This is a genomic window from Streptomyces sp. NPDC025721 (genome assembly GCF_055558595.1).
In genome coordinates this window covers 115,343-172,893 of the sequence record NZ_JBVHMF010000014.1, presented here as the reverse complement: position 1 = coordinate 172,893, position 57,551 = coordinate 115,343, and the positions used below count along the sequence as shown (strand labels likewise).

General features: G+C 72.4%; 47 protein-coding genes and 3 pseudogenes (1 of these 50 cut by a window edge). 31 read left to right on the top strand and 19 right to left on the bottom strand.

Features of this window, described 5'->3' with window-relative positions; all coding sequences use genetic code 11:
- The 3 genes in view from ACZ4EF_RS21170 to ACZ4EF_RS21160 are tightly spaced (each overlapping or abutting the next) and all read right to left on the bottom strand, a layout consistent with a single transcriptional unit that may run on beyond the window.
- Positions 1-348, bottom strand: the 5' portion of a protein-coding gene (locus ACZ4EF_RS21170; RefSeq protein WP_467506037.1) for a VOC family protein. It extends 42 nt beyond the left edge of the window; only the first 348 of its 390 coding nucleotides appear in the window; the start codon lies at positions 346-348; its stop codon lies off the left edge, out of view.
- Entirely contained in the window at positions 321-503 is a 183-nt protein-coding gene (locus ACZ4EF_RS21165; protein WP_467506005.1) for a hypothetical protein, read from the bottom strand. Before ACZ4EF_RS21165 ends, ACZ4EF_RS21170 begins: the two co-directional genes overlap by 28 nt.
- Entirely contained in the window at positions 496-1,656 is a 1,161-nt protein-coding gene (locus tag ACZ4EF_RS21160) for an MBL fold metallo-hydrolase (protein WP_467506003.1), read from the bottom strand. Before ACZ4EF_RS21160 ends, ACZ4EF_RS21165 begins: the two co-directional genes overlap by 8 nt.
- A 192-nt stretch (positions 1,657-1,848) precedes the next feature.
- On the opposite strand from ACZ4EF_RS21160, the gene ACZ4EF_RS21155 reads away from it, so the two are divergent.
- From ACZ4EF_RS21155 to ACZ4EF_RS21070, 18 genes are all read left to right on the top strand, one after another.
- Complete coding sequence (locus ACZ4EF_RS21155; RefSeq protein ID WP_467506001.1) at positions 1,849-3,093, top strand: MFS transporter; 1,245 nt, start codon at positions 1,849-1,851, stop codon at positions 3,091-3,093.
- A 6-nt stretch (positions 3,094-3,099) separates the two neighbouring features.
- Positions 3,100-4,137, top strand: coding sequence for an LLM class F420-dependent oxidoreductase (locus ACZ4EF_RS21150; RefSeq protein ID WP_467350778.1), 1,038 nt, complete (start codon positions 3,100-3,102; stop codon positions 4,135-4,137).
- Positions 4,138-4,266: 129 nt separating this feature from the next.
- Positions 4,267-5,289, top strand: a complete 1,023-nt coding sequence (locus tag ACZ4EF_RS21145) for a DUF2889 domain-containing protein (RefSeq protein ID WP_467505999.1) — start codon at positions 4,267-4,269, stop codon at positions 5,287-5,289.
- Positions 5,289-6,410, top strand: coding sequence for an acyl-CoA dehydrogenase family protein (locus ACZ4EF_RS21140; protein ID WP_467505997.1), 1,122 nt, complete (start codon positions 5,289-5,291; stop codon positions 6,408-6,410). Before ACZ4EF_RS21145 ends, ACZ4EF_RS21140 begins: the two co-directional genes overlap by 1 nt.
- 114 nt (positions 6,411-6,524) lie before the next feature.
- Positions 6,525-7,667: an acyl-CoA dehydrogenase family protein gene (locus tag ACZ4EF_RS21135; protein ID WP_467505995.1), complete on the top strand. Its 1,143-nt coding sequence runs from the start codon at positions 6,525-6,527 to the stop codon at positions 7,665-7,667.
- Positions 7,664-8,857 (top strand): thiolase family protein, encoded by a 1,194-nt coding sequence (locus ACZ4EF_RS21130; protein ID WP_467505993.1) that lies wholly within the window; start codon positions 7,664-7,666, stop codon positions 8,855-8,857. Before ACZ4EF_RS21135 ends, ACZ4EF_RS21130 begins: the two co-directional genes overlap by 4 nt.
- Positions 8,858-8,998: 141 nt before the next feature.
- Complete coding sequence (locus tag ACZ4EF_RS21125; RefSeq protein ID WP_467505991.1) at positions 8,999-10,219, top strand: CaiB/BaiF CoA transferase family protein; 1,221 nt, start codon at positions 8,999-9,001, stop codon at positions 10,217-10,219.
- 65 nt (positions 10,220-10,284) lie between these two features.
- Complete coding sequence (locus tag ACZ4EF_RS21120) at positions 10,285-11,217, top strand: SDR family oxidoreductase (RefSeq protein ID WP_467350767.1); 933 nt, start codon at positions 10,285-10,287, stop codon at positions 11,215-11,217.
- Position 11,218: 1 nt separating this feature from the next.
- Positions 11,219-12,076, top strand: a complete 858-nt coding sequence (locus ACZ4EF_RS21115) for a MaoC family dehydratase (RefSeq protein ID WP_467350766.1) — start codon at positions 11,219-11,221, stop codon at positions 12,074-12,076.
- Entirely contained in the window at positions 12,073-12,495 is a 423-nt protein-coding gene (locus ACZ4EF_RS21110; protein WP_467350764.1) for a Zn-ribbon domain-containing OB-fold protein, read from the top strand. Before ACZ4EF_RS21115 ends, ACZ4EF_RS21110 begins: the two co-directional genes overlap by 4 nt.
- The gene (locus tag ACZ4EF_RS21105) at positions 12,492-13,628 is read left to right on the top strand and encodes a thiolase C-terminal domain-containing protein (protein ID WP_467505988.1); all 1,137 of its coding nucleotides are present in this window, start codon (positions 12,492-12,494) and stop codon (positions 13,626-13,628) included. Before ACZ4EF_RS21110 ends, ACZ4EF_RS21105 begins: the two co-directional genes overlap by 4 nt.
- A gap of 74 nt (positions 13,629-13,702) precedes the next feature.
- On the top strand, positions 13,703-14,527 hold the full coding sequence (locus tag ACZ4EF_RS21100; protein ID WP_467350762.1) for an enoyl-CoA hydratase/isomerase family protein: 825 nt from the start codon (positions 13,703-13,705) through the stop codon (positions 14,525-14,527).
- A gap of 109 nt (positions 14,528-14,636) precedes the next feature.
- Positions 14,637-14,948 carry a hypothetical protein gene (locus ACZ4EF_RS21095; protein WP_467350760.1) on the top strand — a complete coding sequence of 104 codons (312 nt, stop codon included), beginning with the start codon at positions 14,637-14,639 and terminating at the stop codon, positions 14,946-14,948.
- Positions 14,949-14,972: 24 nt separating this feature from the next.
- Positions 14,973-16,469, top strand: a complete 1,497-nt coding sequence (locus tag ACZ4EF_RS21090) for a class I adenylate-forming enzyme family protein (RefSeq protein ID WP_467505985.1) — start codon at positions 14,973-14,975, stop codon at positions 16,467-16,469.
- A gap of 67 nt (positions 16,470-16,536) precedes the next feature.
- Entirely contained in the window at positions 16,537-16,836 is a 300-nt protein-coding gene (locus tag ACZ4EF_RS21085) for a hypothetical protein (RefSeq protein WP_467505983.1), read from the top strand.
- Positions 16,837-17,294: 458 nt separating this feature from the next.
- Positions 17,295-18,299 (top strand): LacI family DNA-binding transcriptional regulator, encoded by a 1,005-nt coding sequence (locus ACZ4EF_RS21080; protein ID WP_467506035.1) that lies wholly within the window; start codon positions 17,295-17,297, stop codon positions 18,297-18,299.
- A 137-nt stretch (positions 18,300-18,436) separates the two neighbouring features.
- Entirely contained in the window at positions 18,437-21,544 is a 3,108-nt protein-coding gene (locus tag ACZ4EF_RS21075) for an alpha-mannosidase (RefSeq protein ID WP_467505981.1), read from the top strand.
- A gap of 108 nt (positions 21,545-21,652) precedes the next feature.
- Positions 21,653-22,414, top strand: a complete 762-nt coding sequence (locus tag ACZ4EF_RS21070) for a MerR family transcriptional regulator (protein ID WP_467505979.1) — start codon at positions 21,653-21,655, stop codon at positions 22,412-22,414.
- Positions 22,415-22,463: 49 nt separating this feature from the next.
- On the opposite strand, the gene ACZ4EF_RS21065 is transcribed toward ACZ4EF_RS21070, so the two are convergent.
- Both ACZ4EF_RS21065 and ACZ4EF_RS21060 read right to left on the bottom strand, forming a co-directional pair.
- A complete protein-coding gene (locus ACZ4EF_RS21065) occupies positions 22,464-23,720 on the bottom strand; it encodes an RNA polymerase sigma factor (protein WP_355343635.1) in 1,257 nt (418 codons plus the stop codon).
- A complete protein-coding gene (locus tag ACZ4EF_RS21060) occupies positions 23,717-24,088 on the bottom strand; it encodes a YciI family protein (protein WP_355343632.1) in 372 nt (123 codons plus the stop codon). Before ACZ4EF_RS21060 ends, ACZ4EF_RS21065 begins: the two co-directional genes overlap by 4 nt.
- A gap of 427 nt (positions 24,089-24,515) precedes the next feature.
- Between ACZ4EF_RS21060 and ACZ4EF_RS21055 the strand changes: the two genes are divergently transcribed.
- From ACZ4EF_RS21055 to ACZ4EF_RS21040, 4 genes are all read left to right on the top strand, one after another.
- On the top strand, positions 24,516-24,821 hold the full coding sequence (locus ACZ4EF_RS21055; RefSeq protein WP_467505977.1) for a hypothetical protein: 306 nt from the start codon (positions 24,516-24,518) through the stop codon (positions 24,819-24,821).
- Between the two features lie 136 nt (positions 24,822-24,957).
- Positions 24,958-26,121, top strand: a complete 1,164-nt coding sequence (locus ACZ4EF_RS21050) for a glycoside hydrolase family 88 protein (protein WP_467505975.1) — start codon at positions 24,958-24,960, stop codon at positions 26,119-26,121.
- A gap of 221 nt (positions 26,122-26,342) precedes the next feature.
- Entirely contained in the window at positions 26,343-27,581 is a 1,239-nt protein-coding gene (locus tag ACZ4EF_RS21045; protein ID WP_391051866.1) for an alginate lyase family protein, read from the top strand.
- Positions 27,582-27,789: 208 nt separating this feature from the next.
- Positions 27,790-28,569 carry an alpha/beta fold hydrolase gene (locus ACZ4EF_RS21040; RefSeq protein WP_467505972.1) on the top strand — a complete coding sequence of 260 codons (780 nt, stop codon included), beginning with the start codon at positions 27,790-27,792 and terminating at the stop codon, positions 28,567-28,569.
- Here the strand turns inward: ACZ4EF_RS21040 and ACZ4EF_RS21035 are convergent.
- Positions 28,562-29,185 (bottom strand): thaumatin family protein, encoded by a 624-nt coding sequence (locus ACZ4EF_RS21035; protein ID WP_355343620.1) that lies wholly within the window; start codon positions 29,183-29,185, stop codon positions 28,562-28,564. The two genes, ACZ4EF_RS21040 and ACZ4EF_RS21035, sit on opposite strands and share 8 nt — an antisense overlap.
- Between ACZ4EF_RS21035 and ACZ4EF_RS21030 the strand changes: the two genes are divergently transcribed.
- A complete protein-coding gene (locus ACZ4EF_RS21030; RefSeq protein WP_467505970.1) occupies positions 29,169-29,468 on the top strand; it encodes a hypothetical protein in 300 nt (99 codons plus the stop codon). The two genes, ACZ4EF_RS21035 and ACZ4EF_RS21030, sit on opposite strands and share 17 nt — an antisense overlap.
- A gap of 567 nt (positions 29,469-30,035) precedes the next feature.
- On the opposite strand, the gene ACZ4EF_RS21025 is transcribed toward ACZ4EF_RS21030, so the two are convergent.
- Both ACZ4EF_RS21025 and ACZ4EF_RS21020 read right to left on the bottom strand, forming a co-directional pair.
- On the bottom strand, positions 30,036-31,016 hold the full coding sequence (locus ACZ4EF_RS21025) for an AraC-like ligand-binding domain-containing protein (protein ID WP_391051911.1): 981 nt from the start codon (positions 31,014-31,016) through the stop codon (positions 30,036-30,038).
- Positions 31,017-31,188: 172 nt separating this feature from the next.
- Complete coding sequence (locus ACZ4EF_RS21020) at positions 31,189-31,785, bottom strand: HD domain-containing protein (RefSeq protein WP_401314105.1); 597 nt, start codon at positions 31,783-31,785, stop codon at positions 31,189-31,191.
- A gap of 125 nt (positions 31,786-31,910) precedes the next feature.
- Here ACZ4EF_RS21020 and ACZ4EF_RS21015 point away from each other — a divergent pair, with 125 nt between their 5' ends.
- The gene (locus ACZ4EF_RS21015; RefSeq protein WP_467505968.1) at positions 31,911-34,286 is read left to right on the top strand and encodes an FUSC family protein; all 2,376 of its coding nucleotides are present in this window, start codon (positions 31,911-31,913) and stop codon (positions 34,284-34,286) included.
- On the opposite strand, the gene ACZ4EF_RS21010 is transcribed toward ACZ4EF_RS21015, so the two are convergent.
- Positions 34,267-35,490, bottom strand: coding sequence for a cytochrome P450 (locus tag ACZ4EF_RS21010; protein ID WP_467505966.1), 1,224 nt, complete (start codon positions 35,488-35,490; stop codon positions 34,267-34,269). The genes ACZ4EF_RS21015 and ACZ4EF_RS21010 overlap by 20 nt on opposite strands.
- Positions 35,491-35,614: 124 nt before the next feature.
- On the opposite strand from ACZ4EF_RS21010, the gene ACZ4EF_RS21005 reads away from it, so the two are divergent.
- Positions 35,615-36,154 (top strand): hypothetical protein, encoded by a 540-nt coding sequence (locus tag ACZ4EF_RS21005; RefSeq protein ID WP_401720791.1) that lies wholly within the window; start codon positions 35,615-35,617, stop codon positions 36,152-36,154.
- Positions 36,155-36,185: 31 nt separating this feature from the next.
- Here ACZ4EF_RS21005 and ACZ4EF_RS21000 read toward each other — a convergent pair whose 3' ends face one another.
- The 3 genes and pseudogenes from ACZ4EF_RS21000 to ACZ4EF_RS20990 form a co-directional block, all read right to left on the bottom strand.
- Complete coding sequence (locus tag ACZ4EF_RS21000) at positions 36,186-36,488, bottom strand: DUF1330 domain-containing protein (RefSeq protein ID WP_391164326.1); 303 nt, start codon at positions 36,486-36,488, stop codon at positions 36,186-36,188.
- 171 nt (positions 36,489-36,659) lie between these two features.
- Positions 36,660-38,891: pseudogene (locus tag ACZ4EF_RS20995) on the bottom strand (family 78 glycoside hydrolase catalytic domain); the annotation flags it as partial.
- A gap of 579 nt (positions 38,892-39,470) precedes the next feature.
- Positions 39,471-39,920 (bottom strand): annotated as a pseudogene (locus tag ACZ4EF_RS20990) (glycoside hydrolase family 78 protein); the annotation flags it as partial.
- 450 nt (positions 39,921-40,370) lie between these two features.
- Between ACZ4EF_RS20990 and ACZ4EF_RS20985 the strand changes: the two are divergent.
- Together ACZ4EF_RS20985 and ACZ4EF_RS20980 are read left to right on the top strand one after the other, a co-directional pair.
- Positions 40,371-44,660 carry a glycoside hydrolase family 3 C-terminal domain-containing protein gene (locus ACZ4EF_RS20985; protein WP_467505963.1) on the top strand — a complete coding sequence of 1,430 codons (4,290 nt, stop codon included), beginning with the start codon at positions 40,371-40,373 and terminating at the stop codon, positions 44,658-44,660.
- A gap of 336 nt (positions 44,661-44,996) precedes the next feature.
- Positions 44,997-46,223, top strand: a complete 1,227-nt coding sequence (locus ACZ4EF_RS20980; protein ID WP_467505961.1) for an FG-GAP-like repeat-containing protein — start codon at positions 44,997-44,999, stop codon at positions 46,221-46,223.
- 123 nt (positions 46,224-46,346) lie between these two features.
- On the opposite strand, the gene ACZ4EF_RS20975 is transcribed toward ACZ4EF_RS20980, so the two are convergent.
- The 3 genes from ACZ4EF_RS20975 to ACZ4EF_RS20965 form a co-directional block, all read right to left on the bottom strand.
- A complete protein-coding gene (locus ACZ4EF_RS20975) occupies positions 46,347-47,300 on the bottom strand; it encodes a GNAT family N-acetyltransferase (protein WP_391164323.1) in 954 nt (317 codons plus the stop codon).
- 127 nt (positions 47,301-47,427) lie between these two features.
- Complete coding sequence (locus ACZ4EF_RS20970; protein WP_401720802.1) at positions 47,428-48,045, bottom strand: hypothetical protein; 618 nt, start codon at positions 48,043-48,045, stop codon at positions 47,428-47,430.
- 232 nt (positions 48,046-48,277) lie between these two features.
- Complete coding sequence (locus ACZ4EF_RS20965) at positions 48,278-48,718, bottom strand: protein-tyrosine phosphatase family protein (RefSeq protein WP_467505958.1); 441 nt, start codon at positions 48,716-48,718, stop codon at positions 48,278-48,280.
- A 190-nt stretch (positions 48,719-48,908) separates the two neighbouring features.
- On the opposite strand from ACZ4EF_RS20965, the gene ACZ4EF_RS20960 reads away from it, so the two are divergent.
- Complete coding sequence (locus tag ACZ4EF_RS20960) at positions 48,909-49,205, top strand: hypothetical protein (protein ID WP_467505956.1); 297 nt, start codon at positions 48,909-48,911, stop codon at positions 49,203-49,205.
- Here the strand turns inward: ACZ4EF_RS20960 and ACZ4EF_RS20955 are convergent.
- Positions 49,172-49,789, bottom strand: a complete 618-nt coding sequence (locus tag ACZ4EF_RS20955; protein ID WP_467505954.1) for a PepSY domain-containing protein — start codon at positions 49,787-49,789, stop codon at positions 49,172-49,174. The two genes, ACZ4EF_RS20960 and ACZ4EF_RS20955, sit on opposite strands and share 34 nt — an antisense overlap.
- Before the next feature lie 135 nt (positions 49,790-49,924).
- Here ACZ4EF_RS20955 and ACZ4EF_RS20950 point away from each other — a divergent pair, with 135 nt between their 5' ends.
- Together ACZ4EF_RS20950 and ACZ4EF_RS20945 are read left to right on the top strand one after the other, a co-directional pair.
- A complete protein-coding gene (locus ACZ4EF_RS20950) occupies positions 49,925-50,587 on the top strand; it encodes a response regulator transcription factor (protein ID WP_467505952.1) in 663 nt (220 codons plus the stop codon).
- A 263-nt stretch (positions 50,588-50,850) separates the two neighbouring features.
- A pseudogene (locus ACZ4EF_RS20945) lies at positions 50,851-52,188 on the top strand (sensor histidine kinase); the annotation flags it as partial.
- 16 nt (positions 52,189-52,204) lie between these two features.
- Here ACZ4EF_RS20945 and ACZ4EF_RS20940 read toward each other — a convergent pair.
- From ACZ4EF_RS20940 to ACZ4EF_RS20930, 3 genes are all read right to left on the bottom strand, one after another.
- Positions 52,205-53,182, bottom strand: a complete 978-nt coding sequence (locus ACZ4EF_RS20940; protein ID WP_467505950.1) for an aldo/keto reductase — start codon at positions 53,180-53,182, stop codon at positions 52,205-52,207.
- Between the two features lie 244 nt (positions 53,183-53,426).
- Positions 53,427-54,113, bottom strand: coding sequence for a response regulator (locus ACZ4EF_RS20935; protein ID WP_391051816.1), 687 nt, complete (start codon positions 54,111-54,113; stop codon positions 53,427-53,429).
- A complete protein-coding gene (locus tag ACZ4EF_RS20930; protein ID WP_467505947.1) occupies positions 54,110-55,825 on the bottom strand; it encodes a sensor histidine kinase in 1,716 nt (571 codons plus the stop codon). The genes ACZ4EF_RS20935 and ACZ4EF_RS20930 overlap by 4 nt, the downstream gene beginning before the upstream one ends.
- A 136-nt stretch (positions 55,826-55,961) precedes the next feature.
- Here ACZ4EF_RS20930 and ACZ4EF_RS20925 point away from each other — a divergent pair, with 136 nt between their 5' ends.
- On the top strand, positions 55,962-57,398 hold the full coding sequence (locus tag ACZ4EF_RS20925; RefSeq protein WP_467505946.1) for a cation:dicarboxylate symporter family transporter: 1,437 nt from the start codon (positions 55,962-55,964) through the stop codon (positions 57,396-57,398).
- The last annotated feature ends 153 nt before the right edge of the window (positions 57,399-57,551 follow it).

Sequence of the window (57,551 nt, the reverse complement as noted above, 5' to 3'; positions counted from 1 at the left end):
GCTCGCCGGATCGGTCCAGGCACGACCGCCCTCGCGGTCCAGGACCCCCAGATTCTCCCGCTCCAGCGTCCGCAGGGTGGCGTCGAGGTCGTCGACCGTCAGGCATATCGAGTGCAGCCGCTCGCCGTGGGCGTCGAGCGCGGCGGCGTAGCGGCTGCGCGGGTCCCGCGGTGCGACCAGGCGGATGACGACGTCGCCTATGCGCAGATCGACGGTGGTCTCCTGGTCCGGGTCGCCCGCGGGGCCGCCGTGGACGGGGACCGCCGCGATCAGGGACGCGAGGTGATCGGCGGCCTCGCGCGCGTCGCGTACCGTCACCGTCAGCCAGCCGACGGCGGCGACGTCCACCAACGGCCGCGGGATCCCGGGCAGGGCGCCGCCGTCGCGTGGGTCGTCGGGCGGGCGCCCAGGAGGTTCCCGAGCCAGCCGGCCAGGTGCGCGTCCGCGTCGCAGGCGATGGCGAGCCGGTGGAAGTAGCCCGGTGTGACGGCGAGTTCAGTCATCGGCGGCGCTCCCCGAGACGTCCCAGTCGTCTCCGCCGTCCTGGCTGTCTCCGCCGTCCCAGCCGTCTGCGCCGTCCTCGTCGCCGAGGGGCCGCAGCGCGTACCACGCGTCGACGTCCGCGCCCCGGTTGACGACCAGCCCCCGGTGCTGGAGATGGAGCAGATGGGCGTACGCCTCGCCGATCGCCGAGCGGCGGATGATGCCGAGCGTCTGCGACCACGGGCGGCTCCAGGTCAGCCGCCGCGCGACCGCGACCGTACTGGCCCCCGCCTCCACGTCGAGCGCGCGCAGCACCTCGCGCAGGCGTGCCTCGTGGTGGAGCCGGAGCTGTCGCACGCGTTCGTGGAGGCCGGCGAAGCGGTACTCGTGCGCCGGCAGCACCTCCTGGACGTCGAAAGCGGTGAGGAGTTCGAGCGAGTCCAGGTACTCGCCGAGCGTGTCGCTGTGCACCGAGGGCGACGGGCTGATGTTCGGCGTGATCCGCGGCAGTACGTGATCCCCCGTCAGCAGCAGGTCCCGGTCGCCGTCGTGGAAGCAGAGATGGCCGGGGGTGTGGCCGGGCGTCCACACCGCCGTCAGATCGAGACCGTCGATGGGGCGCGACCGGTCCTCGATCAGCACGTCGGGCGCGGGCAGCCGCTCCGGCAGCAGGTCGTCGCGCGGCGGCGGCCCGGTGAGGTGCGGCTCGTCGTCGGGCCCGCCGCCGCGGCGCAGCAGCCAGGCGGAGTTGGCCCTGCGATAGCTGCCCGGATCCGCGTACGTACCGGTCAACCGGGCGTCGGCCTCGTGCATGCCGATCCACGCGCCGGACGCCTCGCGGAGCCTGCGGGCCAGCCCGAAGTGGTCGGCGTGGCCATGGGTGATGAGGATCGCCCGCACGTCCTTCACGTCCCAGCCCGTCCGCCGGAGCCCGGACACCAGCCCGTCCCAGCCCAGTTCGGTCGGCCAGCCGGTGTCGACGACCGCCACGCCGCCGCGGATCTCGTAGACATAGGACAGGACATAGCGCAGCGGGTTGTCGGGGAACGGCGTGGGCACCGACCACAGACCGCGGCCGACCTGTTCGACCGGTGGCAGCACCCGGTCCTGCCACGCCTGATGCTGCAACTTCCCGGTGACGACGATCTCGGGCGGATCGGCGGACGGTGTCATACGCGGCTCCTCGCGGACGGCGGTGCGGGCGTGGCGGAACGCGGGGAAGGCCCCGAAGCGGGCATCCCGGCGGTCCGTTGACTTCGCTCCAGGTGGCTGTCACCATCTGGCGAGCATAATACCGTAATGCTTACGGTATGGCGCGCCGTTCGGTGGTGCGCCATGACCGCACCTGCGACCCGGGCGGGGGAGATGACCACGACGCGACAGGCACCGTCCGACCGCATGCTCACACCCGGCTTCGTGGGGCTGCTCGCGGCGGCCATGTGCTTCTTCTTCGCCTTCGGGATGACCATCCCGATTCTTCCCCTCTTCGTCCGGGACCGCCTGCACGGCTCGGACCTGGTCGTGGGCGTCGTGATCGGCATCGTCGCCCTGTCGTCCGTCCTCATCCGGCCCTGGGTGGCCTCGCGCACCGCCACGTGGGGCTCCCCGCGTCTGGTCCTGATCGCGGGACTGATCGGTGCCGCGGCCTTCGCCTGCTACGGCATCGCGGGCGACAACGCGCAACTGTGCGGTCTGCGCCTGGTGACCGGCGCCGCGCAGGCGACACTCCTCGTCTCCGCCATCACCAAGGTGACCGCCGAGGCGCCCCCCGAGCGCCGCGGCGAGGCCATCAGCTACTTCTCGGTGGCCCCCTACCTCGGCATCGGACTCGGCCCGGTGCTCGGCCAGCCGCTCCATGAACACCTGGGCTTCCGGGCGACGTTCGCCATCGCCGGGCTGGTCGCGCTGGCCGGGGCGGTCCCGATCCTGTTCGTCCCGAACACCCGCGTGCCGGGCCCGTCCGCCGTCACGCGCAGACGCCTCCTGCACAAGGCTGCTCTCTGGCCCGGCGCCGTCCTCTCGCTGGGGACGGTGGGTTCGGTCGCCATGAGTGCCTTCCTGCCGCTGTTCGTCGCCGACCTCGGAGCCGCGGGCAGCCAGTGGATCTTCCTGCTGTACGCGGCCGTCGTCCTGCTGGTGCGCGTCGTCGGCGGCCGGGTGCCCGACACCATGGGCCCGGCCAGGACCGGCTGGATCTCCACCGGGCTGATCACCCTGGGCATGGCCGGAATCGCCGCGACCCCCTCGGTCGTCGGGATCTATCTCAGCGTGATCCCGGTCGGCGTCGGCATCGCCCTCCAGTACCCGGGACTGCTCGCGCTGACCGTGAACCGTGTGCCGGAGGAGGAGCGGCCCAAGGCGGTTTCGACCTTCACGATGTTCTTCGACATCTCCACCGGACTCGGCGGTCTCCTCGTCGGCGGTGTCGTCGCCGTCGGCGGCAACCGCAGCGCCTTCGCGGCCTGCGCCGTCTGCTCGCTGCTCGCCCTGCTGTTCCTGCGCTTGTTCGTCCTGCCCCGGCCGGCCCACCGGGGGCGGCGCACGCCACCCCCGGGACCACCTCCCGGACCGGCGCGTGAGAGCGCCGGACACCCGGCGATCGAGGAGTGAGCACTCATGGACCTGTCCGTCACGCTCGACTACACCCAGGACGTCGTCGCCCGGCTCCCGGAGATCCGCGACCTGGAGGCCGCGGGCATCGACGCCCTGTGGGTGCAGGAGGGCTACAGCTTCGACGCGGTGTCGGCGATCGGATTCCTCGCCGCGCACACCACCCGGGTCAGGCTGGGAACCGCGATCCTCAACGTCTTCAGCCGCAGCCCCGCGCTGCTCGCGATGACCGCCGCGGGCTGCGACCACCTCAGCGGCGGCCGGTTCGCCCTCGGGCTCGGCGCCTCGGGACCGCAGGTGGTCGAGGGCTTCCACGGCGTCGAGTACCGCAAGCCGGTGGCCAGGATCCGCGAGACCATCGAGGTCTGCCGGACGGTGTGGCGACGCGAGCCGCTGACGTACCGGGGGAGCAGTGTGACGGTCCCGTTGCCTCCGGACCGGGGGACGGGACAGGGCAAGCCGCTCAAGCTCGTCAACCGCCCCGACCGGCCGGACATCCCGGTGTACTGGGCGGCCCTCGGTGATCGGTCGGTGGCGGGCGCGGCCGAGGCGGCCGATGGCTGGCTGCCGTTCTTCTTCGTACCGGAACGCGCCGACCGCGCGTTCGGCGAGGCGCTGCGCGCCGGCACACGGCGGCGCGCCGCGGGACTCGGACCGCTCGACGTGGTCGCCTCGGTGGACGTCGCGATCGGCGAGAAGCTGGACGCCGAGGAACTGCTCCGCCCGGCCCGCGCGCACATCGCGCTCTACGTCGGCGGCATGGGTTCAAGAACCTCGAACTTCTACAACACCCTGGCCCGCCGCATGGGTTGGGAACAGGAGGCGGAGCGCGTTCAGCGCTCCTTCCTGGCGGGCGAGCGCGCGCGGGCCGCCGCCGCGGTGCCGACCGAGTGGCTGACACTCGGCAACCTCGTCGGCCCGCGGGGGTGGGTCGCCGAGCGCCTCGCGGCCTTCGCCGAGGCCGGGGTGACGACGCTGGACGTCAACGTCGTGGGCGGCGCGGGGCCGGTGGAGACCGTCGAGATCCTGCGCCGGCTGATGTGAACGTCGGTCGACCGGCGGACCGTTGTCGACGTCAGGCTTCCCATGTAGCATACCGAAAGCAATTCGGTATCTCTGTCCATAAGGATCGAGAGGGCGCGCGGGACCGGCCCTGGACGGTGGTGGAACACGGTGGAACCGACCTCGAACGCCTCTCGGACGCCGACCGCGTCCACCGTCCGCGACGTGGCCGTACGGCTGCCGGCCCGCCGCCCCTCGTCGGTGCGGCGCACCACGGACCTGCGGATCGTGCCGCCGACCGGATGGGACGGCGACCTGGAGGTGACGGGCTCCGCGCGGGACGCCGCCGTCGACGCGGCGGGCGCCCTGACCGCCACCGCGACCGCCCGGGTACGCGCCGTCCTGGACACCTCCTCGGCCGTACGGAGCCTGACCGCCGATCTGCCACCGGCCGCCGTGCACGCTGTCGCCGACGCTCTCGTGGGTCACCGGGCCACGAGCGGATTCCGCGCCCGGCTCCGTGCCCTGGCCCCCGGCGACCTCGCCCCGGACTCCCTGCACGCTGCGCTGCTCGACGACCTGCCGACCGTCAGGCTGATCGCCGGGTACGGCCGCATGATCGAGACCGACCTCAGGCCGGGACCGCCGCCCGCCGGCACTCTGGACGTCTGCCGGGGATGGGCGTCCGGCGGGACCGCGGACCGTGTCGCCCGGTCCGGCGCGAAGCTGCTCGGCCCGGCCCCGGCGGCCCCCGGCCTGCGCTCACTGCTGGACGCCCCCGCCGACTTCCACCGGGAGACGGCGTCGCCGCCCAGCTCCCTGCGCAGGCGGCGCGTCCTGGAGGTCGCCCGACGCGGCCACCGCTACGACATCTACGCCTACTTCAGGGACAGCCACACGGACGCCGCGGGCCGCGAGGGATCGCTGCACGAGTACGAGGTACGCGCCGAAGCCACCGTCGGTGAGCTGACGCTGCGTTCGATCGACGTACGGCCGCGCGCCCTGCCCTTTCCCGAGTGTCCGCTGGCCGCGGCCAACGCGGGGGCGCTGCTGCACACATCCCTGCTCGACATCGACGCCTCGGTCAAGGACCGGCTCGCCGGTACCCGGGGCTGCACCCACCTGACCGACGTCCTGCGCTTCCTGCGATTCGTGAAGCCGCTCGCCGACCGCCTGCCACGAGGTGAGAACTGATGGAGCAACTGCTGCGAGAACTCGACTCCTTCCTGGAGGCCGAGGCGCCCCGATTCCGGGAGCGGTGGTCGGGCCGCACCGACACGTGGGAGGCCCGCTGCGACTGGCAGCGCACCATGGCCGCCGGTCGGTGGGCCGCGCCCGCCTGGAGTCAGGAGCACGGCGGCCGGGGCGCCGGGGTCGCGGAGGTGCTGGCCATCGAGGAGGCGACCGCGGAACGCGGCCTTCCCGTGCTCCCCGGGATGCTGGGCCTGAAGAACGTGGGACCCACCCTCGCGGTCTGGGGGACGGCGGAGCAGAAGAAGCACCTGCCGCGCATTCTGACCACGGACGACGTGTGGTGCCAGGGCTTCAGCGAGCCCGGCGCGGGCTCCGATCTGGCGGGACTGCGCACGCGCGCCGAGCGCGACGGGGACGACTTCGTCGTCAACGGGCAGAAGGTCTGGACGTCCAACGGCATGCACGCCACCCACATGGAACTGCTGGTCCGCACCGATCCGGCCGCGCCGAAGCACCAGGGCATCTCCGCGCTCCTGGTCGCCATGGACACCCCGGGGATCGAGGTACGGCCGATCCGGCAGATCAACGGGGAGGCCGAATTCGCCGAGGTCTTCTTCACCGACGTCCGCGTGCCCGTTACCGCCCTGCTCGGGCCGCTGGACGCCGGATGGCGGGTCACCAGGACGACCCTGGGCCACGAGCGGTCCGGTGTCGCCATCTTCACCGCCCGGTTCGAGCGGCAGGTGCGCGAGCTGATCGCCGAGACGGTGAAGGAGGGCAGGGCCGCGACCCTGCCGCCCGCACTGGTCGACCGCTTGGCCGGGCTCTACGCCGAGGCCCGCGTGCTGGCGATGCTCAGCCGCCAGATGATGTCCCGCCTGGAGGCCGGCCAGGACCCCGGCCCCGAACAGTCGGTCATCAAGCTGGCGTGGAGCGAGGCGCTCCAACGGCTGGCGGCCCTCCGGTTCGAGATCGGCGGTCCCGACAGCGCCGCCGCCGAGGACGGCGTCGACGCCGGGATCGAGTACCTCACGTCCCGGTCGGCGACCATCGCCGCCGGTACCTCGCAGATCGTCCGCAACATCCTGGCCGAACGCGTCCTCGGCCTGCCGCGTAACTGAGCGCGAGCCCGTGCCTGAGCCCGCACCCGAACCCGCACCCGAACCCGTGCCTGAGCCCGCACCCGAACCCGTGTCCGGAGCCGTGCCCGGTTTCCGTGCGTCGAGCCCCGGCGCGTGACCGAGTCCGAGCCGCCGACCGCCCCGGAGGAGCCCATGTCCACCACCACCCATGAAGAGCGCGAGGAGTTCCGCCGTGTGGTCCGCGGCTTCCTCGACCAGTGGTCGACCGAGGCAGACGTGCGGCGGCTGATGGCCGACACCGTCGGCCACGACCCCGCGATCTGGCAGCGCCTGACCGCGGAACTCGGCCTGCCCGCCGTGCTGATCCCGGACGCCGAGGGAGGCCAGGGGCTGGCCCCCGCGGAAATGGCCGTCGTGCTGGAGGAGTGCGGACGCTCGCTGCTGTGCGCACCCGTCCTCGGCAGCGCCGCCGTCGCCACCACGGCGCTGCTGCGCTGCACCGACCCCGCACCGACCGGGCCCCTGCTGGCCGCGCTCGCGGCGGGCGCGGTCGGCACGCTCGCCCATGAGGACGTCCCCGGCCACCCGGCGACCGGCTCGGAGTCCGCCGACGGCTGGCGGCTGAACGGCGCCAGGACCCGCGTACTGGACGCGCACATCGCCGACTGGCTGCTCGTCCCCGTGACGGCCGACGGCAGGGTCCGGCTCTTCGCCGTCGAGGCCGCGCGGACACCTGTCACGACCACGCCGCTGACCGTACTCGACCTGACGCGTCGGCAGTTCCGTGTCGACTTCGCCGACGCTCCCGCCCTGCTGCTCGACGACGACTTCGCGCATGGCCTGGCGGGCACCCTGGACGTCGCCGCGATCATGGCGTCGGCGGAACTCCTCGGAGCCGCGGGCCGATGCCTGGAGATCGGCGTCGCGTACGCCCTGGAGCGAGAGCAGTTCGGCAAGCCGATCGGCAGCTTCCAGGCGGTCAAGCACCTGCTGGCCGACTCACTCGCGGCCGTGGAGCAGATGCGGGCGGCGGTGAGCGCGGCGGCGCGGTGCGCGGCGCCCGACGGCGACCCGGCGGAACTGCGGGAGACCGCCTCGGTGGTCAAGAGCTACTGCTCGCAGGCGGCGCCCCGGATCGCCGAGACACTGGTGCAGGTGCTCGGTGGCATCGGCTTCACCTGGGAGCATCCGGCCCACCTCTATCTTCGGCGCGTCAAGAGCCTGGAAGTGATGTACGGCGGTGCGGGCGAGCATCGCGCCCGGCTGGCCCGCTGCCTGGACCTGGTGACGGCGTGACGGGACGCGAAGCGGTGATCGTGGGGGCGGTCCGCAGCCCCTTGGTGCGGGGCCGGGCCGACGGCGCCTTTTCCGCCCTCCACCCGGTCGAGTTGCTGGCCCAGGTGCTCCGCGGTCTGGTCGACCGGGCCGGCGTCGATCCCGCCGAGGTCGACGACGTGATCGGCGGGTGCGTGACCCAGATCGGCGAGCAGAGCACGAACATCACCCGCAGCGCCGTACTGGCCGCCGGTTTCCCCGAATCCGTCCCCGCCACGACGGTCGACCGGCAGTGCGGTTCGAGCCAGCAGGCCGTCGCCTTCGCCGCGCAGGGCATCGCCTCGGGCGCCTACGACCTGGCCATCGCCTGCGGGGTCGAGTCGATGAGCCGGGTGCCGATGACCAGCAACGCGGCAGGCGCGGACCCGTACGGGCCGACGGTCGCCGACCGGTACGGCGGCCTGGTGCCGCAGGGTGTCTCCGCGGAGCTGGTCGCCGCCGAGTGGGACCTCGGCCGGAGCGCTCTGGACGAATTCGCCGCCCGCTCGCACCGGTTGGCGGCCGAGGCGCGGGCGGCGGGCCACCTCGGGCGGAGCATCGTGCCGATCACCGTCGCGGACGGCGCGGAACCGGTCACCGCCGACAACGGCATCCGTACCGACACCGACCTGGACCGACTGGCCGCGCTGCGGCCCGCGTTCACCGACGACCGGTACGCCGTACGTTTTCCGCAGATCGACTGGCGTGTGACGGCGGGCAATTCGTCGCAGATCAGCGACGGCGCCGGGGCCGTGCTGCTGGCCGACCGGGAGACGGCGCGGCGGCTCGGCCTGCGCCCGCGGGCCCGCTTCCTGTCCTCGGCAGTCGTCGGCGACGACCCGGTCATGATGCTGACGGCCGTCGTCCCGGCCACCGCCAAGGCGCTGCGCGGCGCCGGTCTCGGCATCGGCGACATCGACGCCTTCGAGGTGAACGAAGCCTTCGCCAGCGTGCCGCTGGCCTGGCTCGCCGAGACCGGCGCCGACCCGCGCCGGGTCAATCCGCACGGCGGCGCCATCGCCCTCGGCCACCCGCTCGGCGCGTCGGGCGCCCGACTGCTCACCACACTGCTCGACGTGCTGGAGATCGGCGGCGGACGCTACGGCCTCCAGACCATGTGCGAGGCGGGCGGTCTGGCCAACGCCACGGTCGTGGAACGGCTGGACGTGTGATGTTCCCGCCTGACGCAAAGGCTTGCCGAGCCATATAGATATCTATACCGTAAGCATTACGGTGGGGTTGTTGAGCCATCCGACGTCCAGTCGTACGACGTTCAGCCGTACGACTCCGCCAGCGGCAGGGAGATGAGGGACATGGCAGGCGTTCTGCAAGGAGTCCGCGTCGTCGAGATCGCGTCGTGGACCTTCGTCCCGTCCACCGGCGCGGTACTCGCCGACTGGGGGGCCGACGTCATCAAGGTCGAGGACGTACGGGGCGGCGACCCCGGCCGGAGCCTGGTCATCTCCGGGCTCACACGGGACAACGCCAAGGCCGACCGCGACTTCATGATGGAGATCGGCAACCGCGGCAAGCGCAGCATCGGCATCGACCTGCGCACCGACAAGGGCCGCGAAATACTGGCCCGGCTGGTGGCGTCCGCCGACGTGTTCCTCACCAACTGGCTGCCCGACGCCCGCCGTCGGCTGAAGATCGACGTGGACGACATCCGCGCCGTCAACCCCGACGTCATCTACGCACGTGGCTCCGGCCACGGCCCGCGGGGCCCGCAGGCCCACCAGGGCGGATTCGACGCGGCCAGCTACATGGCCCGCGGCGGCGTCGCCTTCGCGCTGACACCCCCCGAGAACGACCGGCCGATCGCGCAGACCCCCGCCTTCGGCGACCTGCCCAGCGGCATGACCCTGGCGGGCGGCATCGCGGCGGCGCTCTACCGCAGGCTGGCCACCGGCGTCCCCAGCGTCGTCGACGTCTCGCTGCTCGCCCAGGCGGTGTGGACGATGAGCCCCGACATCATGGCCGCCGAGTTCTTCGGGGTCGAGCGCACCGCGATGACCGACTCCAGCAGGTCGCCCAACCCGGTGGTGCAGAAGTACCGCACCAGCGACGGGCGTTGGCTCCAGCTCGTCTTCCTCCAACCCGACCGCTACTGGGCGCCCTTCGTCCGCCGCGTCGGCCGCCCGGAGTTGGCGCAGGACGAGCGGTTCACCCCGGCGACCCGCCTCGTCGCCAACACCGACCAGGCGACCGCCGAACTGAACGCGCTCTTCGCGGAGCACGACCTCGAGCACTGGACGAAGGTGCTCGCCGACGAGGACGGCGTGTGGGCCGTCGTCGCGTCGCCGCGCGATGTGCTCAGCGACCCCCAGGCGGTGGCGAACCACTACTTCATCGACAACGTCGACGAGGCCGGCGTCGAGTACAAGATGGCCGGCAGCCCCGTCCAGTTCGACCAGGCGCCGCCCGCGCCCGCCCGCTCGCCCGAGTACGGCGAGCACACCGAGGAGATCCTGCTGGAGTTCGGCTACGGCTGGGCGGAGATCTCCGAGGCCAAGGACTCCGGAGTCGTGCTGTGAGCGACCGCGACGCCGCGGCTGCGCCCGCGCGGTCCGCCGGAGCAGCTACCGAAAGGAAACCAGGAATGGCACAGTCACACGGTCCGCTGACCGGCCGGGTGGTCGTCGTCACCGGCGGCGGCCGCGGCATCGGCCGCGAACACGCCCTGGCGTTCGCCCGCGCCGGAGCCAGCGTGGTCGTCAACGACCTCGGCGGCACTGGGGACGGCAACGGATCCTCGACGGGACCCGCGCAGGAGGTCGCCGACCTCATCCGCTCCGAGGGCGGCGCCGCCGTGGCCAACGGCGACGACGTCTCCGACGAGCAGGGCGCGGAACACATCGTCGCCCAGGCCGTCGAGGAGTTCGGCGCACTCCACGTCCTGGTGAACAACGCGGGCATCCTGCGTGACAAGACGCTGCTCAACATGAGTTTCGAGGACTGGGACAGCGTCGTCAAAGTCCACCTGCGCGGCACCTTCGCCATGACCCAGGCCGCGGGACGGCTCTGGCGCGACCAGTCCAAGGCGGGCGAGCAGGTCACCGCCCGCGTCATCAACACCTCGTCGGGCAGCGGTCTGTTCGGCAACTTCGGGCAGGCCAACTACGGCGCCGCGAAGGGCGGCATCGCCAGCCTCACCGTCATCGCGGCCATGGAACTGGCCCGCTACGGCGTGACGGTCAACGCCATCGCCCCGGTCGCCAAGACCCGGCTCACCGCCACCGCCGGTATGCCGCTCGACATCGACGAGGGCTTCGACCCGCTGGCACCGCAGCACATCTCCCCGTTCGTGGTGTGGCTCGGCAGCGAGCGGTCGTCCGCCGTGACCGGCCGGGTGTTCAGCGTGGTCGGCGGCTATGTCGGCGTCGCCGAGGGCTGGCGCATCGGCCCGTCCCTCCAGGTCGACGGACCCCTGACCTTCGACGCGATCGACGAGCGGTTCCCGGCCGTCTTCGGCAAGGCCGCGGGGAACTTCAGCGTCTTCGACTCCCATCCGTACGGTCCGAAGCGGAGCTGACATGGCGCTCGACCTCTCCATCCTCGGCAGTGCGACCGAGCCCCACCCGGTGCGGTGGACCTCGGCGCAGGCGCTGCTCTACGCCGTCGGAGTCGGCGCGGGCAGCGACGACCCGGCCGCCGAACTCGCCTTCACGACCGAGAACACCCAGGGCGTCCCGCAGGCAGTGCTGCCCACCTTCCCCGTCGTCCTCGGCCACGACGCGCCGCGACTGTCCTACGGCGACATCGACATGACCCGCCTGGTGCACGCCTTCCAGTCCGTCGAACTGACCGGCGCTCTGGCCCCCGAGGGCAGCGGCCTGTACTCCTCCACGGTGACCGGCGTCCACGACAAGGGCAGCGGCGCCCTGGTCACCACCGAGTCGTTGCTCACCGATCCCGACGGCAGGCCCCTGGCCCGGATGTCGACCGGCGCGTTCCTGCGCGGCGAGGGCGGGTTCGGCGGTGACCGGGGTCCGAGCACCCCCTGGGCGGCGCCGGACCGCGAACCCGACGCGGTGGTGGAGCAGCGCACGGCGCCCTGGCAGGCGCTGCTCTACCGGCTGTCGGGCGACCGCAATCCGCTGCACTCCGACCCGAAGTTCGCCGTCGCCGGCGGCTTTCCGCGGCCGATCCTGCACGGCCTGTGCACGTACGGCTTCGTCGGCCGCGCGATCCTGCGCACGGCCGCCGGATCGGACCCCGGCCGCTTCCGTTCCCTGCACGCCAGATTCAGCGCGCCGGTGATGCCGGGCGACACCCTCACCACCTCGCTGTGGATCGACCACGGCGAGGTCCTCTTCACCACCCGCACCCAGGACGGCACGCCCGTGCTCTCGCAGGGCCGCGCCGTGGTCGAGCCGGAGCGTGCCCGATGAGCGAACGATTCGTCCCCGTGCCGACACCGGAGACCAGCACCTACTGGGACAAGGCCGCCGAGGGCGAGCTGTGGCTGCCCGAGTGCGCGTCCTGCGGCGAGTTCTTCTTCTACCCGCGTGCCTTCTGCCCGCGCTGCGCCTCCGACGAGGTCGGGTGGACCAAGGCGTCGGGCCGGGGCGTCGTCGAATCCTTCGTCATCAACCACCGGCCCGCGCCCGGCTACGAGGACGAGGGGCCGTACGCCATCGCCTTCGTCAGGCTCGATGAGGGCCCCCGGCTGACGGCGAATCTCCTGGACATCCCGCAGACCCCGGAGCACATCCGCGTCGGTCTGCCGGTCGAGGTGGTCTTCGAAAAACGCGGGGACCTCGCCCTGCCGCAATTCCGGCCCAGCGCCGAGGAAGGGGCTCGCTCGTGACGAGCACGGTCGTCATCGCGGGGGCAGCCGAGTCGGACCGGATCGGCGTCGTACCCGACCAGTCCGCGATCAGCCTGGCCGCCGAGTCGGCACGCGGCGCACTCGCCCAGTGCGGGCTCACCCCCGCCGACGTCGACGGGGTGGCGACCACCCTGCCGCCGGTGGACTTCGCCCACTACCTGGGCGTCACGCCCGGCTGGCTGGACGGCACCATGGTGGGCGGCTGCTCCTACATGCTGCACGTACGGCACGCCGTGGCCGCCATCCGCTCCGGCGCCGCCTCGGTGGTCGTCGTCGCCCACGGCGAGTCCGGCAGGTCCCGGGTCGGCGCACCCGACTGGAGCCCCAACCCGTCCAGCGCGGTCGGCCAGTTCGAGCAGCCGTACGGGGTGTCCGGCACCTTCTCCTGGTTCACCCTCCCGGCCATGGCCTACCTGCACAAGTACGGGCTCGGCCACGAGGCGCTGGCGGCGGCGCCGGTGGCCCAGTCGGCCTGGGCCGTCCAGAATCCCCGCGCCCTGCGGAACAAGCCGCTGGACACCGACGCGGTGCTCGGCTCGCGGCTGATCGCGTGGCCGTTCCACGTACTGGAATGCTGCCCGCTCACCGACGGCGGCGGCTCGCTCGTGCTCATGTCCGCCGAGCGCGCCGCCGACCTCCCGACGCGGTACCGGCCGGTGACCGTCCTGGGCTCCGGCGAGTCGGGCGAGGGACCCGGGCCCTCCACCATGGAGGACCTCACCACCTTCGCCGGATTCCGCGAGTCATCGGCCGCGGCCCTGCGGGAAGCCGGGCTGACCACCGACGACATCGACCATCTGATGGTGTATGACGCCTACGCGCACGTTCCGCTCTACGGCCTGGAGGACCTGGGCTTCGTCGGCCGCGGCGAGGCCGTTCCCTTCCTGGAGAGCGGTGCCACCAGGCCCGGCGGCACCCTGCCGATGAACACCAACGGCGGCGGCCTGCTGTACACGCACACCGGCATGTACGGGATGTTCGCCATCCAGGAGGCCGTCCGCCAGCTCCGCGGCGACGCGGCCGCGCAGGTCGAAGGCGTCAGGACGTCGCTGGTGCAGGGCATCGGCGGCATGTTCAGCGCCGCGGGCGCCCTCGTACTGGGCAACTCCTGAGCCCGACGACCGCCCCCATCGTCATCCGACCCCGCCCTTCGCACACGGCGAGGGCCCACCGTTAGGCGGACACCATGCTCGACGACTTCGCCGAGGCCGGTCTGGACTTCACGGTCGCCGACGGCATCGCCTGGATCACCATGAACCGGCCGCACCTGCGCAACGCGGTGCACCATCCGCTGCGCGACGCCCTGATCGCCGCCATCGCCGAGGTCCGTGACGACCCGGAGATCCGCGCGGCCGTCATCACCGGGGCCGGCCGGGCCTTCTGTTCGGGAGCGGATCTCACGCAGCGGGAGCACATCGAGATCGCGCCCGATCGCCGCCGCGGATCGCAGGCCAACATCGCCCGCGAGGATGGCCTGCGCTATGGCTGGTGGCGGCTGATCCGCGACCTGCGGGAGAACGAGAAACCCTTCGTCGCCGCGGTGAACGGGGCCGCCTACGGCTTCGGCTGCAACTTCGCGCTGGCGTGCGACCTCGTGATCGCCGCCGAGTCGGCACGCTTCAGCGAAGTGTTCGTCAAGCGCGGATTGCCGGTCGAGGCCGCGGGCGCCTATCTGCTCGCCCGGTCGGTGAGCCCGGTACGCGCCAAGGAGATGGCCCTGCTCGGTGAGCCGGTCACCGGCAGCCAGGCCGAGCAGTGGGGCCTGGCCAACCGCTGTGTGCCCGACGAGGAACTGACCGCGGTCGCGGGGGACTTCGCACGCCGGCTGGCCGAGGGCCCGACGGTGGGCCTCGGCCACATCAAGGGCCAGCTCAACGACGCCTACGACGGCACCTTCGACCAGGCGTGGAAGAACGAGGTGACCTTCCTCGGACTGGGTATCGGAGACGACGGTCAGGAGGCCATGGCCTCGTTCCAGGAGCGCAGGGCGCCCCGGTTCAGGGGCCGTTGAGCAGGGGACTCCGCGTCGTCCGGAGATATGGACAAGCTTACGGTAGTTGATACTATAAGGATGGCGGCGGGTGCCGCCCCAGTCGCCCGCAGCACAGAAAGCAGTGACGATGGCAGATCTCGCAGTGGGAACACATCTGCACAGCGCCGTTGGCCCGGTCGAGGTCATCGTGGTGCGAGGACCGTCGAAGACCATCGACGTCCTGCACGCCGGAGCGCCGTTGCTCGGCCCCGACGAACCGGCGCCCGGGAACACCGCGGGCCATGAGGCGGCGGGCCCGGCCACGCTGCTCGGCAAGCGGTATGTGCACGAGGAGACGGGGCTCGAACTGCTCTGCGTGAAGCCGGGTCCCGGCGCGCTGTCGGTCGACGGCGAACCGCTCCCGGTCAAGGCCGCCAAGCAGCTTCCCGCCTCGGACTAGTCGGACTAGCGAAGGACGTCTGTTGTGAACCTCCTGACCCTGCTGGACATGGTCGCCGAGGGCCACGGCGACCGCCTGGCCCTCGGCACCCCGGGCGCCGGTCTGACCGGCGCCGCGCTGCGCGACCAGGCGTACACCGGCGCGGCCTTCGTGCGGTCCCACGAGGTCGACACCGTCGTCTTCATGGGCGAGAACGGCCCGGCCTTCCCGCTGGCCCTGTTCGCCGCCGCCGCGGCGGGTGTGCCGATGCTTCCGCTCAACTACCGCCTGGCGCCAGAGCAGTTGCACCACGCTGTGGCCCAACAGGGCCGCACCCTGCTGATCGCCGACGACACGGCACTGGCCCGGCCGGACAATGTCGTACGCTCCCTCGGCCTGCGCGAATGGCTCGCGGTGTGCGCCGCGACGCCCGCGGTGACCGAGGCCCCCGTCCAGCCCTCGGCGGACGACGTGGCCATCCTCCTGCTGACGAGCGGAACGACCGCCGCGGCCAAGAGCGCCGTGCTCCGGCACCGGAACCTCACCGCGTACGTGCTGGGCAGCGTCGAATTCGGCGGCAGCGGTGCGGACGAGGCCGTACTGGTCAGCGTGCCCCCCTACCACATCGCCGCGGTGGCCAACCTGCTGTCCAACCTCTACTCCGGGCGGCGTGTGGTCTACCTGGAGCACTTCGCCGCCGGGACCTGGCTGAAGACCGTCACCGCCGAGCGCGTCACACACGCCATGGTCGTGCCGACCATGCTGGCCCGCATCGTGGACGAGATGGAGCGCGGCGGCCCCGCACCCTCCACCCTGCGGTCACTGTCCTACGGCGGCGCCCGGCTGCCGCTGACCGTGCTGGAGCGGGCACTGTCGCTGCTGCCCGACACCGGATTCGTCAATGCCTACGGCCTGACCGAGACGTCGTCCTCGGTGGCCGTCCTCGGGCCCGAGGACCACCGGGCCGCCCTGACCAGCGACGACACCGAGGTCAGGGCGCGACTGGGCTCCGTCGGCCGCCCGCTGCCGTCGGTGACCATCCAGATCCGCGACGCCGAGGGACACCCCTGCCCGCCCGGCACCGTGGGCATGATCCACGTCAAGGGTGCCCAAGTGGCGGGGGAGTACCGGGAGACCGGCTCTCTCACCGACGGCGACGGCTGGTTCGCCACCCGCGACGAGGGCCATCTCGACACCGGCGGCTACCTGTTCGTCCGCGGCCGGGCCGACGACACCATCATCCGGGGCGGCGAGAACATCGCCCCCGCCGAGATCGAGGCCGTGCTCCAGCGCCACCCGGAGATCGCCGACGCCGCCGTGGTCGGCATCGCGGACGAGGAATGGGGCCACCGCATCGGCGCGTTCCTCGTCCTCACCGAAGGCGCGACGGTCACCGAGGACGAGATACGCGCCTTCGTCCGCCGCCGGTTGCGCTCGTCCAGGACACCCGACGAGGTCCACTTCCTCGACGAACTGCCGCACACACCGACCGGCAAGGTGCTGCGCCGCGAACTCCTCTCCCGCGTCACGCAGTCCGCCTAGCCGCCGGTCCGGCGCCCGGAGCCGGGACCTCAGGACCCGTCCGGTCCCGGGTGCGCGCGACGATCGGGTGACCACGAGCAGCGCCGCCGTGCCCCTGGCGGCGAGCCGTACGCGGAGCGTGCCGTCCGGGTCCGGGGTGACCGGTTCGCTGTTCTCGCCGAGGCAGGAGCAGCGCAGCGCGGTGGTGTACGGCGGTGTCAGGGAGACGGCGGCTGCCACCGGTTGGTCGGCGAAGGACCGGAGGCGGATCAGGAACGCGTCGGGCTGCTCGAAGGATTGCTGGCTGGGGAAGTTGGTGTCCCAGATGTTGTCGTGGACCCCGAAGTACAGCTTCCCCGGCTCCTGGCCGGGCACCGACGGCGGGTAGGGCACGTCCGGGACGGCGATGTTGCCGTGCTGGAGGAGCGGCGCGTCATGGCTGGCCCAGCCCACGGCGGTGTCGCCCCGCGCGAGCGTGACCCAGCGCCGGATCGCCCGCGTGCGCGGTCGGCTCGGCCTTCCTGCACGACGGCGCGGTCGTCAACGACGGCCCGACCGTACCGCCGGAAGGCCGCACCGACGTGCTGACCCACCACGGCGCCCGCTGGATGACCGGGTGTCCCGGCGGGCCCTGATCGCGGCCTACCTGCGGTCGGCGGGACGCGACCTGGACATACGGGATATCGCCGCCGCTGCCCGCGGCCCGGCCGGCCGGAGCCGGGCTGTTCGGCGCGGCGCGGTACGCGGCCGAGGTTCCGGAAGACAACGATGCCTCTATTCTCTAGTCAACGAGCCGAGAGGGAGACCACCGTGGCCGGCGCGCCGCTCACCACCGCACCACCGACCATGAAACAGGTCGCCACCCTCGCCGAGGCCAGCGCGATGACCGTGTCCCGCGTCCTGCGCGGCGACACCGGGGTGTCGGCGGACAGACGCGCACGCGTCGAGGCCGCGGTACGGCAACTCGGTCACCGGCCCAACGCTCTGGCCCGCAACTTCCGGCACGGACAGGGCACCGGCACCATCGGCCTGATCGTCACGTACCTCGCCAACCCCTTCTGCGCCCGGCTCGCGCTCGGCATCGAGGCCGCGGTCGCCGAGGAGGGACTGCGGGTGATGATCACCAACACGGCCGGTGACGCGGGCCGCGAGCGCGACGCCGTCCGGGACTTCTCCGCGCGCCGGGTCGACGGCGTGATCCTCGTCCCGGCGGGGGCCGACCAGGCGTATCTGGCCGAGGAGTTGCCCACCTCCCCGCCCGTGGTCACCGTCGCCCGGCCCCCGGCCGGATTCGAGGCGGACAGCGTCCTGGTCGACGACTTCGGCGGCGCGTACGCGGCGACCAGCCGACTGCTGGCGGCAGGACACCGCAGGATCGGCTTCCTCGGCAACCCGCCGTCGGTGTACACCGGTTCCGAGCGCTACCGCGGCTACAGCGCGGCCCTCCACAAGGCGGGCATCGACCCCGACGACGCCCTGGTCAAGCGCGGCCGGGAGGATCTCGCCTCCGCCGAGGCGGCTGCCGCCGAATTGCTCGCGCTGCCCGAGCCGCCCACCGCGCTGTTCTGCGCCAACAACCACAACACCCAGGGCGCCTACCGGGCGTTGCGGCACCACGGCGCCGGCGCGACGCTCGCGGGGTTCGACGGCTTCGACCTCGCCGACGTGCTCAGCGTGCCCGTGCTGGTGGTGGACCACGACCCCGACGAGATCGGGCGCCGCGCCGCCCAGTTGCTCGGCGAGCGCCTGGACCGCCAGGGCGCCGGAGCGCTGCCGCCGCGCCGGGTCGTGGTGCGCACCACGATCATCGCCCACGGGGAGGACCGCGGCCCGGACCGGGACGTGTCCTAGCCGCGCGCCGCGGACAACGCGCCCCGGAAGCAACCGCGTTGTCCGTCCGGAGCCTCGCGGTCCACGAGCCCCGCCTCCACCGCGCCACGCCTGTCAGCCATTCGACCCGGCCGCCCACCACACCCCGGAGCCCGTACATGCACGACGACCGCAGCCTCATCGAGTCCCGCCTGGAACGCGTCCTCAACGAGCGCGTCCGCCCCGCGGTGTACGGGGAGCGGGTGCCGCTGACCGTCGGCATCTGGGACGCGCCCGACGAGCCGGTCCCGGTGGCCGAAGGCATCGCCGCGGCCCGCAGGCCGATCGCGCCCGGCGAGCCGTGGGGTCCGCCGTGGGGAACGAGCTGGCTCACCGTCAGCGGTACCGTGCCCGAGGAGTGGGCGGGCCGCACCGTCGAGGCGCTGCTGGACCTCGGCTTCGAGCGGGACACCCCCGGCTTCCAGTGCGAGGGCCTCGTCTACCGGCCGGACGGCACCCCGGTGAAGGGCCTCAACCCGCGCAATCAGTGGGTGCGCGTCGGCGACCCCGTCACCGGCGGCGAGCGGATCCTGCTGCACGTCGAGGCCGCCTCCAACCCGATCGTGCTGGACAACCCGCCCTTCCGCCCGACCGCCTTGGGCGACAAGGCGACGGCGGGCCGCGCGCCGCAGTACGTCCTGGGCCCGATGGACCTGGCCGTGCTGGACCGCACGGTCTGGGAGCTCGTGCAGGACCTCGAAGTGCTGGGCGAGCTGATGCCGGAGCTGCCCGCCGGCTCGGCCCGCCGCTGGGACATCCTGCGCGCGGTGGAACGGGCGCTCGACGCGATCGACCTCCAGGACGTCGGCGGCACCGCCGACTCGGCCCGAGCCCTGCTGGCCGACGTGCTGGCCGCGCCCGCGCACGCCTCGGCCCACCGGATCAGCGCGGTGGGCCACGCGCACATCGACTCCGCGTGGCTGTGGCCGCTGCGCGAGACCGTCCGCAAGGTGGCCCGGACCACCGCGAACATGACGGCCCTGATCGAGGACGAGCCCGACTTCGTCTACACCATGTCCCAGGCGCAGCAGTACGCCTGGATCAAGGAGCACCGCCCCGAGGTCTACGCCCGGGTCCGACAGGCCGTCGCCGACGGGCGGTTCGTGCCCACCGGCGGAATGTGGGTCGAGTCGGACACGAACATGCCCGGCTCCGAGACGATGGCCCGTCAGTTCGTGCACGGCAAGAGGTTCTTCCTGGACGAGTTCGGCATCGAGAGCGACGAGGTGTGGCTGCCGGACACCTTCGGCTTCGCGGCCGGGCTGCCGCAGATCATCCGGGCGTCCGGGTCGAGTTCGCTGCTGACCCAGAAGATCTCCTGGAGCCGCACCAACTCCTTCCCGCACCACACCTTCGCCTGGGAGGGCATCGACGGCAGCCGGGTCTTCACGCACTTCCCGCCGATGGACACCTACAACGCGGGCCTGGAAGGCCGCGAAGTCGCTCATGCCGCACGCAACTTCAGGGAGAAGGGCATGGCCGGGCGGTCGCTGGCGCCGACCGGGCTGGGCGACGGCGGCGGTGGCACGACCCGCGAGATGATCGCCAAGGCCGCCCGGCTGCGCGACCTGGAGGGTTCGGCCCGGGTGGAGTGGGAGTCCCCGGCGGAGTTCTTCGCCAAGGCCCGCGCCGAGTACCCCGAACCGCCTGTCTGGGTCGGGGAGTTGTACCTCGAATTGCACCGCGGCACGTTGACCAGCCAGGCCGGCACCAAGCAGGGCAACCGCCGCAGCGAGCACCTGCTGCGCGAGGCGGAGCTGTGGTCCGCGACCGCCGCCGTACGGGCCGGACTGCCCTACCCGTACGAGGAGTTGGACCGGATCTGGAAGACGGTGCTGCTGCACCAGTTCCACGACATCCTGCCCGGCTCGTCCATCGCGTGGGTGCACCGCGAGGCCGAGGCGACGTACGCCGCCCTCGCGGTGGAGCTGCGGTCGATCATCGACGCCGCCCAACTCGCCCTGGCCGGTGGGCCGTCGCGGGAGGGGGGCGAGGAGGGGGAGGGGGACCAGGAGGGAGAGGGGGCCCTGGTCTTCAACGCGGCCCCGCACGCCCGCGGCGGTGTCCCGGCAGGGGGCGCCGCGCCCGTCGCCGACACCGGCGTCGACGGGACGGTCACTACTTCGGCCCGCCCCCGCGGCGGCCACGTACTGGACAACGGCCTGCTGCGGGTCGAGATCGACGACCGCGGCCTGGTGGTGTCGGTCCACGACCTCGCCGCGGACCGCGAGACCCTCGCCGAGGGACGCCCGGCCAACCTGCTCCAACTCCACCCCGATTTCCCCACCATGTGGGACGCCTGGGACGTGGACGCGTACTACCGCAACACCGTCACCGACCTGACCGCCGCCGACCGCGTCGAGGTGGCCGCCGCGACGGCCCACGCCGTCACCGTCCGGGTCGAGCGCTCGTTCGGCCACTCGCGCGCCGTGCAGGACCTCACCCTCACTGCCGGGCACAAGCGCCTGGACGTCTCCACCGAGGTCGACTGGCGCGAGACGGAGAAGTTCCTGAAGGTGGCCTTCCCGCTGGACGTCCACGCCGACCGCTACGCGGCCGAGACCCAGTTCGGCCACGTCTACCGGCCCACCCACACCAACACCAGTTGGGACGCCGCCCGTTTCGAGGCGTGCAACCACCGATTCCTGCACCTCGCGGAGCCCGGCTGGGGCGTGGCCCTGGTCACCGACTCCACCTACGGCCACGACGTCACCCGCTCCACAAGCGGCAGCGCCCCCGGCGCCGCCGTCACCGTGCGCCTGTCCCTGCTGCGCGCACCCCGTTTCCCCGACCCGCGGACGGACCAGGGCGTGCACCGCTTCCGCTACGCCCTGCTTCCCGGCGCGTCCATCGGCGACGCCGTCCGCGAGGGGTACGCCATCCACCTGCCCGAGCGCCGCGTGCCCGGCGCCGCCGCGGTCGAACCGCTGGCGACGGTCGGCCACGAGGGCGTCGTCGTCAGCGCCGTGAAGCTCGCCGACGACGCGAGCGGCGACATCGTCGTACGTCTCTACGAAGCCATCGGCGCCCGGACCCGCACCACCCTCACCCCCGGCTTCGCCCTCCACACCGCCACCCCCTGCGACTTGCTGGAACGCCCCCTGACCGACCAGCCGCCCGCCGAGATCCGCGACGGCGCCGTGGACCTGCGCCTGCGACCGTTCGAGATCGTCACGCTGCGCCTGACCCCCTCGACGGACACCGCGCCGCCCCTGGCCGAGCACTGACCCGCCCGTCGTCGGCACCGCCCGCTGTCGGCTTGCGCTTTACGCCGCGTCAACTTCTACGGTCGTCCATGTGGCCGGAACGACCGGCCGGCGAGGGGAGGCAGGGCGATGGCCTGGTCGATCGCGGACGTGGCCCGGCTGTCCGGAGTGACGTCCCGGACGCTGCGGTACTACGACGAGATCGGCCTGCTGCCCCCTGCGGGGACCGGCCGCAACGGGCACCGCTCCTACGAGCGGCGGGATCTGCTGCGGCTGCAACAGATCCTGCTGATGCGGGAGTTGGGCCTTGGCCTGCGGGACATCGCGGCCGTCCTCGACAGACAGGCGGACCGGGTGGCCGTGCTCCGGGAGCACCACCGGCGTCTGCTGGCGGAGCGGAACCGGCTCGACACCCTGGTCCGCACGGTCGGTCGCACCATCGCGGAGTTGGAGGAAGGAAAGGACGGGGACGACATGGCGGAGATCAACAGGCCGGAGAATCTTTTCGAGGGCTTCGACGCCTCGCGCTACGAGGACGAGGCGCGCGAGCGGTGGCCGCGCGAGTACGAGCGGTCCCGGCGGATCGCCGGCCCGCTCACGGCCGAGGACCAGGAGCGGACGCAGCGCGAGATCACGGCGCGGATGGTCCGCATGGCCGATTTCATGGCGGCCGGCACGCCAGTGGCCGACCCGGCGGTGCAGGCCGAGACGGATGCCCACTACCAATGGCTGTGCGGATTCTGGACCCCCAGCGCGACCGCGTACAAGGGACTGGGGCAGATGTTCACCGACGACCCGCGCTTCCGCTCGGCGTACGACAAGATCGCGGCCGGGCTGGCGGAGTACCAGCGCGACGCGATGGCGGTCTACGCCGACGCCCGGCTGAGCTGACCCACCGCTGACGCCCGTCGGGTGCGCGGTCGTCGCCGCTGTCACCCGCTCAGCGCGCGCCGGGCTTCAGACGGCTCGCGCGGGACTCCAGGAAGCGGCGCTCGGTGAGGCTGGCCGTGCCGCGCGCGGCCAGAAGATAGTGCTCGCGGGCGGCCGGGAGGTCGCCGGAGCGCTCCAGGAGATGGGCGCGGACGACGTGGAGCCGGTGGTGGCCCTCGACGCGGGCGTCGTCGTCCAAGGTGGCCAGCAGGTCGAGCCCGGCCCGCGGCCCCTGGATCTCGGCGAGGGCGACGGCGCGGTTGAGGGTGACCATCGGGTTGGGCGCGATCCGCTCCAGGATCTTGTACAGGGTGTGCACCTGGTGCCAGTCGGTGTCCTCGGTGCGCTCCGCGGCGGCGTGCGTCGCGGCGATGGCGGCCTGGAGCTGATACGGCCCGAGCGCCGAGCGGGCCATGGCCGTACTGATCAAAGCGGTGCCCTCGGCGATCAGGTCGGCGTCCCAGAGCGTACGGTCCTGCTCGTCCAGCGGGATCAGGTCGCCGCCGGGCCCGGTCCTGGCGGCGCGGCGCGCGTCGGTGAGGAGCATGAGGGCGAGCAGGCCGGCGACCTCGCCGTCGTCGGGCAGCAGCCGACCGACCACACGGGTCAGCCGGATCGCCTCGCGGGCGAGGTCGGCGCGGTGCAGCGCGGCCCCGGAAGTCGCGGTGTAGCCCTCGTTGAAGATCAGGTACAGCACGTGCAGGACGACCCGCAGCCGTTCCTCGCGCTCGCGTGCCTCGGGCAGGGTGAAGCGGCTGCCCGCCGCCTTGATCCGCTGCTTGGCCCGGCTGATCCGTACGGCCATGGTGGCCTCAGGCACCAGGAACGCGTGGGCGATCTCCGCCGTGGTCAGACCGCCGACCGCGCGCAGGGTCAGGGCGGTCTGCGAGCCGGGCGTCAGCGCCGGGTGGCAGCACAGGAACAGCAGTATCAGGGTGTCGTCACCCTCCGGCGCGCCGTCCTCGCCGGGACCCGGGCTGACGCCCGCCTCCCGCTCGGGGGACTGGGCCGCCGCGGCCGTCTCCCGCGCCTTGCGGGCGTGGTCGCTGCGGATCTGGTCGATCAGCCGACGGGAGGCAGCGGTGATCAGCCAGCCGCGCGGATGGTCCGGCACACCGTCGGCCGGCCACTTCACGGCCGCGGCGAGCACCGCCTCCTGCACGGCGTCCTCGCACTCCTCGAACTGGCCGTGCCTGCGGACCAGCACACCGAGGACCTGCGGCGTCAGCTCGCGCAGCAGGTCCTCGGTCACGGTGTCGGTGCTCACATCTCCAATTGTCCACCGGAGAACATCACCTGGCGCACCTCGATGCCCAGCCCCTCCACCTTCGCGTCGGGGATCATCGTGGCGAGCTCCAGAGCGCGCTCGCGGTTCTCGCAGTCGACCAGGTAGAAGCCGCCGAGGTATTCCTTGGTCTCCAGGTACGGCCCGTCGGTGACGACCCGCTGCCCGTCGCGGACCCGCACGACGGCGCTCTGCGAGATGTCGGCCAGGCCCTGGGTGAGGATCATCTCGCCCGACTCGGTGACCGTGTTGATAAAGGCGTCGTGGCCGCCCATGACCTCGTTGCGCTCCTCCTCGGTCAGCGCGTTCCACACCGCCGGGTTCATGTGCATGATCAGCAGAAACTTCATCGCTACTCCTCTGTCCCGCGTGGACGCCGTCCGCGGATGCCCTGCTCGGACGTCCCGCGCGTATGTCGTACGTGTGTGCCGTACGCCGAACCCCTTCCGGGTCCGTGCACCACACAGTCGGAGCCGCGGACGGCTTCTTGACATCGGCGGCGCATCGAATTCCGGCCCGTTTCGATCCGTGCCGATACGTTTCGATCCGTACCGATCCGCTCCAATACGGCCCGGTCCGGCTCGCTCCGAAAATTCTTCCAGCCGGACCTCAAGAAGCCCGTCGCCGCTCCGACCGGTGCGGGAAAGAGACCCGACACGGCGGAGGAGTGGACATGCCGGACAATGGGGATACGGGCGCGCCGGGCGGACCGGCGGGCGGCACGAGTGGCTGGGCCTGACCCTGCTCGCCCTGCCGACGCCACTGGTGGCGACGGACATGACCTCGCTGTTCCTCGCGCTGCCCCGAGTGACCGCCGACCTCGGCGCGAGCGGTGTTCAGCACCGGATGTCGGGCGCGCCGCCCGACGCGGTCCCCGCCGCCGGCCGTACGCTCGCCGGTGCCACCGCCGCCAGTGACCGGCTCCCGCCCGGTCCGGCCGCCGAGCTGGTGCGCACGGCCAGGTCGTCCTTCACCGCCGGGGTGAACCTCACCGGAGTCAGCGCGACCGGGGTTGACGTACGGCGGGCGCGGTCATCTAAGCTCCATCGAGTTCACAAGGACACTCATCGTTCATGTCCCTGAATTCGCCGGTGAGCGGGCGTCCCGTACGCGCCACCCGCGCGTCACCCGCATCGAGAGCCGAGAGCCGAGCCGTACCGACGCCACCGGCCGTCCATGCCCGCAGCGCACCTAGCACGCACGGCACTTGGAGACTCCGATGGACCGACGCCACTTCCTGATCGGCGGTGCGGCACTCGCCGCGACCGCCACCGCGACCGCGATCCCCGCCACCGCGCACGCCACCGCCCGCGCCGCGGCCTCTGCCGCCGCCCCGCCCTCCCCGGTGCTGCCCTCCAGGGCGGCCGTCGTCACCGCACTGCGCCGCGTCGCCGACCACTGGATCGGCGCCCACACCGACCCCGGCAACAACCAGTGGGCCAACGCCACCTTCTTCAGCGGCCTGACCGCCCTGTACCGGCTGACGTCCGACACCCGCTATCTGGCCTACGCGCGCTCCTGGGCCGAGCGGAACAACTACGGCCTCAACGGCGGCACGACCACCCGCAACGCGGACAACCAGTGCGCGGGCCAGGTGTATCTGGACCTGTACGAGATCGAACCCGACCCGGCGAAGCTGACCGCGATCGAGACCTGCCTGCACCGCATGGTCTACACCGACCCGGCCGGCAAGGACGACGACTGGTGGTGGGACGACGCGCTGCACATGACGATGTCGCCCTTCGCCCGCCTGGGCGTGCTGCGCGGTGACGCGAACTACCACCGCAAGCTGCACGACCTGTACCGGCACACCAAGTCGGCCGAGGGCGGCCCCGGTCTCCACGACCCGGCCACCGGGCTGTGGTACCGCGACAGGAACTTCCTGCCCGGCGGCATCCTCTCGCCCTCGGGCAAGCCCGTGCTGTGGTCGCGCGGCAACGGCTGGGTCGCCGCCGCGCACACCAAGACCCTCAAGGCGCTGCCCGCCGATCAGGCCGACACCGCCGAATACCGCGCCACGCTCAAGGAGTTGGTACGGGCGGTCGCCGCGGTGCAGCGCACCGCCGGCTTCTGGAACGTCAACCTCGCCGACCCCGCGCACTTCCCCGGCCCCGAAACGAGTGGAACCGTTTTCTTCGCCTACGGCACCGCGTACGCGGTACGCGCGGGACTCGTCGACCGGGCCACGTATCTGCCGGTCGCCGCGCGCGCCTGGAACGGCCTGCTGGCCACGGCGGTTCACCCCGACGGCACCCTCGGCTGGATCCAGAAGGTCGGCGACCGGCCGGACTCCAGCCAGCCCGTGACGTACGACAGCACGGCCGACTTCGGCGTCGGCGGATTCCTGCTCGCCGGGACCGAACTCGCGGCGCTCGCCACCTGATCGCGAGCCGGGTTCGGCCAACTCCCGCACCGCGCAGGGGCTTGACGGGGGCATTAGTCCGTACCTATGGTCTGCGGTCAGTCAAGTGTTCAGAAATGCAAGCTCGGTTCACACTCAGGAACGCCACGGTGCACACCGGGGAACACGCGCTCACCAAAGCGCTCACCCGGGAACGCGCCCGCTCACGAACAGCCCCCCACTCAAGATCGGATGGTCACCGCATGGCAGGCACCCCCACGCCCTCGCCCGCGCGCCACCGCCGCCGCGTACGGCGCCCCGTTCTGCTGGTCACCGCCGCCTGTGCGGCCGCGGCCCTTGTAACCGGTTTCTCCGCCTGGCCCGGAGGCGCCCAGCGCGCCAGCGCGGCACCGGCCGCCTTCGTCCACCCCGGAGTGACCGTCTCCGCCGCCCAACTCGACTTCGCCCGCGCCAAGGTGCAGGCCAACGCCGAGCCGTGGAAGAGCGCGTACAACCAGATGATGGCCAGCTCGTACGCCTCGCTGACCCGTACGCCCAAGCCGCGCGCGAACGTCGAGTGCGGCTCCTACTCCAACCCCAACAACGGCTGCACGGACGAGCGCGAGGACGCGATCGCGGCCTACACCGACGCCCTGGCCTGGTACTTCACCCGTGACGCGCGCTACGCGCAGGAGTCCATCAAGCTGATGGACGCGTGGTCGGCGACGATCACCCAGCACACCAACAGCAACGCCCCGTTGCAGACCGGCTGGGCGGGCTCGTCGTGGCCCAAGGCCGCCGACATCATCAAGTCGACCTACACCGGCGGCTGGCCGAACGCCGGGCGCTTCGGCACCATGCTCCGCAACGTCTACCTGCCCGAGATCATCAACGGCTCGAACAGCAACGGCAACTGGGAGCTGTCGATGATGGAGGCCGCCGTCGGCATCTCCGTCTTCCTCGACGACAAGACCGACTACGACAAGGCGATGGCCAAGTTCCGCACCCGCGCCGCGGCCTATGTCTACATCGCCGCGGACGGGGCGCTCCCCAAGACGGTGCCGAGCCAGAACCTCGACACCAAGGCCAAGATCGTCAGCTACTGGCAGGGGCAGTCCACCTTCGTCGACGGGCTGACCCAGGAGACCTGCCGCGACTTCACGCACACCGGCTACGGCATCTCCGCGATCTCGCACATCGCCGAGACCAGCCGCATCCAGGGCGACGACCTGTACGGCACGGACATCGGCGAGCGGCTGCGGCAGGCGCTCGGCTTCCAGTCCAAGTACGAACTGGGTACGGCGCCGCCGAGCTGGCTGTGCAACGGCAGTGTCAACCGCGGCCTCGGCCCGATCACCGAGACCGGCTACAACGCGCTGCACACCCGGCGCGGGGTCGCGATGACCAACACGCAGACCCTCACGCAGAACAACCGCCCCGCCGGTTCCAACAACCTCTTCGTGGCCTGGGAGACCCTTACGAACGCCGAGAACCCCAACTGACCCACGCGGACGGCGAATCACGCGAGGGCCGCGCACCCCACCGGGCTGCGCGGCCCTCGTCGCGCGCTCTGCGCGGAGCCCCGCGGCCACGGCGTCCGGCAAGCGCCTGACGGACACCGGATGTTCGGCCCCGGCAGCGGCGGCCGACAGTGTCGCCGAGAGCGAAAACCGGAGGGAATCACGCGGCGCGGTGCGTACCGTCTGCCGGATGACTCTCTCTTACGACACGGCGGGCGACGGCCCCGCACTGGTATTCCTGCACGCCGGGGTCTGCGACCGGCGGATGTGGGACCCGCAATGGCAGCCGCTGGCCGACGCCGGTTACCGCGTCATCCGCTGCGACCTGCGCGGCTTCGGCCGGACCCCCGCGCCGGACGCGCCGTACAACAACGCCGACGACGTGATCGGACTCCTCGACACGCTCGGCATCGGTCAGGCGGCGCTCGTCGGCGCCTCCTACGGCGGCAAGACCTCGCTGGAGATCGCCGCGCGCCACCCCGAGCGGGTCGGCGCGATGGTGCTGCTGTGCCCGGGATTGGCCGGGCACGAAGCCTCCGCCGAACTCGACGCGCTGGACGAACGCGAGGAGGCGCTGCTGGAGGCGGGCGACCTCGCGGGCGCCGTCGAGCTGATGGTCGAGACCTGGATCGGCCCCGAGGGCGACGAGGCCGCCCGGCGGGCCGTACGCGTCCAGCAGCGGAACGCCTACGAAGTACAGCTCGCCGCCGGGGAGTTCGACCAGCTCCGCCCGCCGTACGACCTCGCGGCGGTACGGGCGCCGTCCCTCGTCGTCTCCGGCGCCCACGACCTGGCGGACTTCCGGCAGATCGCCGCCCGGCTGCCCGGACTGCTCGCCGACGCCGGCCGCCTCGAACTGCCCTGGGCCGGACACCTGCCCAGCATGGAACGGCCCGCCGCCGTCACCCACCTGCTGAAGGACTTCCTGGGGGAGCGGTGGAGCGAGACCCCGCGCGCGCGGCTCAGGTGACGCCGAAGGTCACCCGGTAGTCGCACCGCCCCTTGCACGACATCGTCGCCGCGTCGTCGAAGGCGTACGAATAGGCGTACGGCGCGGCCTTCTTGAACACCTGCGTGTAGTCCACCGGCCACTTCGACGGCACGCAGTTCTCCCGCCCGGCCCACGCGCCTTGGCAGCAGTAGGTGTCCCCGCCGAAGGCCGCGCACGGCGGCTTGCAGCCGACGACCCGGCCGCCCGACATGGCCCGCATGGCGCTGGGGCAGTCCACCGGCTTGGTGCACGCGCCCTTGTAGCAGCCCGTCGCACTCACCGGATCGGCGGTCACGGTGTGCGAGATGTTGATGTACATCGGCAGATTCGCGCCGTCGACCATGCTCACGTCGTAGAAGTCGAGCCCGGCGTACGCGTCGAAGGTGAACTCACCCAGTGTGGTGGGCGGGTTGGCGCCCGAGCACTGCGACGTGCAGTCCCCGGTCAGGCACGCGCCCTGGCCGCCGGACGTGCAGCCGGTACGGCCCCAGATCCGGCCGCCCCATTTGTTGCCCACGGTGAGGGACGTGCTCTGCCCCGGCCGCAGCTCCCGGCCGTTCGGATACGCGGCGGTGCCGGTGACGATCGCCCACACCGTCTCCTGCGTGCGGTTGACGACGGTGATCGTCCGCCCGCCGCCCGAACCGGCCCCGGCCGCCGCTGACTTCGGCGCGGACGGCTTCGGCGGCGACGGCTTGGGACTCGGCCGCTGCGACGGGCGCGCGGTCGCCGACGGCGAGGCGGACGCGCGGGTCGCGGCCGCGGATGCCGTCGGCGACCCGGACACGGTCGGGGCCGCCGGAGCCGAAGCCGCGGCCTGGCGGGTCACCGCCTCCGTACTCGCGGACCCGTCACCGCCCGGCGAGGACGGCCAGTAGTAGACCACCCCGCTCGCGACCACGGCGGCCACGACCAGCCCCCACCAGCCCCGTACGGATCTCGTCCGCCGCCTGCGTCCCATCGTGCCGCCTCCAGCCGTGCCACGTGCATCGGTACACGTCGGAGACCCCGTGGGACGCGGCCGGATAACACAAACCGTCCGGCGACGGCATGGCGAAGGGCGGGAACACCCCCGTGGCTCCCGCCCCTGTCATTCGGACCGCAACCGCCGTCGCGCCCCGGCCGTCCGGCCGAGGCGCGGAGGAAGGGCCGGCGCCTGCCGTCCGGGATTCCGCTAGGTCTCGTCGTCGTGGAACGGGAGCCAGTTGGCGCGGCGGCGGGCCGCCTTCGGCGTGTCGATCTGCATGATCGGTTCCTGTCTGTCGGCGAACCGTCCGTGGACCGCCCTCATGGGCGACGGACGGGCCGCCCCGTGGCCGGGGTCCGCGGGTGGCGGGTCCGACCTGGGGCATGCACGTGCAAGCCTGCCGGTCACGGCGCCGGCCTGTCGTTAGCAGCCGGTCGCCTGACGACTTGGCAATGCGTCCACAACGGCCGGAGCCGCCCTAGGAACCCGCACCCGGACGTACGGACCGCTGGCGGTGGTCGGTGGGCGCCGCCCCGTGGACGGCGCGGTAGGCGCGGCTGAAGTCCGCCGCCCGCGGAAAGCCCCAGCGGGCCGCGATGAGATGGATCGGCGTCTCCAGCAGCGCCGGATCGGCCAGGTCGCGACGCGCGCCCTCCAGCCGCAGGCGGCGTATGTACGAGGCGACCGTCTCGTCCTCCGCCTGGAAGAGCCGGTGCAGGTAACTGCGCGAAATGTGGTGCACCGCGGCGATATGACGAGGCGTCAGCTCCGGGTCGTGCAGATTCTGCCGGATGAAGGACTTCACCCGCAAGGTGAGCGCCCGGGTCCGCGTCTCCGGTGTCAGCGCCGCCTCGGCGTCCAGGGCGTTCGCGAGGAGCGCCGCCACCAGGTCGACCAGCACGGCGCCCAGCCGAGGACCGTCGGAGGGCGCGTACGGCACGGTGTCCGCGGCGAGCTGGGTGAGGAACTGCGCGAGCAGCGCGCCCACGCCCTCGCGTCCGGTGATGTGCCGCCCGATCACCTTGTCCAGCCGGTGCTGCGGAAGCGGCAGCAGCACCTTGGGGATCTCGACGCCCACCGAGGAGATCGACCCGTGCCCCGTCCAGATCTCGTACGGCCGCGAGGAGTCGTTGGTGTGGATGTCGAACGCGCCGTAGGAGTTCTCCTCCCGGCCCCACGACACCCCGGCCTCACCGCTCAGCAGGAGCGAGAGGTGGTAGACCTCCGGGTCCGACTGCCGGATCAGCTTCGGCGTGCGCAGGAAGACCAGCTGCTCGAAGGTCGCGGGCCAGATCGACACCGCGCCCAGCCCGATCAGCCGCTGATGCGCCTTGAAGTCGGCCGCGCACTCGCTCTCCAGCCGCATCGGGGCGTGCGTACGGTTCATGCACTCGCGCCAGGCGTCGAATCGGTCCTCGACCGCCAGGTCCTCGCTGCGGAAGACCGTCTCCGCCAGCATCGCCACACCCACTTCCGCACCGCGACATCGCGCCGCCGACGTCGTGCCCGCCCCGGCCGTCCCGGAAAGCGGAACGTACGGCGCCGCGTCGGCGACCCCGGTGAGTTTGCCATGCGCCCCGGCGAGCCCCGCACGGCACCCGGCCGGGCCGCCGCCCCGGCACACCCTCCGGTCAGGTCCTTCGCGCGTCACCACGCCGGACGCGGTGCCCGTACTCGGCGATCAGCGGGTCGAGGTCCGGCTCACCGAATTCGGCGATCAGCGCGCGGAACGCGACCACCTTGTCCGGGCCGAACCGCGCCACCTTCCCGGCGTACGCGGCGGCGTCCAGGAACTTCGGCGGGCTCGACTTCGAATGGAACTTGTCCGCGTACATCACCAGCCGCTCCTCGACGGACTCGGCGACATACTCACCGGGCGGGATGGGCAGCCGCTGTCGCTCGATGTCGGCGCGCGTCAGCCCGACGCCGGTGTGGTGGGAGGCGAAACGGCACAGCTCCTCCGGCAGGCCCTCCGCGCGCAGCAGCTCGTGGCCGAGCACACCGTGCCGGACGTACGCGTCGTCGCCCAGCCGGTAGACACCGATGTCGTGCAGGAGCGCACCGGTCTCGACGAGCCCGGTGTCCACCGGCTCGGGCGAACGCGCGGCCAGGTCGAGGGCGATCCGCGCCACGATCTCGCAGTGGGTGCGGACGAGGGACAGGGACTCACGGGTCGGAGCGTACTTCTCGTGCAGCGCGCGCACGCTCTCGGCGGTGGGAAGAATCACTTCCGCAGCGTATGACCCGACACCCCGCGCCGGGGGCCCGCGGGCGGCCGTACGGAGTGCGATGCTCTGCTGATGACCACAGAACCGGACGCGGCGCGGCGAGCACGACGACACGGGGCACCGCCGTGCTGAACGTCCTGAACTGGCTCCGCACCCGCGACGCGGACCTGTCCGCGCTGCGCCGCGCCGGACGCGCAGCGATCGTCATGCCCGCCCTGTTCGCCCTGTGCGACAAGGTCGTCGGCAACCCGGCCATGGCCACCTTCGCCTCGTTCGGCGCGCTGTCCGGCCTGCTCTTCGTCGACTTCAGCGGCGCCATGGGCCAACGGCTCGCCGCGCAGACCGGTCTGGTGGCGGCGGGCGCGGTCCTGGTCACCGTCGGGACGCTCGCCTCGCGGACGGCGTGGCTGGCCGTCCTGGTCACCCTCGTCGTCGGCTTCCTCGTGCTGTTCGCCGGGGTCGTCAGCTCGGTGCTGGCCAGCGCCTCGACCGCGCTGCTGGTCGCCTTCGTGCTGCCGGTGACGCTGCCCGCCCCGGTGAGCGCGCTGCCCGACCGGCTCGCGGGCTGGCTGCTGGCCGGCGCGGCGTCGGTGATCGCCGTCGGCCTGCTGTGGCCCGCGCCCCGGCGCGAACCGCTGCGGCTGGCCACCGCCACGGCGTGCGCGCTGCTGGCCCGGCGGCTGCGCTCCGAGGTCGACTGCGTCCGCGGCGGCTTCGGACCGGTCGGCGCGGCCGAGTACCGGGCGCTGTCCGACGAGGCGGGCGCCGCCGTCGCCGCGCTGCGCACCTCGTTCTTCGGGACGCCGTACCGCCCCACGGGGCTGTCCACGTCGGCGCGCACGCTGGTCCGGCTGGTCGACCAGGTGGTGTGGCTCGACGCGATCCTGGAGCGCATGCCACTCGACGAGGAGCCCGGGCCGACGGACGCGGTCGTCTGCGACGTGAAGGTGGCCGCCGCGACCCTGCTCGAACACGGCGCGGCCAGCCTGGAGTCGGTCGCCGACAGCTCCGCGGAGCTGGAGCGCGACCTGCGGCGGCTGGAGGCCGCCCGCGAGGCGATGGAGACGGCCGTCACCGGCGATCTGCCGCTGCACCGGCCCCGGACGGCGAAGTCAGGCTCCGCCGACGCGCCGGGCCCGTCCGGCGCGCCCGACACCCCTGCCGCCGACGACGCCATGGCCGGAATCCTCGGCGCCCTCGAACCGAGCTTCCGCGCCCAGGAGATGAGCTTCGCGATCTCCGCCATGGCCACCAACATCGGCCTCACCGTCGCCGCCCTGCGCCGCGGCTGGTGGGACCACGTCCTGGGCCGCGGGCCCTCGGGCGTGCCGTCCTTCCTGTCGTCCGCGCAGGAACGCGCCGGGGCCCACGTCGAGCGCCACTCCGTCTGGCTGCACAACAGCGTCCGCGGCGCCATCGCGCTCGCCCTGGCCGTCCTGCTCGCCGAGTCGACCGGAGTCCAGCACTCGTTCTGGGTCGTCCTCGGCACCCTCGCGGTGCTGCGCTCCAACGCCCTGAGCACCGGCCAGAACGCGCTGCGCGGCCTGCTCGGCACGGGCGTCGGCTTCGTCATCGGCGGCGGCATCGTCTACGGCGTCGGCACCCACACCACCGCCCTGTGGCTGCTGCTGCCCTTCGCCGTGGCCTTCGCGGGACTCGCGCCCGCCGCCATCTCCTTCGCCGCCGGACAGGCCGGATTCACCACCGTCCTGCTCATCCTCTACAACATCATCGAGCCCGCGGGCTGGCAGATCGGGCTCGTCCGCGTCGAGGACGTCGCCCTCGGCTGCGGGGTCTCCCTGGTGGCCGGGGCGCTGTTCTGGCCACGCGGGGCAGGACGCGCCCTCGGCCAGGCACTGGCCGACGCCTACGAGGAAGGCGCCCATTATCTGCGCGGCGCCATCCAGTACGGCGTCGCCCGCTGTGACGCCGCCGCCCCCGCGCCCGCCACCCCGCAGGACGAGCGGCGCCGGGCCGCCGCCGCCTCGCGCCGCCTCGACGACGCCTTCCGCGGCTTCCTCGCCGAGCGCGGCACCAAGCACATCCCGCTGGCCGACGTGACGACCCTCATCACCGGCGTCGCCGCGCTGCGGCTCACCTCCGACGCGATCCTCGACCTGTGGGAGCGCGAGACCGTGACCTCGCAGGAGGACAGGACGGCGGCCCGCGGCGAGATCCTCTACGCGGGCACCTTGCTGGTCGACTGGTACGAGGCCGCCGCGCGGGCCCTCGCGGGCTCCGGCGCCGTCCCCGACCGTGCCGCCCGCGACGAGGCCGCGGACGGGCGGCTGCTCGACGCCGTACGCCGCGACCTCACCGCCGGCGACGGGCGCGGCACCTCCACCGCCGTCAAGATGATCTGGACCTTCGACCACATCGACGCGGCCCGCCGCCTCCAGGCGGGCATCCTGCGCCCGGCGCGGGCCGCCGCGACCCTGCGACAGGGCCGCGGCCCGTTCGGCCCGCGTCCGGCGCTGCGGGTCAGGTCGTCGCGGGCGTGAGGCTCAGGTCGAGCCGCTGCGGACCGCGGACGAACACCCCGCTGTCCGGGGCCGGCGTCCCGTCGGCGAAGCCCATCTCGGTGAAGGCGTCCAGGAGTTGGTTGGCGCCGACCTCCACCTCGGCCTTCGCCAGCAGCGCGCCCACGCAGAAGTGCCGTCCGAGCGCGAACGCCAGGTGGTCGGCGGCGGCGCTGAAGGCGTTCGCGGTGGTCAGGTCCGTGCGGTGGATGTCGAAGGTGTCGGGCCTGTCGTAATGCCGCTCGTCCCGGTTGGCCGCGCCGATCAGACAGGTGACCGTCGCGCCCGCCGGGATGGTGACGCCGTGGAGCGTGACGTCCTGGGCTGGCTGCCGCATGATCATCTGGAGCGGGGGAGTGAACCGCAGGGACTCCGCGAAGGCCGCCGCCACCAAGTCGCGGTCGGCCCGCACGGCCTCCAACTGCTCGGGGCTGGCCAGCAGATTGCGGAACATCCCGGAGATCGCCTTGTCGGTGGTCTCGCCGCCCGCGGACAGCAGCAGGCTCACGAACGAGGTGATGTCCTGGTCGGTCATCACCGCGCCGTCGATCTCCGCCGTGCACAGCGACGACAGCAGGTCCTCGCCCGGCTCGGCCCGCCGCCGGTGGACGATCGGCACCAGATACGCGGCCAGCTCCCGGCTCGCGCGCATCCCGGCCTCGGCGACGTCGGGGTCCTGCGCGAGATTGGCGAAGAAGCCGACCACGGCGGCGTACCAGGCGTGGAAGCGGTCGTGGTCGTCGCGGTCGAGCCCGAGCATGTCGACGATCACATTGACCGGGAAGCGGGTCGCGAACTGGTCGACCAGGTCCGCCTGTTCGGCGTCACGGAAGGCGTCGATCAGATCGCGCGCGTTGCGCTCGATCACCGGCAGGAACCGCTCCCGTAACTCCCGGCCGCGGAAGGCCGGTGCCACCAGCGCCCGGTGGACGGAGTGCTCCCGCCCGCTCATCTGCACGATGGTCCGCCCGCCGTGCACCGGTTCGAGCTGCCAGGCGTAGTTGTCGGTGGTGAACACCGGGTCGCGGAAGGCCCGTTCGACGTCCTCGTACCGCGACAGCAGCCAACTGCCGGTGCCCTCGTGGAAGACGACGGGGTAGTGCTCCCGCAGGACGCGGTAGGCCGGATACGGGTCGGCGGCGAACTGCGGCGAGAGGATGTCGGGCGGTTGCGGTATGACGGTCACGATACGTCCTCTGCTTCCCTGCTCACGGGCGCGTACGGCATGCGGGCGGTCACGACGCTAGGGCACGGCGGGCAGCCGCACCTAGGCGCTTTCGCGCCCTGTGCGGACCTCTACACTCCTGGCCATGCTGCCTCTGGACGACCCCCGCTGGACCACGCTCGACCACCGCGACCGGTCGAACGGCAAGAGCGGTTCCGACGCCCCCTGCGTGCCCGACGAACTGCGCCACCTGCTCGACCACCCCGCCGACCGCGAACGCTTCGACGACCTGTGGCCGTACCTCTGCTCCGAGGGCACCGCCTGGCCCGCCGCGTACGCCGCCGTGCCGCACATCGTCGCCATCGCGCGCGGCCTTCCGGCGGCCGAGAGGGACGACTACCTGTACGTGATCGGGCTCGTCGCCATGTGCTCGGGCGAGTACGGACAGGTCTGGGACGGCCTGCCCGACGACCTCGCGCAGGCGTACCGGCAGGCGCTCCCCGAGGCACTGGCCCTGCTCGGGGAGACGCTGGTGGCGGGCGAGCACGACCAGGTCACCACGGGTTATCTGCTCGCGGCCACGGCCGCGCTCAAGGGACACGGCGAATACGCCGAAATCCTCAACGATCTCGATGTGTACGCCGAATGCCAGTCCTGCGGCGAGCCGATGCTCGAACTGCCCTGATCCGCGCCGACCGTATACGGCGCCGAACCGGTCAGACCGATTCGCCGAAGCCGGGAAGAATGGCGAGGCGCCGCACGGTCGCCTTCTTGGCGATCTCGATACCGGGCGCGTAGGTGTCCGAGTTGTACCAGGCCCGCGCCTGCTCCACGCTGCTGAACGACAGCAGCGTCAGGCCCTTGGCACCGTCCCACGTGCCCTCGACCGCCTCGGGCCTGGCGTTGATCATCAGGTACTCGCCGCCGAATTCGGCCACCGCCTTCTGGGCGATCTCCCGGTAGTCCGCCATGGCGGCCATGTCGGTCACTTGAATTTCCAGCAGGACGTACGCGGTCATCTGCGGTCTCCCCGAATTCGGCTGCGAAATACGTCACATGACGTGGAACGCTGTGGATCACATGTGATCCGGCGCTCAGCATGCCGAATTCGGGACGGCCGCGCAATGGTCCCAAAGTCCCCGTGCCGAGCGGGAATTGGCGTGACTGTCACGCTCCGGCCCGCGATTGGCTCACCGACCCGCCGCGGTGAACCGCCAGTGGCCGGAACCGATCGCGTAGACCGCCTCCTCGCCGTCGCTGTGCAGCAGCCGAGCGCCGTGCGTGGCCTCGACCCGCGGATGCCGTGCGTCGGGCAGCGGCAGATGGACGGTCGCGGTCGAGCCGACCGGCACCGTGACGTCGAGCGTGGTCCGCCCGTTCGCGACGGTCCAGGAACTGGCGACCGTGCCGCGCGGGGTGGCGATCGAGGCCGCGGCGTGCCGCATCCCCGCAGGGATACGCGGCGCGACCGTCACCGTACGGTAGGCCGGCCCGGTCGGCTCGATGCCCGCCAACCGCGTGTAGAGCGAGGCGTTGACACCGGCGAACATCGCGTGGTCGTGGGTCTCCATGTTGGAGTAGTACGTCCACTGCTCCCACGAACTCGTCGCGCCCTGGCCGATCTCGTACCCGAAGCCGGGGTAGGTGCGCTGGTCCAGCACCGTCATCGCCACATCGATCCGGTCGATCGCGGCGAGCGCGTCCATCAGGTAGCGGGTGCCGAAGATGCCGGTGTCGAGGTGTCCGCCGTCCTTCTCGGTGATGGTGGAGACCAGTTGCCGTCCGACGGCCGCCACATGGGCCGCGGGCACCATGCCGAAGGCCAGCGGCAGCACGCTCGTGGTCTGCCGCCCGTCCCCGTAGGTGTCGCCCGCCGCGTTGAGGAACGCGGCGTTGAACGCGTCCTTGATGTCCCGCGCCAGCGTCCCGTAGCGGGCGGCGTCCGCGCTGTGGCCCAGCGCCGTCGCCGACTTGGCGACATCCACCGCCTGGAGGTAGGACAGCGCGGTGTTCACCACCGACACCTCGCTGGTGCAGGCGCCCGCGTTCGGCCCGCCGCGACCGCCGTTGGCGTTGGCGCCGCGGTCCGGCGGACACCAGTCGCCGAAGCCCCGGTCGCTCGGCCAGATGTGCCCCGGCACATCGGCGGCGTTCTTGTCGACGAACGCCTTCATCGCCGGATACGTGGCCGCCAGCGTCGCCCGGTCGCCGTACTGCTCGTACAGCGTCCATGCCAGCGTGATCTGGTCGCCGCCCATGTCGGGCTGCTGCGCGTTGCCCGCGTCGTTCGGCAGGGCCGTGCCGGGCGGCATGTCCTGGAGGTACTTGGCGTAGTAGCGGTCCATGCCGAACTCACGGGTGGACGCGTCGTGATACGCCTGCACGTCCATGCCGGGAGGTGTCCGCTCGTCGCGGACCGGATTGTCGGTCGGGACGCTCATCGAGTTGTTGAGGACGCTCCACCGGTTGTTCCGCCAGATCTGGTTCAGCAGCGCGTCGGAGGAGGAGAAGGTGCCCGTGGAGGCCACGTCGGCGTGCGCCACGCGCGCGTCCAGGCTGCTCAGGGCCGGTTCGCCGGGGAAGCCGGTGACCTCGACATAGCGGAAGCCGTGGTAGGTGAAGCGCGGCTCGTACGTCTCCGCCGTACGGGCGCCCGCCAGAGTGTAGGAATCGGTGGACGCCGCCGACCTGTTGGTGGCCGTGTCCAGCGTCCCGTCCGCGCCGACCTCCTCCGCCGTCCGCATCCTCACGGTCGTCCCGGCGGGACCCGTCACCCGCAGCCGCTCCCACCCCGCGATGTTCTGCCCGAAGTCGTAGACGTAGACGCCGGGCTGAGGCTGCGTCAGCTTCACCGCACGGAGCGTGTCCGTCACCCTGACCGGCGGCATGGTGTCCGCGACGAGCTTGTCCGAGGGCGCCGCCACCGTCCGCACCGGCTGCCAGCCGGAGTCGTCGAACGCTGCGCGGTCCCAACCCGGCTTGTCCAGGCGGGCGTTGTAGCTCTCACCCGCGTAGAGGTCATTGGCGGTGACGGCGCCGGTCGACCACTTCCAGGAGTCGTCGCTGACGACGCTCTGCCGGGTGCCGTCGGAGTAGCGGACATCGAGCAGCACGACGGCCTGCTTGGGCCCGGTCCAGCGGAAGCCGTACGGGCTGAACCGTGGCCCGTATCCGTTGCCCAGCCAGAGGCCCACCGAGTTGGCGCCCTGCTTGAGGGAGCCGGTGATGTCGTACGTGGCGTACAGATCACGCTGGTCGTACGGCGTGCTCGCCGGTGCGAGCACCCGGTCGCCGACCTTCGCGCCGTTCAGGTGCATCTCGTAGAAGCCGAGCCCGTAGACGTACGCCCGCGCCCTGGTGACCTTCTTCCGGCCGTCGAGGGTGAAGCCCTTGCGGAGCAGGGGCGCCGCGGGGTTCGGGTCGAGCAGAGTCGGGTCGCCCTTGGGCTCGAGCTGCCCGTTGGTGACCGCCGAGTCGGGGAAGGACGGGTCGGGCGAGGTGGAGAAGTCGTCGGAGAACAGCCTGGCCCCGTCCAGGCCGCGCACCACGAGGTTGTCGTACAGGGCGTCCTCGGCGACGTTGCCGGTGGTCGAGGTGCGGAAGCCCAGGGTGCCGGCGGTGAAGGTGGTGTCGGTCCGGGTGTCCACCCGCGTGCCGTCGACCGAGGTGGTGATCGTGGCGCCGTCCGCCCGGACGGTCAGGTGGTGGGGCGCTCCGGCGTTCGCCGTGGTGACCACCGGGCTGAGGTCGACCTCGCCGAGGGTGGCGAAGGAGCCGTCCTTCTGGACGTGCGGGCGCAGCAGCACCTTGCCGGGCGTCGAGGCCGCGTTGATCTGCCACATGTAGTAGTCGCGGCTGTCCTTGACGCGGAACAGGACGCTCGCCGCGCCCGCCTTGATGGTGAAGTCCGTGTCCAGGGTGAAGTCCGACCAGGAGGCGGCGCCGCCGGTGTCCGGGGTGATCCACCGCGCGCCCTTCCAGTCCGAAGAGTTCAGCAGGCCCATCTCCCAGCGCCCGACCGGACTCCAGGCCGACGCCCGGCCGTAGGCGTCCCAGACCTGCACCTTCCAGTAGTAGGTGCGCGAGGACTCCAGCGCGGGACCGCCGTAGGGCACGCCGGTCGAGTCGTCCGTCGCCACCCGGCCGCTGTCCCAGACGTCCGCCTTCGGGGAGTTCAGCCGGGCCGGGTCGCTCGCCACCAGCACCCGATAGGCGCTCTGCCGCTGGCCGTTGGCCGCGGCGCGCAGTTTCCAGCCGAGCGCGGGACGCGGATCGTCGATGCCCAGCGGATCCGTCGTGGCGTCAGCGGTCAGCTCACCCACGGAGATTCCGCCGGACGCGGCCTGCGCGGCCGGGGGGTGACCGAAGGGCGCGCCGCCCAGGGACAGCGACGTCACCAGGACCGCGACGGCGATCCCGTACGACAGTTTTTCCCGCGCAAAACCGGACATCGGACTCCTTGCGGTGAGTGAAACGATTCACTCCATTGAGGCGTGAGAAACGTATGAGAACGCCAGGTGGGGCGTCAATACTTCTGACGCGGCCCGGTTGCGTGCAGCCGCCATCCGGGGGTGTGCGCCCGATCCATCGGATCGGACATCGTTGTCGACATTGAAAGACGTTTCAATATCCTGGTCTTGGGCTTTCGGGTAATTCCGGGCGCATGCCTATTGACCGGCCGCTGAGATGGACTTAGGTTCTCCACGGCTCCTGTTGAATCGTTATATGGTCTGCCCCGCTTCGGATACGGCGCGTCCCCCGTGGCCCGCGCCCGGCGACCGACCCCGCACCACCCTGTGAGGCGGGCCCGTTCGGCGCGACGACGGAATGAATCGATTGACCGGGCAGGCGGCGCCGCACCACGGCCGCGCACCGCGCGACGTACTCCAGAGGGGACACCGATGACCGCACACCCCGCAGCGCAGCCCGACGGCGGACGGCCCGCACGGGCCCGACCCGCCAGGCTCGTACAGGCGTTGACCGCCGCCCTGCTGCTCACCTCGGCCACCGGACTGCTGCCCGCCGTCACCGGACAGGCCGCGGCCGACAGCGGCACGGCCGCCTGTCCCTGGCTGCACTCCAAGGCCGCCCCGGAACAGCGGGCCGCGCAGGTGCTCGCGCGGATGACCACCGACGAGAAGCTGTCGATGACCCACGGCAGCCAACTCCCCGGCTACGCGGGCGTGGTGGCCCCCCTGCCCCGGCTCTGCGTACCCGCGCTGAACCTCAACGACGGGGGAGCGGGCGTGGTGATGGGCGGCACGACGGCCATGCCCGCTCCGGTCGCCGCCGCCGCCACCTGGGACCCGGCCGTGGAGACCGCGTACGGACAGGTCGTCGGCGCCGAGGCGAAGACCAAGGGCGTCAGCGTCAACCTCGGACCCGATGTGAACCTGGAGCGCGACCCGCGCGGCGGACGCGTCTTCGAGATGGCCGGTGAAGATCCCTACCTGTCCGGCGCGATGGCCACCAAGTACGTCCAAGGCGTCCAGTCCCAGGGCGTGATGGCCGACCTCAAGCACCTCGCGGCCAACGACACCGAGCAGAACCGCAACAACGGCAACGCCATCGTCGACGAACGCACCCTCAACGAGATCTACTACCCGGCGTTCAAGCAGGCCGTCCAGCAGGGCGACGCCGCCTCCATCATGGCCGCCACCAGCCTGGTCAACGGCGTCCACTCCAACGAGGACGCGTATCTGCTGAACCGGACCGCCAAGCAGGACTGGGGCTTCGACGGATTCGTCGTCACCGACTGGGACGGCGCCCGCAGCACCGTCCGGGCCGCCAACGCCGGTCTCGACCTCACCATGCCCGCCCCCGGCAACTTCGGACAGCCGCTCGCCGACGCCGTCCGCTCCGGGCAGGTCGGCATGGCCGTGCTCAACGACAAGGTCGCCCGGCTGCTCACCGAGGAATTCGCCTACGGCCTCTTCGACACCGCACCGGGCTCGCCCTCCGCGACCGCGACCACCCCCGCGCACGTCGCCACCGCGCGCGACATCGCGGCGCAGGGCACCGTCCTGATGAAGAACGCGGGCCGGCTGCTCCCGCTCGACCCCGCCAGGACGCCCACGGTCGCCGTGATCGGCGCCGCCGCCAAGGACGCGCCGATCACCGGAGGCGGCGGCAGCTCGCACGTACCCGTGGACGCCTCGTCCGTCGTCACCGTCGCCGACGGCATCGCCCAACGGCTCGGGACGAAGGGCCGCGTCGACTACCTCGGCTCCTGGGCCGCCCGGGCGTCCTCCTCCGCCGGCCCCTCCGACCAGCCGCACAACATGGTCGACGGCAACGCGGGCACCCGCTGGTCCAGCGGCACCCCGATGGCCGACGGCCAGTGGGTCAGCGTCGACATGGGCGCCTCGCACAGCATCGACCGGGTCACCCTGGACGCGGGCAACAGCACCGACTACGCCCGCGGTTACCGCGTCCTGCTCTCCGCGGACGGCGCCACATGGGGCGACCCGGTCGCCGAGGGCGCCGGCACCGGACAGGTCGTCACCGCGACCTTCGCCGCCCGGCAGGCCCGCTACATCAGGATCGAACAGACCGGCACCGCCGACAGTTGGTGGTCGATCGCCGAACTGACCGCCTTCGGCGCGGACGGCACCGGCGCCCAGGTCGCCATCGGCAGAACCGGAGTCGACGTCCCCGGCGTGACCGACAAGCTGCCGACCGTACCGGCCGCGACCTTCACCACCGCCGACGGCCACCCCGGCCTGACCACGCAGTACTTCAACAACCTCGACCTGTCCGGCACCCCCGCGCTCACCCGCGTCGAGCCGACCGTCGACGACCACTACACGGCCGCGCCCGGCCCCGGGGTCAACCCGGCCGGATTCTCCGTGCGGTGGAAGGGCTACCTGACGGCACCCGTCACCGGCACGTACACCTTCTCGATGGCCAACACCGGCGGCATCCGGATGACCCTCGACGGGCAGCCGGTCTTCCAGGACTGGGCGCAGTACGGCCCCGGCGTGTCCGCCATCCGCCTCACGGGCGGCGTGCGGACCCCGATCACGGTCGAGAACTACCAGCCGGTCAACGGCCCCACGGGACCGGTCGCCGGGACGCCGACCAGCCCGCCGGGCAACGGCTCGGTCACCCTGGGCTGGCAGGTGCCCGACACCGCGGCCATCGCCGCCGCGGCCGCCGCCGCCCGACAGGACAGCGTCGCCGTGGTCGTCGTCAACGACGACGAGAGCGAGGACGGCGACCGGCAGAATCTCACCCTGCCCGGCGCGCAGGACGACCTCGTCGCCGCCGTCGCCGCGGCCAACCCGCACACGATCGTCGTCCTCAACACCGGCGCGCCCGTGCTCATGCCGTGGCTCGACAAGGTCGACGGCGTCCTCGAGTCCTGGTACGGCGGCCAGCAGAACGGCGCCGCACTGGCCTCCGTCCTGTTCGGCGACGTCAACCCCTCGGGCAAGCTGCCCCAGACCTGGCCCGCGAGCATGGCGCAACTGCCGACCGCCGACCCGTCCCGCTACCCGGGCACCGTCGATGTCGCCACCAACACCACCGACTACCACTACAGCGAGGGACTCGAGGTCGGCTACCGCTGGTACGACGCCCACCACCTCACCCCGCTCTTCCCGTTCGGCTACGGCCTGACCTACTCGTCCTTCTCCTTCAGCGGGCTCACCGTCTCACCGGGCGTCACCGGCACGACCGGGCCGGTGAAGGTCTCCGCGACGGTGAAGAACACCGGCACCCGTACCGCCTCCGAGGTCGCCCAGCTCTACGTCGGCGACCCGGCGGGCGCGGGCGAACCCCCCAAGCAGCTCAAGGGATTCCAGCGCGTCACCCTCCGGGCCGGACAGTCGCGGCGCGTCACCTTCACCCTCGCGCCCGACGACCTGCGCACCTGGGACTCCAAGGCCCACGCCTGGACGACGATTCCGGGCACGTACCGGATCTACGTCGGTAACTCCTCCCGCGATCTGCCGCTGACCGGCGCCCACACCCTCACCACGACCACCGGCGCCCGTACCGTCACCGCGCAGGTCCCCGCCGCGCTCGACCCCGTCCACGGCAACGTGGTCACCACCACCCTCACCGCGGGCGGCACGCGCACGCTCCAGCACGTCCGGCTCGGCCTCGGCGTACCCGCCGGATGGACCGTACGGGCCCTGACGCCCGCCACTTTCAACCGTGTCGACCCCCGCACCCGCCCGCGCACCTCATGGCTGGTGACCCCGCCCGCCGACGCGCAGATCCGCCTGTGGCGGCTCACCGCGACGGCGACGGCGACCGGCGGATTCAGCGTCTCCGGCGGCCAACAGGTCACCACCGCGCCGCTGGTGGACGCGCGACTGACCTCCGCCACCAAGCTGGCCCGCACCGGCACCGCGTTCCCCGCGACCCTCACCCTGCGCAACGCGACCGACCAGACCGTCACCGTCACCGCCGACACCAAGGCGCCGACCGGCGTCACCGTCACACCGTCCCGGGCCGCGGTGACCCTGCGTCCACGCGCCACCGCCACCACCAAGCTGACCGTCACCGTCGGCGCGAACGCCACCTCCGCGGCGCTCGACCTCACCGGCACCGTCACCGTGGCCCGCCACGACCACCCGCTCGACGGCGGATCGCTCGCACTGCCCCTGCTGTACGGATCACTCGCCGCCGCCTACGACAACACCGGGGTCGGCGACGAGACCGCCCCCGGCGCGGCCGACTTCGACGGCGCGGGATTCAGCTACTCCGCCCAGGCCCTCGCCGACGTCGGCGTCAAGCCGGGCCAATCCGTCGCACACGGCCCGGCCACCTTCACCTGGCCGGACCCGGCACCGGGCGGCGCGGACAACGTGGTCGCGGCCGGACAGCACATCGCGGTGGACACGAGCGGATCTGCCCTGTGGTTCCTCGGCGCCGCGAACAACGGCAGCGGATCGGGCACCGGCACCCTCACGTACACCGACGGCAGCACCGCCCCGTTCACCCTCGCCCTCACCAACTGGACCCCGAGCACCCCGCTCCCCGAGGACGAACCCGTCGCCACCGCACCCCGCTGGAACCGTCCGCCGAACAGCGGCTATCCGGCCGACACCGCCGTCAGCCTGTACGCCACCAAGATCCCGCTGGCCGCGGGCAGGACGCTGGCGTACGTCACCCTGCCGACCACGGTCACCGGCGATCAGGCGGGCACCCGGCTGCACGTCTTCGGCCTGACCGTCACCTAGGGCGTGTCCGTGAAGTCTCGTCTGGCTGGCGGCGCCTGGCACGCACGCTCGCTGCGTTGTCGGGCTCATCCGAATAGGCCCACTATGAGGACGACCCTCCGCCTTGCGATCGCACGCACCAGACACCGCCAGCCCCGCCCTCCGGGCGGACGACGCGACTTCACGGACACGCCCTAGGCCCGACAGGACCCGCCGGACCATGAGCGCCGTTCCCCGTCCACCCCTCCCGGGCGGGGAACGGTACCGCCGAGTGCCGTACACGCCGGGCCGGGCACGACTAAGGTGTGCCCGGCCCGCACCCGCCCGGCGGGCCGGATGTTCCTTGGGGGGACCGTCATGCGTATCTCACTGCGCGCCTCACTGCGCGCCACCTTATTGACCACCGCCGTCGCGCTCGGACTTGTGGCCGGGGGAGTCGCCCCCGCGCAAGCCGCGACCGGCTACGACCGGTGCCCGCAGGGCGCCCTGTGCCTGTTCGACCAGCCCGGCGGCCAGGGGACCATGACGTCCTACACCGCCGCGCAGCCGACCCTCGGCGCGTGGGACGACAAGGCGTCCTCGGTCTACAACCGCACCGGCTACCACGCCCTGTGCATGTACAGCCTGGCCGACTACCAGTACCTCGACGCCGTCCACGACGTCGAGGCCGACACCACCGGCACCGGCGACGACCGCTGGGAGCTGTCGCGGTTCACCAGCCCGGGCGCCACCCTCGACCACAACCTCAGCTCCTTCCGCTGGGCGCACACCCTGCGGGAGTGCCAGGGAGGCCCCGAGTACCTGCCGTGGTTCGCGCCGTACGGAGTCTTCAAACGCCCCGCCCAGCCGTTCGGCGATCTCAACGGCGACGGCCGCGAGGACCTGCTGCTGCGGACGTACTCCGGAAAGCTGTGGCGGCTGCCCGGCGACGGCACCGCCGGTCTTGAGGGGTCCGGCTGGAACTCCATGTCGGCGCTGACCCGGCACGGCGATCTCAACGGCGACGGCACGGAGGACCTGCTGGCCCGCGACACCACCGGCCGGCTGTGGATGTATCCGGGCACCGGCCGCGGCACCTTCGGCGCCCGGCTCCTGGTGGGCCCCGGCTGGAACACGATGACCGCCGTGACCGCCGCCGGAGACCTCGACGGCGACGGCAAGGGCGATCTGCTGGCCCGCGACACCACCGGCCAGTTGTGGATGTACCCCGGCCGGGGCGACGGCACCTTCGGCACCCGCCTGCTCGTCGGCCCCGGCTGGAACGTGATGGGCGCCTTCGCCGCCCCCGGCGACCTGACCGGCGACGGCCGCCCCGACCTCGTCGTGACCGAGCTGTCCACGGGCAAGCTGTGGCTCTATCCGGGCGACGGGCACGGCCGCCTCGGCGCCCGCGTCCTGGCGGGCACCGGCGGCTGGACGCCCTTCACCACGCTCCTCGGCATCGGCGACCTGACCGGTGACCTGCTGCCCGATCTCGTGGCCGCCACCACCGGGCAGATGCGCGTGTACTCGGCGGGGACGTCGGAGGGCGTCTTCGACACCGGGGCGCGCGTGAGCCTGTCCGAGGGCGACGCGCTGTTCTGATCCCGCCGGGAGTCACCGGACGGGTGCGTCCGGCGGACGGCCCGCCAGGGAGTCGAGGAGGCTGCGCGTGGCGGTCGGTGCGCCGATCGCCGCGCTGGTCTGGTGACTCCCGGCGCGGACCGCTCAGGCGGAGGCGCGGACCCTGATCAGCGGCGCGTCCCGCGAGAACTCCCGGAATCCGACGCCGTAGTACAGGGCGCGCGCCGCCGGATAGCCCGGCGCGCCCAGGCAGGCGACGGTCGCGTGCGTGGCCCCGGCGGCCCGCGCGCGACGCATGCCGTGCAGGAGCATCGCCCTGGCCAGCCCCAGACGCCGGTAGTCCGGATGGGTGCCGACCGGCTCGAACTCGACGGTCGCGTTCGCCTCGTCGAACCACATGATGGTCGAGGACGCCATCGTCGCGTCCGGCGCCTCCACCAGAAGGTGCAGATCCGCGCGGTAGCCCGTCGCCCGCCGGACACCCTCATAGCTCTCGGCCGTGTACGTCGAGGGCGCCCACGCGTCCACATGGGCCCGGACCGCGGCCTGCGGTCCCGCCTCCTCGGCGGTGCGGAACCGGAATCCGTCCGGCAGCAGCGGCTCCTCGACGTCGGTCAGCTCCCGCTCGTTGAGCTGCGTCCAGGACCCCTTCTCGCCGAGCGAGGCCGGATCGGGCTCGTAGCCGTGCGCCGCCCACCGCGCCAGGCCGAACGTGTCGGCGCCGCTCGGCACCACCGTCCGCTCGACGTCCGGCGTCGTGGCGTGAAACCAGTCGATCACCTCGTCGACCAGTCCCGCGTGGTCGGGGTGGACCTGATACGCCAGATAGGCGCCGGTCGCATCCCGCACAGAACCGTCGCTGCGCCGCAGCCGGTGCGGAAGCTGGGCCCAGCCCCACGCGACCGGCTCCCCGCCGGAGAACCACAGCCGCCGCGGCCAGTTCGCGCCGCCGGCGGCGTGCCCCTTGCCCCAGTTCCACGCCAGCTCGCCGTACGACGCGTCGGTGTTCACCAGGTCAGGGCGCACAGCGGTGACGCGCTGCGCCATGTCCTGCATGAGCTGTACGTCCGCGGCGGTCAGCAGCTCGAAGTCGGTCATGGTCCGCCACAGTGTCAGGACTCGGCGGAGCCGTCGAACGGTTTTCCGGGCCCACCGGTCGCGGCGGCCGAGAACACGGGGCGGGCGTGTCGTCACCGGCCTCGGGGGCGGCAGAGCCGGATCGGGCTCAGCCCTCACCGGGGCGCGGGGCGTCCGACTCGGCGGGGAAGCAGTCCAGCCGGGCGGCGGCCAGTTCCTGGAGTGTGCCGCCCGCCGTCAGCCAGCCGAGCAGGCACGACGGCAGTAACCAGGGCCGCAGCGAGGTCGTCACCGGTACGAAGGTGATCTGCCGGTCCGTGGTGTCGAGCACCGCCCAACCGCCGTCCCTGACCAAGGGAACGGCCGCTATCCGGCAGGTGTCGTGCGCCGCGGTGACGGCCAGCAGCCAGCGGCTCGCGTCGCCTGCCGAGCGCGACCTGCTCCCGTAGAGCACATCGGCGAGCTGCCGCCACTTCGGCGCCTCGTGGGTGTCCGCGTCGACCACGAAGTGCTCGTCCAGGACGCGGTGTTCACCCGGCAGGGCCGCGCCGGGCGCGGCCGACAGGACGGCCTGCCGCCCCGGCGTCCGTACGGCCAGCGAGAGCGCGGGCGCCGGTCGGTCGGCCACCGAGGCCGTGGGCATGTCCCTTTGCGTGACGGCGAGTTCGACGCCGAGGTCCATACCGAGTTCGACACTGACCAGACATCGGCCGCTCGGCGGTTGAGGTCCGTCCGCCCATGCCGCCGACCCGCTGTCCATCGCCATCCGGGCCGTCCTCCCCCCGCTCACCCGCTGGACCCGTCGGAACGGCTGGGTCCGCCGAGCCCCCGAGCCCTGAGCGCCTCCGGTACGGCTCTCACGAAGAGGCCGGGGACCGGGCCGTTCTGTGACTCGACAGGACATCAAACCGGCATTTCGCCCGCGTTACGATCAGCGAACAAGCGATGACGGATTCCCGTACCGGTCTAGCGCGTTGGGGATCGCCGCAGGCGCGCGCTCAGCGCTCCGCGCGGTCGAAGCGGCGGATGAAGCGGCGCTGCCACGGCGTCTCCACGGCGCGGTGGTGATAGTGCCGGCGGATGAAGGCGACGGCCTCGTCCGCCGGGACCCCGTCCAGAACGGCCATGCAGGCGAGGGCTGTTCCGGTCCGCCCGATGCCGCCGCCGCACGCGACCTCCACCCGCTCGTCCGCCGCCCGGGCCAGCGCCTCCTCGAAGGCCGCCCGCGCCTGCCGTCGATCGGCGGGCAGCCGGAAATCCGGCCAGCGCACCCACCGCGCCTCCCAGCGCGTCAACGGCGGCTCGCCGCCCAGCAGATAGACGCCGAAGGACGGCGTCGGGCCCGCCGGAAGCGGTCGGCGCAGACCGCGCCCGCGCACCAGCGCACCGGACGGAAACTGTACGATCCCGTCGCCCGACGGGTCCCAGCTCTCGGTCATCCCGGCACCCTACCGAGACCCGCCGGTCGCGACCCGTGCGCGGACCCCGCCGCCACACCGGGCGTGGCGAACGCGCGCGGACAGGCGATCATGGCCGGTCTGTCCGGCCGCTCGGTCGACGCCCTGCTGATAGCGGGCGACCGCGACCTCATCGACCACCTCCCGCTGCTGGCGGACGCGCTTTCCCGTCGTGCTCTGCGCCTGGGAGAACGCGGCCCCCGAGCTGTTCCCCGTCGTCACCATCGACTACGAGGGCGCCGGTCACCTCGCGGGACGGCGCCTGCGCGGCCTCGGCCACGAGCGGGTCGCCGTCGTCGCCAGCCCCGCGTACACCGTCCAGGTCGCGGGCTTCCGCCGCGCCTTCGCCGCCGCCGGCCTCGCCGTACCCGACACCGCCGTCCTCCTCGCCCCGGAACCGACCCCCGAGGGCGGCTTCGCCGCCGCGCCCACGGCTCAGGAGTCGTCGCCGCCCCGGCCCCGGTGCTGATCGCCGTCGTCCGCGCTGTGCCCGCTCCCATGACCGTCGCCCGACCGGTTACCGCCGTGGTCGTTACTGCCGTGGTCGTCGGCTCCGGGGGAGCGGGTCGGGCTCGGAGTGCCGCCGCCGTGGTCGTCACCTCCGGGCGAACGCGTCGGGCGGGGAGTCGCCGCGCCCCGGCCGCCGCCACGGTGACCGTCCAGGCTGACGGTGCCGGAGGTCGCGTTCACCCTCAACTCGCGTAGCACGCCGTCCTTTCCGAGCGCCCTGACCTCCCAGAAGTCCGCGCGGGAACGCTCGACGGAGACGACCGTCCCCGGATACAGCGTGAGCGCGGCGGTCACGGCCTCGGCCGCCGTGAGGCCGGTGCTGCTGGGAGTCGGGGCGCCGGTGCGCGGGACGCCCGTCGGGGCACCCGTCGACGGCGTACGGCGGTCGCCGCCGTGGTCGTCGCCCGCGTCGTGCGGGGACGTGGCGCTCGGGACTGCCGTCGCACGGCCGTTGTGGTCGTCACCCGCGGCGATGGCGGTGTAGCCGCCACCGGCGAGCAGGGCCGCCGCGGCGACGGCGGCGAGGGTGATGTCGCGCTTCATGAGGAGCCTCCCCGGCCGGGCTGTACCCGGCCTGTGTCGTTGCTGTGTCCGTGCCAACACGATGGCCGGAGCAAGCTGAAGGCAGCCTGAAGCGACCTGAAGATCGCTTCAGGTTCGATTTGGGAGGGTGGGCCCATGCGCTTGCTGATCGTGGAGGACGAGAAGAGACTCGCCGTCTCCCTGGCCAAGGGACTGACGGCCGAGGGCTTCGCCGTGGACGTCGTCCACGACGGGCTCTCGGGACTGCACCTGGCCGGAGACCGCGCCTACGACCTCGTCGTCCTCGACATCATGCTGCCCGGCATGAACGGCTACCGCGTGTGCGCCGCGCTGCGCGCCGCGGGCAACGACGTACCGATCCTGATGCTCACGGCCAAGGACGGCGAGTACGACGAGGCCGAGGGCCTGGACACAGGCGCGGACGACTATCTGACCAAGCCGTTCTCCTACATCGTGCTCGTCGCACGGGTGAAGGCACTGCTGCGCCGCCGGGCCTCTCCCGGTGCCTCGCCGGTCCTGCGGGTCGGCGGCCTCGCCGTCGACACCTCCGCCCGGCGGGTGTTCCGCGGCGAGGACGAAGTGGCGCTCACCGCCAAGGAGTTCGCGGTCCTCGAACAACTCGCCGTCCGGGCGGGCCAGGTGGTCGGCAAGCCGGAGATCCTGGAGCACGTCTGGGACTTCGCCTACGACGGCGACCCCAACATCATCGAGGTCTACATCAGCGCGCTGCGCCGCAAGCTGGGCGCGGCCACCATCCAGACGGTACGCGGCGCGGGTTACCGCCTGGTCACGTCATGAGGCGCCGCCCGCTCGGCTCCGTGCAGGCCAAGACGGTGCTGGGCGCGACCGCCGTGGTGACCGTGGCGATGGTGGCCGCCGGGATCGCGGTCCTCCTCTCGCTCGGCGCCAACCTCACCGAGCAGGCCCAGAGCCAGGCCAACGACACCGCACGCCGCGTCGCCGTGACCGTCGCGACCCGCAAGGCGGACGCCGCGCTCTACTCCGGGCTCGCCCTCCCCGACGACGCGCCCGTCCAAGTGACCACCACCGACGGGCGGTTGCTCGCCGCGAGCAGGACCCTGGAGAAGATCAGCGGCACGGGAGTGCCGGACGTCAGGCCGCGTGGGTCTGCGCCCGAGCCGACACCCACCGTCAGTCCGACCTCGGCACCGACGCCGCCACCGACCGTGTCGCCGAGCGGGACCGCCGACGACCACGGCGGCGCAGGCGGCGGCCGTGGCCGGGGCAAGGGCGGGCGCGACGGCGACGCGCAGGAGACGACCCCCAGCGGCCGGGGGAGCGACGACCACGCCACGCCCACCGGCACCGCCGACCCCGTCGTCGGCGAGATCAGCGGCACCGTCCAAGAGGGCGCGGGACACGCCACGTTGGACGGTCGCGGCGCCGCCTACCGGTTCGCGACGGTCAAGGCCACCGACCTCGCGGGGCAGACGGTCCTGGTCCACGCGGGCGCCTCGCTCGCGGCGCGCGAGAGCGCCGTGCGCACCACCACCGTGGTCATGCTGGCGGGACTGCCCGCCCTGCTGGCGGTCGTCGGCGGCGTGACCTGGCTGGTCACCCGCCGCGCACTGGCCCCGGTCGCGGGCATCCGCCGCGAGATGGCCGCCATCACGGCCTCGGAGGACCTCTCCCGGCGCGTGCCGGAGCCCGCGGCGCACGACGAGGTGGCCCGGCTGGCCCGGACCACCAACGAAACGCTCACCGCCCTCGAAGCGTCCGTCGAACGGCAGCGCCGCTTCGTCGCCGACGCCTCGCACGAACTGCGCAGCCCGATCGCCTCCCTGCGCACGCAGCTCGAAGTGGGCTCCGCGCACCCGCAGTTGCTCGACGTCCCCGGCGCCGTCAAGGACACCGTGCGACTCCAGCAACTCGCGGCCGACCTGCTGCTGCTCGCCCGCCTCGACGCGGGGGAGACGCCGACGCAACGGCCGGTCGATCTGGCCGCGTTGGTGCGCGAGGAGGCCGAGGGGCGGGCCACCGACCGTACGCCGGTCGCCGTCGACATCGGTCAGGACGCCGCCTTGAGAGCGGAAGTCAACGGGTCACGGGGCCAGTTGGCCCGGCTCGTGCGCAATCTGCTCGACAACGCCCAACGGCACGCCCGCACCGAGGTCACCGTGTCCGTACGCCGCGGGGACGGCCGGATCGTGCTCGCGGTCGCCGACGACGGCGCAGGCGTACCGGAGGCCGAGCGCGAGCGGATATTCGAGCGGTTCGTACGGCTCGACGAGGCCCGCAGCCGGGACGACGGCGGGGCCGGACTCGGCCTGGCCATCGCCCGTGACGTGGCGCACCGGCACGGCGGCACGCTCACCGTCGGCGCCGCGCCGAGCGGCGGCGCCCGCTTCGAACTCCGGCTGCCGAAAGCCGATGTGTGACCCCGTCAGTTCCGGGTCAGTTCCACGGCATGCGCGAGCGGTGATCCCAGTACGCGGCCGGTGTCTGCGCCAACTCGGTGACGAGACGGCCGAGTTGCGCGTCGTCGAGGCGGACGTCAGTCGCGCGCAGATTCGAGGCCAGTTGGTCCTCGGTCGCCGCTCCCGACAGCACCACGTCGACCCACGGCTGACGCAGCGCGGCGGCCAGCGTCAGAGCGTCGTAGGAGGCTCCCGTCGCCTCGGCGACCGGAGCCAGCACCGCGTCCAGTCGCGGGTCGCGTTCTGCGAGACGCCCGTTGGCGAGACCTTCCTTGATGATGACGGTACGACCCGCCTCGTGCGCCTCCGCCAAGGCGGGGCCCGCCGACGGCTCCAGGACATTCCAGGTGGACTGGACGCTGCCGAACACCGGACGCCCGTCGACGCTGACATCGAGAGCGGCGCGGATCGCGTCACCCTGCCGGGGCCCGCTGGTCGAGATGCCCACGGCCACCCCCTGATCGGCGAGCGCGACCAGCCGCCGGTGCAGGACGGGATCGGTGAGAGCCGGGCTGTCCGGTGTCACCGAATGCACCTGGTAGAGGTCGAGCCGGTCGCCGAACAGCCCGCGCGTCTCGGCGAGTTGACGGTCGTAGACCCCGACGCTGTGGTCCTTCACCTCATGGGTCTCCGCGTCGACCCGCCAGTCCGCCGTATAGGTGTAACCCCACTTGCTGCCGACCATGACCCCCGGCCGGTCACCGCCCGCGTCCAGCCACTCGGCCAGGAACTCCTCGGCCCGGCCGTACGAGCGCGCAGCGTCGAAGTAGCGCACGCCGCGCGCGTACGCGAAGTCCAGCACCTCGTGCGTCCGCCGTCGCATCGCCGCCACGTCCCGGCCCGGCGGCAGATCCCGCTCCCGGCCGAGATTGATGTATCCGGGCCGCCCGAGAGCGGCCAGGCCGAGGCCGATCCGGTGGGGTACGTCGGCGAGCGACGGCGGCTGCGTGACCATGCGACGGCTCCTGACCGTGGGGCGACTGCGACTGCGACTGCGACTGCGACTTTGACGACGAGGACGGCTGCGGCCGTGCGGCGCGGGCGTACACCCGCGATGTCCCGCCCACCCGCATGATCACCGTACGTCGCCCGCCGCCGCGCCCGTCACCCGCCGCACCGACCGAGCCCGCATCGGCCGTGCCCGCCCCGGCCCGCATCGGCCCGCACCGGCCCGGACCGTACCGCCCCGGCGTACCGCCCTACGGCTTCGCCCCGTCCGACCAGCGGTAACACAGCTCCGGGCGGCCGACCTGCCCGTACTGCGGGCTGCGGACCGCGAGCCCGGTGTCGACCAGGTGCTCCAGATAGCGGCGGGCCGTGATGCGCGAGACCCCCGCCGCCTGGGCCGCCGAAGCCGCCGACAAGCCGCCGTCCGCCGCCGCCCGCAAGGCCGAGGTCACCGCTTCGAGGGTCGGACCGCTCAGCCCCTTCGGCAGCACGGTGGCCTGCGGACTGCGCAGCGCCCCCAGCACCCGGTCCACCTCGTCCTGCCCGGACGCCTCACCGCCCGCCGCGTCACTGCGGTAGCGCGCCCAGCGCTCCAGCCGGTCCCGCAGCGAGGGGAAGGTGAACGGCTTGAGCAGGTACTGCACGACCCCGAGCGAGACGGCCTGCCGTACGACCGCGAGATCCCGCGCCGAGGTCACCGCCACCACATCGGCGCTCTGCCCCGCGCTGCGCATCCGTCGTACCAGGTCGAGACCGTGGCCGTCCGGCAGATGGAGGTCGAGCAGCACCAGGTCCACCGGCTGCCGGTCCAGCAGGCGCAGCGCGGCGCCGCCGGTGTGGACGACGGCCGCCACCGCGAAGCCGGGCAGCCGCTCGACGTACATCCGGTGCGCGTCGGCCGCCACGGGATCGTCCTCGACGACCAGGACCCTGATCACTCGCGTGCCTCCTGCCCCAGCGGCAGCCGTACGGTGAACTCCGCGCCGCCGCCCTCGGCGCGGTCGAGGCCGACCGTGCCGCCCGCGCGGCGCGCGGCCTGCTCGACGAGGGCGAGGCCGAGACCGTGGCCCTCGCTCTTGGTGGTCCAGCCGCGCCGGAACACCTCGCGGATGGTGGCGGGGTCGACGCCGCGCCCGGAGTCGGTGACCTTCAGCAGCAGCTCGTCCTCCTCGACCTTGGCCCGTACGGTGACCGACGGCCGGCCGCCGCCGCGGGCGGCGCCCTCGACGGCCGCGTCGATCGCGTTGTCTATCAGGTTTCCCAGCACGGTGACCAGGTCGCGGGCGGTGAGCGCGGGCGGCAGGACCCCGTCGTCGATCCGGCTGTCCTCGGTGACGGTCAACTCAACCCCGCGCTCGTGGCTCTCGGCGGCCTTGCCGAGCAACAGCGCCGCGAGCACCGGTTCGCCGACCGCCGCCACCACCCGGTCGGTGAGCGCCTGGGCGAGTTCCAGCTCGGAGGTGGCGAAGTCCACCGCCTCCTGCGCGCGGCCCAGTTCGATCAGCGACACGACGGTGTGCAGCCGGTTGGACGACTCGTGGGCCTGGGAACGCAGCGCCTCGGCGAAGCCGCGCACCGAGTCCAACTCCCCGGTCAGCGCCTGGAGATCGGTGTGGTCGCGCAGGGTGACCACGGTGCCGCGGCGCTCGCCGCCGCGTACCGGCGAGGTGTTCACGACCACGACCCGCTCGGACGTCAGGTGCACCTCGTCGACCCGCGGCTCGGCGGCCAGCAACGCGCCGGTCAGCGACACCGGCAGGCCGAGCGTGTCCACGTACCGGCCGACGACCTCCTGCTCGCCGAGGCTCAGCAGCTCGCGCGCCGCGTCGTTGCACAGCGCGACCCTGCGGTCGGCATCGAGCAGGATCAGGCCCTCGCGCAGCGCGTGCAGCGTCGCCTGGTGATAGTCGTACATCCGGCTCAGCTCCGTCGCGGCCATCCCGTGGGTGTGCGTGCGCAGCCGTCGGTTGGCCGCATACGTGCCGAGGCCGCCGACGACGAGCGCGGCCAGCGCCACCGCGACCAGGGCGGTGAGCTGCTTGCGGACCTGCTGGCTGATGGTGTCGACCTTGATGCCGACGCTCACCAGCGCGACGATCCGGTCGCCGGAGCGGACCGGCGTCACGACGCGTACCGAGGCGCCGAGCGAACCGGTGTACGTCTCGGTGAACGTCTGCCCGCGCAGGGCGGGGCCGATGTGGCCGAGGAAGTGCTTTCCGATCAGCGACCTGTCGGGATGGGTCCAGCGGATGCCGTGGGTGTCCATGATCGTCACGAAGTCCACGCCCGCGTCCGCGGTGACGCGGTCGGCGTACGGCTGGAGGGCCGCGGTGGGATCGGCGGAGCGCGCCGCCCGCACCACGGTGTCGGAGTCCGCGACGGCGGTGGCCGCGGCGGAGACCCGGTCACGGGCCGCGTCCTCGGCCCGGCTGCCCGCGTTGACGTACGCCAGCACGGCGCAGCCGCCGACCACCAGGGCCACGATCACCACCTGCACGGCGAAGAGCTGACCGGCCAGGCTGCGCGGCCGGGTCCGAGTGCGGCGGAAGCCGCTCAGTCCGGGCACGGTGAACCGGGCGGCCGGGCTCGCCGCGCCGGCCTGGTGCGTCGGTCCGGCCGCCGTGCTCGACGTGGGGGGTATGGCGGGCATGCACAACAGTGTGCACGCCAACCCGCGAACTCAATGAACGCAAACGTGACCTGGCTCACGCCCCGAGCGCATAGTCACCGGGACCTGTCCGATCGCGGGCGCTCGGGACGGCGCCCGCGGACCGAGGGAGACGAAGGTGTCAGCCCAGGCCCCCAGCGACGTCACGAGCCGTCGAGACCATACCCACTACCTCTACACCGCCGTCATCCTGGCGACGATCGCGGGCGCCGTGCTGGGCCTCCTCGCGCCCGGTGTGGCCGTCGAGCTGAAGCCGATCGGCACCGGCTTCGTCAATCTCATCAAGATGATGATCTCGCCCATCATCTTCTGCACACTCGTGCTCGGCATCGGATCCGTCCGCAACGCCGCCAAGGTCGGCAAGGTCGGCGGCCTCGCGCTCGGCTACTTCGTCACCATGTCGTTCGCCGCGCTCGCCATCGGCCTGCTGGTCGGCAACATCCTGCACCCCGGCAGCGGGCTGCACCTGACCGAGGCGCTGAAGAACGCGGGCCAGGCCCAGGCCACCGACGCCCCCACCGAAGGCGTGGACTTCGTCCTCGGCATCATCCCGACCACCCTGGTCTCCGCCTTCACGCAAGGCCAGGTGCTGCAAACGCTGCTGGTGGCGCTGCTCGTCGGCTTCGCCCTCCAGGCCATGGGACCGGTCGGGGCGCCCGTGCTGCGCGGCGTCGGGCACATCCAGAAACTGGTCTTCCGCGTCCTGTCGATGATCATGTGGGCGGCCCCCGTCGGCGCGTTCGGCGCGATCGCCGCCGTCGTCGGCTCCGCGGGTGTGGACGCGCTCAAGGCGCTGGCCACGATCATGATCGGCTTCTACGTGACCTGTCTGATCTTCGTCGTGGCCGTCCTCGGCGCGGTGCTGTGGCTGTTCGCCAAGGTCAACCTCTTCCACCTGCTGCGCTACCTCGCCAGGGAGTTCCTGCTGATCGTCTCCACGTCGTCGTCGGAGTCGGCGCTGCCGCGGCTGATCGCCAAGATGGAACACCTCGGGGTGAGCCGGCCCGTCGTCGGCATCACGGTCCCGACCGGCTACTCCTTCAACCTCGACGGCACGATGATCTATCTGACGATGGCGTCGCTGTTCATCGCCGACGCGATGGACCAGCCGCTCTCCCTCGGCCAGCAGATCTCGCTGCTGCTGTTCATGATGATCGCCTCCAAGGGCGCCGCCGGGGTCTCGGGCTCCGGCATGGCCGTGCTCGCCAGCGGACTCCAGTCGCACCGTCCCGCGCTGGTCGACGGCATCGGTCTGATCGTCGGCATCGACCGCTTCATGAGCGAGGCCCGCGCCGTGACCAACTTCGCGGGCAACGCCGTCGCCACCGTCCTGATCGGCACCTGGACGAAGGAGTTCGACCGCGACCGCGCGCGGCGGGTCTTCGCGGGAGAGCTGCCCTTCGACGAGTCGACCCTGTCCGACGAGGACGACGCCTCCGCGCCGTCGGCCACGCCCGGCCAGCCCGTTCCCGGCCGGCCCGCGCCTGATCAGTCCGCGCCCGATCGGTCCGCGCCCGAGGGAGCCCTGGTCAAGAAGGAGACCGCCGCCCTCTGACCTCCCGCGCCCTCCCGAACGGCCCCGTCGGAACTCCCCCTTCCGGCGGGGCCCGCGTGTGTGCCCGGCACCCCGGAACGCCCGCCACCGGATCAACTGCCCGACGCGTGGCCGGAAGTGATCCACCTTCAGTTTGGACCGTCCACTCTTTTT

What these genes read in the sequence shown, in the direction of transcription:
- ACZ4EF_RS21165 (WP_467506005.1), bottom strand. Translation starts at nt 503, where the DNA reads ATGACTGAACTCGCCGTCACACCGGGCTACTTCCACCGGCTCGCCATC.
- ACZ4EF_RS21160 (WP_467506003.1), bottom strand. Translation starts at nt 1,656, where the DNA reads ATGACACCGTCCGCCGATCCGCCCGAGATCGTCGTCACCGGGAAGTTG.
- ACZ4EF_RS21155 (WP_467506001.1), top strand. Translation starts at nt 1,849, where the DNA reads ATGACCACGACGCGACAGGCACCGTCCGACCGCATGCTCACACCCGGC.
- ACZ4EF_RS21150 (WP_467350778.1), top strand. Translation starts at nt 3,100, where the DNA reads ATGGACCTGTCCGTCACGCTCGACTACACCCAGGACGTCGTCGCCCGG.
- ACZ4EF_RS21140 (WP_467505997.1), top strand. Translation starts at nt 5,289, where the DNA reads ATGGAGCAACTGCTGCGAGAACTCGACTCCTTCCTGGAGGCCGAGGCG.
- ACZ4EF_RS21125 (WP_467505991.1), top strand. Translation starts at nt 8,999, where the DNA reads ATGGCAGGCGTTCTGCAAGGAGTCCGCGTCGTCGAGATCGCGTCGTGG.
- ACZ4EF_RS21120 (WP_467350767.1), top strand. Translation starts at nt 10,285, where the DNA reads ATGGCACAGTCACACGGTCCGCTGACCGGCCGGGTGGTCGTCGTCACC.
- ACZ4EF_RS21115 (WP_467350766.1), top strand. Translation starts at nt 11,219, where the DNA reads ATGGCGCTCGACCTCTCCATCCTCGGCAGTGCGACCGAGCCCCACCCG.
- ACZ4EF_RS21110 (WP_467350764.1), top strand. Translation starts at nt 12,073, where the DNA reads ATGAGCGAACGATTCGTCCCCGTGCCGACACCGGAGACCAGCACCTAC.
- ACZ4EF_RS21100 (WP_467350762.1), top strand. Translation starts at nt 13,703, where the DNA reads ATGCTCGACGACTTCGCCGAGGCCGGTCTGGACTTCACGGTCGCCGAC.
- ACZ4EF_RS21095 (WP_467350760.1), top strand. Translation starts at nt 14,637, where the DNA reads ATGGCAGATCTCGCAGTGGGAACACATCTGCACAGCGCCGTTGGCCCG.
- ACZ4EF_RS21080 (WP_467506035.1), top strand. Translation starts at nt 17,295, where the DNA reads ATGAAACAGGTCGCCACCCTCGCCGAGGCCAGCGCGATGACCGTGTCC.
- ACZ4EF_RS21075 (WP_467505981.1), top strand. Translation starts at nt 18,437, where the DNA reads ATGCACGACGACCGCAGCCTCATCGAGTCCCGCCTGGAACGCGTCCTC.
- ACZ4EF_RS21070 (WP_467505979.1), top strand. Translation starts at nt 21,653, where the DNA reads ATGGCCTGGTCGATCGCGGACGTGGCCCGGCTGTCCGGAGTGACGTCC.
- ACZ4EF_RS21060 (WP_355343632.1), bottom strand. Translation starts at nt 24,088, where the DNA reads ATGAAGTTTCTGCTGATCATGCACATGAACCCGGCGGTGTGGAACGCG.
- ACZ4EF_RS21055 (WP_467505977.1), top strand. Translation starts at nt 24,516, where the DNA reads ATGACCTCGCTGTTCCTCGCGCTGCCCCGAGTGACCGCCGACCTCGGC.
- ACZ4EF_RS21050 (WP_467505975.1), top strand. Translation starts at nt 24,958, where the DNA reads ATGGACCGACGCCACTTCCTGATCGGCGGTGCGGCACTCGCCGCGACC.
- ACZ4EF_RS21045 (WP_391051866.1), top strand. Translation starts at nt 26,343, where the DNA reads ATGGCAGGCACCCCCACGCCCTCGCCCGCGCGCCACCGCCGCCGCGTA.
- ACZ4EF_RS21040 (WP_467505972.1), top strand. Translation starts at nt 27,790, where the DNA reads ATGACTCTCTCTTACGACACGGCGGGCGACGGCCCCGCACTGGTATTC.
- ACZ4EF_RS21025 (WP_391051911.1), bottom strand. Translation starts at nt 31,016, where the DNA reads ATGCTGGCGGAGACGGTCTTCCGCAGCGAGGACCTGGCGGTCGAGGAC.
- ACZ4EF_RS21005 (WP_401720791.1), top strand. Translation starts at nt 35,615, where the DNA reads ATGCTGCCTCTGGACGACCCCCGCTGGACCACGCTCGACCACCGCGAC.
- ACZ4EF_RS21000 (WP_391164326.1), bottom strand. Translation starts at nt 36,488, where the DNA reads ATGACCGCGTACGTCCTGCTGGAAATTCAAGTGACCGACATGGCCGCC.
- ACZ4EF_RS20985 (WP_467505963.1), top strand. Translation starts at nt 40,371, where the DNA reads ATGACCGCACACCCCGCAGCGCAGCCCGACGGCGGACGGCCCGCACGG.
- ACZ4EF_RS20980 (WP_467505961.1), top strand. Translation starts at nt 44,997, where the DNA reads ATGCGTATCTCACTGCGCGCCTCACTGCGCGCCACCTTATTGACCACC.
- ACZ4EF_RS20975 (WP_391164323.1), bottom strand. Translation starts at nt 47,300, where the DNA reads ATGACCGACTTCGAGCTGCTGACCGCCGCGGACGTACAGCTCATGCAG.
- ACZ4EF_RS20970 (WP_401720802.1), bottom strand. Translation starts at nt 48,045, where the DNA reads ATGGCGATGGACAGCGGGTCGGCGGCATGGGCGGACGGACCTCAACCG.
- ACZ4EF_RS20965 (WP_467505958.1), bottom strand. Translation starts at nt 48,718, where the DNA reads ATGACCGAGAGCTGGGACCCGTCGGGCGACGGGATCGTACAGTTTCCG.
- ACZ4EF_RS20955 (WP_467505954.1), bottom strand. Translation starts at nt 49,789, where the DNA reads ATGAAGCGCGACATCACCCTCGCCGCCGTCGCCGCGGCGGCCCTGCTC.
- ACZ4EF_RS20950 (WP_467505952.1), top strand. Translation starts at nt 49,925, where the DNA reads ATGCGCTTGCTGATCGTGGAGGACGAGAAGAGACTCGCCGTCTCCCTG.
- ACZ4EF_RS20940 (WP_467505950.1), bottom strand. Translation starts at nt 53,182, where the DNA reads ATGGTCACGCAGCCGCCGTCGCTCGCCGACGTACCCCACCGGATCGGC.
- ACZ4EF_RS20930 (WP_467505947.1), bottom strand. Translation starts at nt 55,825, where the DNA reads ATGCCCGCCATACCCCCCACGTCGAGCACGGCGGCCGGACCGACGCAC.